The organism is Ruegeria sp. HKCCSP346 (assembly GCF_017872595.1).
GTDB lineage: Bacteria > Pseudomonadota > Alphaproteobacteria > Rhodobacterales > Rhodobacteraceae > Ruegeria.
Genome location: NZ_JAEDOT010000002.1, coordinates 345,631 through 401,433 on the forward strand (window position 1 = coordinate 345,631; position 55,803 = coordinate 401,433).

The 55,803-nt window shown below is 54.6% G+C and carries 60 protein-coding genes and 6 pseudogenes (2 of these 66 cut by a window edge); 21 read left to right on the forward strand and 45 right to left on the reverse strand.

Annotated features, from left to right (window positions below):
* From I9185_RS10155 to I9185_RS10175, 5 genes are all read left to right on the forward strand, one after another.
* On the forward strand, positions 1-1,128 hold the 3' portion of the coding sequence (locus I9185_RS10155) for a GMC family oxidoreductase N-terminal domain-containing protein (protein WP_210092976.1). Its footprint begins 540 nt before the window's first position; the window shows 1,128 of its 1,668 coding nt (coding positions 541-1,668); its start codon lies off the left edge, out of view; its stop codon occupies positions 1,126-1,128.
* A 350-nt stretch (positions 1,129-1,478) separates the two neighbouring features.
* Entirely contained in the window at positions 1,479-1,868 is a 390-nt protein-coding gene (locus tag I9185_RS10160) for a hypothetical protein (protein ID WP_210092977.1), read from the forward strand.
* 47 nt (positions 1,869-1,915) lie between these two features.
* Entirely contained in the window at positions 1,916-2,080 is a 165-nt protein-coding gene (locus I9185_RS10165) for a sigma factor (protein ID WP_210092978.1), read from the forward strand.
* Positions 2,081-2,089: 9 nt separating this feature from the next.
* A complete protein-coding gene (locus I9185_RS10170; RefSeq protein ID WP_210092979.1) occupies positions 2,090-2,425 on the forward strand; it encodes an RNA polymerase sigma factor in 336 nt (111 codons plus the stop codon).
* Positions 2,422-3,174, forward strand: a complete 753-nt coding sequence (locus tag I9185_RS10175) for an anti-sigma factor (RefSeq protein WP_171723845.1) — start codon at positions 2,422-2,424, stop codon at positions 3,172-3,174. Before I9185_RS10170 ends, I9185_RS10175 begins: the two co-directional genes overlap by 4 nt.
* A 5-nt stretch (positions 3,175-3,179) precedes the next feature.
* Here I9185_RS10175 and sulP read toward each other — a convergent pair whose 3' ends face one another.
* The 6 genes from sulP to I9185_RS10205 all read right to left on the reverse strand — a co-directional run bounded on the left by sulP (position 3,180) and on the right by I9185_RS10205 (position 9,364).
* Positions 3,180-4,913 (reverse strand): sulfate permease, encoded by a 1,734-nt coding sequence (sulP, locus tag I9185_RS10180; RefSeq protein WP_210092980.1) that lies wholly within the window; start codon positions 4,911-4,913, stop codon positions 3,180-3,182.
* Positions 4,914-5,027: 114 nt separating this feature from the next.
* Entirely contained in the window at positions 5,028-6,710 is a 1,683-nt protein-coding gene (locus I9185_RS10185) for a bifunctional protein tyrosine phosphatase family protein/NAD(P)/FAD-dependent oxidoreductase (RefSeq protein ID WP_210092981.1), read from the reverse strand.
* 14 nt (positions 6,711-6,724) lie between these two features.
* Positions 6,725-7,633 carry an MBL fold metallo-hydrolase gene (locus tag I9185_RS10190; RefSeq protein ID WP_210093090.1) on the reverse strand — a complete coding sequence of 303 codons (909 nt, stop codon included), beginning with the start codon at positions 7,631-7,633 and terminating at the stop codon, positions 6,725-6,727.
* Between the two features lie 75 nt (positions 7,634-7,708).
* Positions 7,709-8,080: a hypothetical protein gene (locus I9185_RS10195; RefSeq protein ID WP_210092982.1), complete on the reverse strand. Its 372-nt coding sequence runs from the start codon at positions 8,078-8,080 to the stop codon at positions 7,709-7,711.
* A 151-nt stretch (positions 8,081-8,231) separates the two neighbouring features.
* Entirely contained in the window at positions 8,232-8,897 is a 666-nt protein-coding gene (locus tag I9185_RS10200) for a Crp/Fnr family transcriptional regulator (RefSeq protein ID WP_210092983.1), read from the reverse strand.
* Positions 8,894-9,364: an Rrf2 family transcriptional regulator gene (locus I9185_RS10205; RefSeq protein WP_171638354.1), complete on the reverse strand. Its 471-nt coding sequence runs from the start codon at positions 9,362-9,364 to the stop codon at positions 8,894-8,896. Before I9185_RS10205 ends, I9185_RS10200 begins: the two co-directional genes overlap by 4 nt.
* A 133-nt stretch (positions 9,365-9,497) precedes the next feature.
* Between I9185_RS10205 and I9185_RS10210 the strand changes: the two are divergent.
* Positions 9,498-10,129: pseudogene (locus I9185_RS10210) on the forward strand (peroxiredoxin).
* 90 nt (positions 10,130-10,219) lie between these two features.
* Here I9185_RS10210 and I9185_RS10215 read toward each other — a convergent pair.
* Positions 10,220-10,537: pseudogene (locus tag I9185_RS10215) on the reverse strand (DDE-type integrase/transposase/recombinase); the annotation flags it as partial.
* 12 nt (positions 10,538-10,549) lie between these two features.
* Between I9185_RS10215 and I9185_RS10220 the strand changes: the two are divergent.
* Positions 10,550-10,910, forward strand: a pseudogene (locus I9185_RS10220) (transposase); the annotation flags it as partial.
* 67 nt (positions 10,911-10,977) lie between these two features.
* Here I9185_RS10220 and I9185_RS10225 read toward each other — a convergent pair.
* A pseudogene (locus tag I9185_RS10225) lies at positions 10,978-11,310 on the reverse strand (transposase); the annotation flags it as partial.
* 265 nt (positions 11,311-11,575) lie between these two features.
* On the opposite strand from I9185_RS10225, the gene I9185_RS10230 reads away from it, so the two are divergent.
* A protein-coding gene (locus tag I9185_RS10230) for an IS5 family transposase (protein WP_210092984.1) occupies positions 11,576-12,333 on the forward strand; the annotation gives its coding sequence in 2 pieces (ribosomal slippage) (positions 11,576-11,912 and positions 11,912-12,333; 759 coding nt in all).
* Between the two features lie 9 nt (positions 12,334-12,342).
* Here I9185_RS10230 and I9185_RS10235 read toward each other — a convergent pair.
* From I9185_RS10235 to I9185_RS10280, 10 genes and pseudogenes are all read right to left on the reverse strand, one after another.
* Positions 12,343-12,849, reverse strand: a complete 507-nt coding sequence (locus I9185_RS10235; protein WP_210092985.1) for a DUF2141 domain-containing protein — start codon at positions 12,847-12,849, stop codon at positions 12,343-12,345.
* 15 nt (positions 12,850-12,864) lie between these two features.
* Positions 12,865-13,764, reverse strand: a complete 900-nt coding sequence (locus tag I9185_RS10240) for a sterol desaturase family protein (protein ID WP_171638351.1) — start codon at positions 13,762-13,764, stop codon at positions 12,865-12,867.
* 439 nt (positions 13,765-14,203) lie between these two features.
* Entirely contained in the window at positions 14,204-14,575 is a 372-nt protein-coding gene (locus tag I9185_RS10245) for a DUF1501 domain-containing protein (protein WP_280922540.1), read from the reverse strand.
* Between the two features lie 621 nt (positions 14,576-15,196).
* Positions 15,197-15,787 carry a TetR/AcrR family transcriptional regulator gene (locus tag I9185_RS10250; RefSeq protein ID WP_210092987.1) on the reverse strand — a complete coding sequence of 197 codons (591 nt, stop codon included), beginning with the start codon at positions 15,785-15,787 and terminating at the stop codon, positions 15,197-15,199.
* Positions 15,788-15,791: 4 nt separating this feature from the next.
* The gene (locus I9185_RS10255; RefSeq protein ID WP_210092988.1) at positions 15,792-16,181 is read right to left on the reverse strand and encodes a DUF2141 domain-containing protein; all 390 of its coding nucleotides are present in this window, start codon (positions 16,179-16,181) and stop codon (positions 15,792-15,794) included.
* Positions 16,182-16,370: 189 nt separating this feature from the next.
* Positions 16,371-16,487, reverse strand: a pseudogene (locus I9185_RS10260) (IS5/IS1182 family transposase); the annotation flags it as partial.
* Positions 16,488-17,600: 1,113 nt separating this feature from the next.
* On the reverse strand, positions 17,601-18,398 hold the full coding sequence (locus I9185_RS20430) for a transporter (protein WP_171723853.1): 798 nt from the start codon (positions 18,396-18,398) through the stop codon (positions 17,601-17,603).
* A gap of 165 nt (positions 18,399-18,563) precedes the next feature.
* Entirely contained in the window at positions 18,564-19,544 is a 981-nt protein-coding gene (locus tag I9185_RS10270; RefSeq protein WP_171723854.1) for a GTP-binding protein, read from the reverse strand.
* Between the two features lie 14 nt (positions 19,545-19,558).
* Positions 19,559-21,025: a guanitoxin biosynthesis MBL fold metallo-hydrolase GntH gene (gene gntH, locus I9185_RS10275; protein ID WP_210092989.1), complete on the reverse strand. Its 1,467-nt coding sequence runs from the start codon at positions 21,023-21,025 to the stop codon at positions 19,559-19,561.
* A gap of 25 nt (positions 21,026-21,050) precedes the next feature.
* A complete protein-coding gene (locus I9185_RS10280; protein WP_171638341.1) occupies positions 21,051-21,269 on the reverse strand; it encodes a hypothetical protein in 219 nt (72 codons plus the stop codon).
* Positions 21,270-21,368: 99 nt separating this feature from the next.
* Between I9185_RS10280 and I9185_RS10285 the strand changes: the two genes are divergently transcribed.
* A complete protein-coding gene (locus tag I9185_RS10285; protein ID WP_210092990.1) occupies positions 21,369-22,703 on the forward strand; it encodes a hypothetical protein in 1,335 nt (444 codons plus the stop codon).
* A 765-nt stretch (positions 22,704-23,468) separates the two neighbouring features.
* Here the strand turns inward: I9185_RS10285 and I9185_RS10290 are convergent.
* The 5 genes from I9185_RS10290 to I9185_RS10310 all read right to left on the reverse strand — a co-directional run bounded on the left by I9185_RS10290 (position 23,469) and on the right by I9185_RS10310 (position 27,575).
* On the reverse strand, positions 23,469-24,575 hold the full coding sequence (locus I9185_RS10290; protein WP_210092991.1) for an alkene reductase: 1,107 nt from the start codon (positions 24,573-24,575) through the stop codon (positions 23,469-23,471).
* 122 nt (positions 24,576-24,697) lie between these two features.
* The gene (locus I9185_RS10295; RefSeq protein WP_348539733.1) at positions 24,698-25,432 is read right to left on the reverse strand and encodes a TetR/AcrR family transcriptional regulator; all 735 of its coding nucleotides are present in this window, start codon (positions 25,430-25,432) and stop codon (positions 24,698-24,700) included.
* A 264-nt stretch (positions 25,433-25,696) separates the two neighbouring features.
* Entirely contained in the window at positions 25,697-26,233 is a 537-nt protein-coding gene (locus tag I9185_RS10300) for a hypothetical protein (RefSeq protein WP_209834438.1), read from the reverse strand.
* Entirely contained in the window at positions 26,217-26,987 is a 771-nt protein-coding gene (locus tag I9185_RS10305; RefSeq protein WP_210092992.1) for a hypothetical protein, read from the reverse strand. Before I9185_RS10305 ends, I9185_RS10300 begins: the two co-directional genes overlap by 17 nt.
* Positions 26,988-27,059: 72 nt before the next feature.
* A complete protein-coding gene (locus I9185_RS10310; RefSeq protein ID WP_171638331.1) occupies positions 27,060-27,575 on the reverse strand; it encodes a DUF805 domain-containing protein in 516 nt (171 codons plus the stop codon).
* 568 nt (positions 27,576-28,143) lie between these two features.
* On the opposite strand from I9185_RS10310, the gene I9185_RS10315 reads away from it, so the two are divergent.
* The 8 genes from I9185_RS10315 (at position 28,144) to I9185_RS10350 (ending at position 33,501) form a co-directional block, all read left to right on the forward strand.
* Positions 28,144-28,443, forward strand: a complete 300-nt coding sequence (locus I9185_RS10315; RefSeq protein WP_171638330.1) for a hypothetical protein — start codon at positions 28,144-28,146, stop codon at positions 28,441-28,443.
* 22 nt (positions 28,444-28,465) lie between these two features.
* On the forward strand, positions 28,466-28,771 hold the full coding sequence (locus I9185_RS10320) for a hypothetical protein (RefSeq protein WP_210092993.1): 306 nt from the start codon (positions 28,466-28,468) through the stop codon (positions 28,769-28,771).
* The gene (locus tag I9185_RS10325) at positions 28,744-29,106 is read left to right on the forward strand and encodes a hypothetical protein (protein WP_171638327.1); all 363 of its coding nucleotides are present in this window, start codon (positions 28,744-28,746) and stop codon (positions 29,104-29,106) included. The genes I9185_RS10320 and I9185_RS10325 overlap by 28 nt, the downstream gene beginning before the upstream one ends.
* 55 nt (positions 29,107-29,161) lie before the next feature.
* On the forward strand, positions 29,162-29,776 hold the full coding sequence (locus I9185_RS10330; protein ID WP_171723858.1) for a hypothetical protein: 615 nt from the start codon (positions 29,162-29,164) through the stop codon (positions 29,774-29,776).
* A gap of 348 nt (positions 29,777-30,124) precedes the next feature.
* Complete coding sequence (locus tag I9185_RS10335; protein ID WP_210092994.1) at positions 30,125-30,352, forward strand: hypothetical protein; 228 nt, start codon at positions 30,125-30,127, stop codon at positions 30,350-30,352.
* A 120-nt stretch (positions 30,353-30,472) separates the two neighbouring features.
* Positions 30,473-31,117: a hypothetical protein gene (locus I9185_RS10340; protein WP_210092995.1), complete on the forward strand. Its 645-nt coding sequence runs from the start codon at positions 30,473-30,475 to the stop codon at positions 31,115-31,117.
* A 19-nt stretch (positions 31,118-31,136) separates the two neighbouring features.
* Positions 31,137-32,570, forward strand: coding sequence for a hypothetical protein (locus I9185_RS10345; protein WP_210092996.1), 1,434 nt, complete (start codon positions 31,137-31,139; stop codon positions 32,568-32,570).
* Positions 32,560-33,501: a metallophosphoesterase gene (locus tag I9185_RS10350; RefSeq protein WP_210092997.1), complete on the forward strand. Its 942-nt coding sequence runs from the start codon at positions 32,560-32,562 to the stop codon at positions 33,499-33,501. Before I9185_RS10345 ends, I9185_RS10350 begins: the two co-directional genes overlap by 11 nt.
* Here the strand turns inward: I9185_RS10350 and I9185_RS10355 are convergent, their stop codons facing one another.
* The gene (locus I9185_RS10355) at positions 33,502-34,260 is read right to left on the reverse strand and encodes a hypothetical protein (RefSeq protein ID WP_170428316.1); all 759 of its coding nucleotides are present in this window, start codon (positions 34,258-34,260) and stop codon (positions 33,502-33,504) included. It abuts the gene before it with no gap.
* 182 nt (positions 34,261-34,442) lie between these two features.
* Between I9185_RS10355 and I9185_RS10360 the strand changes: the two genes are divergently transcribed.
* Positions 34,443-35,372 carry an SdiA-regulated domain-containing protein gene (locus tag I9185_RS10360; protein ID WP_210092998.1) on the forward strand — a complete coding sequence of 310 codons (930 nt, stop codon included), beginning with the start codon at positions 34,443-34,445 and terminating at the stop codon, positions 35,370-35,372.
* An 88-nt stretch (positions 35,373-35,460) separates the two neighbouring features.
* Here I9185_RS10360 and I9185_RS10365 read toward each other — a convergent pair whose 3' ends face one another.
* The gene (locus tag I9185_RS10365; RefSeq protein WP_348539734.1) at positions 35,461-37,833 is read right to left on the reverse strand and encodes an autotransporter domain-containing protein; all 2,373 of its coding nucleotides are present in this window, start codon (positions 37,831-37,833) and stop codon (positions 35,461-35,463) included.
* 374 nt (positions 37,834-38,207) lie between these two features.
* On the opposite strand from I9185_RS10365, the pseudogene I9185_RS10370 reads away from it, so the two are divergent.
* Positions 38,208-38,318 (forward strand): annotated as a pseudogene (locus I9185_RS10370) (IS5/IS1182 family transposase); the annotation flags it as partial.
* An 838-nt stretch (positions 38,319-39,156) separates the two neighbouring features.
* Here the strand turns inward: I9185_RS10370 and I9185_RS10375 are convergent.
* The 3 genes from I9185_RS10375 to I9185_RS10385 are packed head-to-tail and all read right to left on the reverse strand — an operon-like array spanning position 39,157 to position 41,119.
* Positions 39,157-39,459 (reverse strand): hypothetical protein, encoded by a 303-nt coding sequence (locus tag I9185_RS10375; RefSeq protein WP_209835555.1) that lies wholly within the window; start codon positions 39,457-39,459, stop codon positions 39,157-39,159.
* 60 nt (positions 39,460-39,519) lie between these two features.
* A complete protein-coding gene (locus tag I9185_RS10380) occupies positions 39,520-40,290 on the reverse strand; it encodes a nuclear transport factor 2 family protein (RefSeq protein ID WP_209835556.1) in 771 nt (256 codons plus the stop codon).
* Positions 40,291-40,324: 34 nt separating this feature from the next.
* On the reverse strand, positions 40,325-41,119 hold the full coding sequence (locus I9185_RS10385; RefSeq protein WP_171636996.1) for a VOC family protein: 795 nt from the start codon (positions 41,117-41,119) through the stop codon (positions 40,325-40,327).
* A 104-nt stretch (positions 41,120-41,223) separates the two neighbouring features.
* On the opposite strand from I9185_RS10385, the gene I9185_RS10390 reads away from it, so the two are divergent.
* Positions 41,224-42,105 (forward strand): LysR family transcriptional regulator, encoded by an 882-nt coding sequence (locus I9185_RS10390; RefSeq protein WP_171636998.1) that lies wholly within the window; start codon positions 41,224-41,226, stop codon positions 42,103-42,105.
* Between the two features lie 63 nt (positions 42,106-42,168).
* On the opposite strand, the gene I9185_RS10395 is transcribed toward I9185_RS10390, so the two are convergent.
* The 6 genes from I9185_RS10395 to I9185_RS10420 are packed head-to-tail and all read right to left on the reverse strand — an operon-like array spanning position 42,169 to position 45,666.
* On the reverse strand, positions 42,169-42,702 hold the full coding sequence (locus I9185_RS10395; RefSeq protein WP_210092999.1) for a peroxiredoxin-like family protein: 534 nt from the start codon (positions 42,700-42,702) through the stop codon (positions 42,169-42,171).
* Positions 42,699-43,574: a radical SAM protein gene (locus I9185_RS10400; protein WP_209835558.1), complete on the reverse strand. Its 876-nt coding sequence runs from the start codon at positions 43,572-43,574 to the stop codon at positions 42,699-42,701. Before I9185_RS10400 ends, I9185_RS10395 begins: the two co-directional genes overlap by 4 nt.
* 56 nt (positions 43,575-43,630) lie before the next feature.
* Positions 43,631-44,419: a nuclear transport factor 2 family protein gene (locus I9185_RS10405; protein WP_171637003.1), complete on the reverse strand. Its 789-nt coding sequence runs from the start codon at positions 44,417-44,419 to the stop codon at positions 43,631-43,633.
* Between the two features lie 21 nt (positions 44,420-44,440).
* Entirely contained in the window at positions 44,441-44,818 is a 378-nt protein-coding gene (locus I9185_RS10410; RefSeq protein ID WP_171637005.1) for a DoxX family protein, read from the reverse strand.
* A gap of 53 nt (positions 44,819-44,871) precedes the next feature.
* The gene (locus I9185_RS10415; RefSeq protein WP_209835559.1) at positions 44,872-45,363 is read right to left on the reverse strand and encodes a hypothetical protein; all 492 of its coding nucleotides are present in this window, start codon (positions 45,361-45,363) and stop codon (positions 44,872-44,874) included.
* 3 nt (positions 45,364-45,366) lie between these two features.
* Positions 45,367-45,666 (reverse strand): DUF2218 domain-containing protein, encoded by a 300-nt coding sequence (locus I9185_RS10420; RefSeq protein ID WP_171637009.1) that lies wholly within the window; start codon positions 45,664-45,666, stop codon positions 45,367-45,369.
* A gap of 90 nt (positions 45,667-45,756) precedes the next feature.
* Here I9185_RS10420 and I9185_RS10425 point away from each other — a divergent pair, with 90 nt between their 5' ends.
* Positions 45,757-46,635, forward strand: a complete 879-nt coding sequence (locus I9185_RS10425; RefSeq protein WP_171637011.1) for a LysR family transcriptional regulator — start codon at positions 45,757-45,759, stop codon at positions 46,633-46,635.
* A gap of 652 nt (positions 46,636-47,287) precedes the next feature.
* On the opposite strand, the gene I9185_RS10430 is transcribed toward I9185_RS10425, so the two are convergent.
* The 11 genes from I9185_RS10430 to I9185_RS10480 form a co-directional block, all read right to left on the reverse strand.
* The gene (locus I9185_RS10430) at positions 47,288-47,806 is read right to left on the reverse strand and encodes a YbhB/YbcL family Raf kinase inhibitor-like protein (RefSeq protein WP_210093000.1); all 519 of its coding nucleotides are present in this window, start codon (positions 47,804-47,806) and stop codon (positions 47,288-47,290) included.
* Positions 47,807-47,909: 103 nt separating this feature from the next.
* Positions 47,910-48,458 (reverse strand): kinase inhibitor, encoded by a 549-nt coding sequence (locus I9185_RS10435; RefSeq protein WP_171637015.1) that lies wholly within the window; start codon positions 48,456-48,458, stop codon positions 47,910-47,912.
* An 83-nt stretch (positions 48,459-48,541) separates the two neighbouring features.
* On the reverse strand, positions 48,542-49,372 hold the full coding sequence (locus I9185_RS10440; RefSeq protein ID WP_210093001.1) for an AraC family transcriptional regulator: 831 nt from the start codon (positions 49,370-49,372) through the stop codon (positions 48,542-48,544).
* 31 nt (positions 49,373-49,403) lie between these two features.
* Positions 49,404-49,784 (reverse strand): VOC family protein, encoded by a 381-nt coding sequence (locus tag I9185_RS10445; RefSeq protein WP_209835562.1) that lies wholly within the window; start codon positions 49,782-49,784, stop codon positions 49,404-49,406.
* Between the two features lie 100 nt (positions 49,785-49,884).
* Positions 49,885-50,790 (reverse strand): LysR family transcriptional regulator, encoded by a 906-nt coding sequence (locus I9185_RS10450; protein ID WP_210093002.1) that lies wholly within the window; start codon positions 50,788-50,790, stop codon positions 49,885-49,887.
* Entirely contained in the window at positions 50,774-51,190 is a 417-nt protein-coding gene (locus I9185_RS10455; protein WP_210093003.1) for a VOC family protein, read from the reverse strand. The genes I9185_RS10450 and I9185_RS10455 overlap by 17 nt, the downstream gene beginning before the upstream one ends.
* Entirely contained in the window at positions 51,190-52,476 is a 1,287-nt protein-coding gene (locus I9185_RS10460) for a TRAP transporter large permease (protein ID WP_210093004.1), read from the reverse strand. The genes I9185_RS10455 and I9185_RS10460 overlap by 1 nt, the downstream gene beginning before the upstream one ends.
* 5 nt (positions 52,477-52,481) lie before the next feature.
* Positions 52,482-53,012: a TRAP transporter small permease subunit gene (locus I9185_RS10465; protein ID WP_210093005.1), complete on the reverse strand. Its 531-nt coding sequence runs from the start codon at positions 53,010-53,012 to the stop codon at positions 52,482-52,484.
* 64 nt (positions 53,013-53,076) lie between these two features.
* Positions 53,077-54,078 carry a TRAP transporter substrate-binding protein gene (locus I9185_RS10470; protein ID WP_210093006.1) on the reverse strand — a complete coding sequence of 334 codons (1,002 nt, stop codon included), beginning with the start codon at positions 54,076-54,078 and terminating at the stop codon, positions 53,077-53,079.
* Between the two features lie 207 nt (positions 54,079-54,285).
* The gene (locus tag I9185_RS10475; protein WP_210093007.1) at positions 54,286-55,113 is read right to left on the reverse strand and encodes a CoA ester lyase; all 828 of its coding nucleotides are present in this window, start codon (positions 55,111-55,113) and stop codon (positions 54,286-54,288) included.
* Positions 55,113-55,803, reverse strand: the 3' portion of a protein-coding gene (locus I9185_RS10480; RefSeq protein WP_210093008.1) for a CaiB/BaiF CoA-transferase family protein. 485 nt of this gene lie beyond the right edge of the window; only the last 691 of its 1,176 coding nucleotides appear in the window; the start codon falls outside the window, past its right edge — the gene reads right to left on this strand; it ends in the stop codon at positions 55,113-55,115. The genes I9185_RS10475 and I9185_RS10480 overlap by 1 nt, the downstream gene beginning before the upstream one ends.

The following is a 55,803-nucleotide window of genomic DNA, read 5'->3' on the forward strand; positions in this document are numbered from 1 at the left end:
GTCGAATACGGCATCCCCAAGACCGATGATTTCAACACCGGCGACAATGCCGGGGTTGGCTATTTCGACGTCAACCAGCGTTCTGGCTGGCGTTGGAATACCTCCAAGGCATTTCTGCGTCCTGCCAAGTCGCGCCCGAACCTGACGATCTGGACCGAGGCGCAGGTTGAGAAACTGACTTTCGAAACAGGCGAGACCGGTCGGTTACATTGTTCCGGGGCAGTTGTCTGCCACAAAGGACAGCCCGTTGCGGTCGAGGTCTCAAAGGAGGTGGTTTTGTCTGCGGGCGCCGTGAACTCGCCGCAAATCCTGCAACTGTCGGGGATCGGCCCGGCGGCGCTTCTGAAAAAGCACGGAATTGATGTCGTTATGGATGCGCCCTGTGTGGGCGAGAACCTACAGGATCACCTGCAAATTCGCGCGGTCTACAAGGTCAAGGGCACCAAGACGCTGAACACCCTGGCCAATTCGCTGATAGGCAAGGCCAAGATCGGACTGGAATATGTGCTGAAGCGCTCTGGCCCGATGAGCATGTCGCCCAGCCAGTTGGGGGCTTTCACCCGGTCTGATCCGGCAAGACCACACGCCAACCTCGAATACCACGTCCAGCCGCTGAGCCTTGAGGCGTTTGGCGAAGACCTGCATGATTTCCCCGCCATCACCGTCAGCGTCTGCAATCTGAATCCGACCAGCCGCGGGCATGTCCGCATCGCGTCTTCGGATTTCCGTCAGCCGCCCCAGATTACCCCCAATTATCTCGACACAGACGAAGATCGCAGGGTTGCCGCTCAAAGCTTGCGGCAGGTACGCGAAATCATGTCTCAGCCCGCGATGGAAGCTTACGAGCCGGAAGAGTTCAAGCCGGGCATTCAGTATCAAACCGACGAGGAACTGGCCCGTTTGGCAGGCGACATCGCCAGCACGATCTTTCACCCGGTTGGTACGATCAAGATGGGCCGAGAGGATGATGAAACCGCCGTTCTCGATTCGCATTTGCGCATGAAGGGGGTGATTGGGCTGCGCGTCGTTGATGCCTCGATCATGCCAGAGATCACCAGTGGAAACACCAATTCGCCCACGATCATGATTGCAGAAAAGGCCGCAGGCTGGATGCTGGCCGGTCAATAAATCCTGTAGGCATCCGGGTGCAACAACTTCACGGAGGAACCACGCGCAAGCCGTTCTCCGATCTTCCGGTGACCGGCGTGAGAGTCGCCAACTTTGGCCGGTATATCACCGGTCCTGCTGTCGCAATGTTGCTGGGCGATCCGGGCGCGGCATCAACGATGTTCCGATCGCTCCGCAGCGACGCGACATCCACTTCCCGATGTCTTTGTCCAATCAACCGGCATTTGGCGCGGCACGCATGACCCTGCCGGGCGCGAATAAAATTCAAGCCCGGGGGAATAAACCCGATCGCCTGCGTGTAAGTGTCATGTCTGCGATGATGCAGACGCCCGACACGGAGGAACACCCGAATGACCCGCACTTCTTTTGCGCTGACCGCATCCACCCTGATGGCATGCGCCCTTGCAACCGCCGCCGCAGCTGGCGACGCCCCGGTCCTGACCGGGAAACTGTGCGATCAGACTATTTTGATGGATGCCAACAAGATGACTCTTTATACGTTCGACAAAGACGAAACGGGCAAGTCCTACTGCTATGATCAATGCGCAGTGAACTGGCCGCCGCTGACCGCAGCCGCGGGAACCGAACTGCCCAAGAACTATTCGTTGATCCAGCGCGACGATGGAACAATGCAGGTCGCCTACAAGGGCCAACCGCTGTATCTGTGGATCAAGGACAAGCAACCCGGAGAAATGACCGGCGACGGCGTTAAGGGCGTGTGGCATACCGCGCGGCCCTGATTGCGGCGCCAGGGGGCGGTCCGACCGGGCCGCCTTTGGCTTAGACGATGACACGGACATTCGACCAGCAACTCGAAGACGCCTTGCCCGATCTGTGGCGATTTGCGTTTTCACTGACCCGGAATCGCGACCTGGCCGACGATCTGGTGCAGGATGCGGTCTTGCGCGCGATCCGAAAAAAGGGGCTCAGATGGCCGGGCCACCCGGTTTAGCCCTGGGCGATGAAAATCCTGCTTAATTGTTTTCGCAATGACCGGCGGCGCGCTGCGAATCGTCCCGAAACCGATCCTCGGGCGTTGGATCAACTGGTCTCGCCCGGGGCGACCGCCGAAGAGCGATTGGAACTGCGCTGGCTGTGGCGTCGGATCGACGCCTTGCCGGAGGATCAGAAACTTGTTCTGCTGGCGGTCACCATCGCGGGGTTGACCTATGCCGAGACCGCCCGATTGCTGGGCGTCCCGCAGGGCACCGTCATGTCTCGGTTGTCCCGGGCCCGGACACGGCTGCAAGCCCCGGAAGAACAGGCGGGCAAATCACGATTGCGGAGCATGACATGACGACCGAACCGAACATGGACACTCTGATTCAGGCCGCAGTCGACGGCCAGTTGACGCCATCTCAGCAGGACCGTCTGGACCGGCACCTTGCCGCACATCCCGCCGACCGTGCGCGGCTGGCGGCAATGATCCGGCAGGCGGGAATAATGCGCATCTCGGTGCCGCAGCCCGATCCCGCGCAACTGGACCGGCTGATGCACAGGGCGCGCGAGGGCACCAGTCACGGTGTATTAGGGCGGCTGGCCGCAGCGGTGGCGATCTTTGCCTTGGGTCTGGGCAGTGGTCTGCTCCTGTCGCGGGATTCTGTCAAGCCCGAGAAATTGATGGCGCAGGCACCAATTCAGGCGGCAGCGGCACACGCCCTTTATTCACCCGAGGTTCTGCACCCGGTCGAGGTGTTCGCCGATGAGCGCGAGCATCTGCAAACCTGGCTCAGCAACCGGCTGGGCGCGCCGGTGATCGCGCCGGAACTGGGAGAGACCGGCTACCGGCTGATCGGAGGTCGGCTGCTGCCACTGGGCCAAGGCCCGGCGGCCTTCTTCCTGTACGAAAACGAATCCGGCGACCGCCTCAGCCTGTTTGCCAATCTGACCACGGACCCAGCTCGAACCTCGTTTCAATACCGGCGCGACGGGGATTTGGGCATCGTGTTCTGGCAGGATGGGCGGTGGGAATATTCCATGGTGGGCCGCTCCGGTCGCCAGGTCATCGAAACCATCGCGCGCAAGGCCCATGAAGAACTGATCTGACAGGGTTATTCCGCCGCGCGCACCGGTTCGCGGTCGGTCAGGGATTTCCACGCGTCATACTGTGACAGAAAGACCTTGCCGTTCAGGTCGTCGAGGAAGTGGGACTGTTTCAGCCTGTCCATGACCGGGCCTTTGACCTCGCTCAGATGCAGACCGACGCCCATGTCGCGCAGGCGGTCATTGATCGCCTCGAGGCTTTCCAGCGCCGAAAAGTCGACCTCGTTCACCGCCGAGAACATCAGAACCACGTTGCAGATCTCGCAGCCTTCGGTCACGCGCGACTGGATCAGATCCTCGAGGAAGCGGGCGTTCACAAAGTACAGGCTTTCATCCACCCTCAGCGTGACCAGCGTGGGGTCGGTCTCGACCTTGTGGCGCAGGATGTTGCGGAAGTGCTGGGTGCCCGGCACCAGCCCCAGCTCGGCCACATGCGGGCGCGAGGTCTTGTACAGATGCAGCAGGATCGAGATCGCCACACCGCTGGCCACGCCGGTCTCGACCCCGGCCAGCAGGGTCAGCAGGATGGTGGCGGCCACGGCGGCAAAATCGGCCCGCGAATAGCCCCAGGTCTTTTTCAGGATCGAGAAATCCACCAGGCTGAGCACCGCCACGATGATCGTAGCGGCCAGCGTTGCCTTGGGCAGGAAGTAGACCAGCGGGGTCAGGAACAGCGCGGCTATCGCCAACCCGATGGCGGTGAAGGCACCGGCCGCAGGGGTTTCGGCGCCCGCATCGAAATTGACCACCGATCGTGCGAATCCCCCCGTAACGGGGTATCCCCCGGAGAACGCGGCGCCCAGATTGGCCGCCCCAAGGCCGATCAGTTCCTGATCCGGGTCAATACGCTGGCGTTTCTTGGCGGCCAGCGTCTGCGCAACCGAAATACTTTCGACGAAGCCGATGATCGAGATCAGTATGGCGGGCACAAGCAGCGCGCCGATCAGGTCCGAAGACAGTCCCGGCAGGGTCAGCGGCGGCAGGCTCTGAGGCACCTCGCCGACGATCTTGACACCCCGCGCGTCCAGCCCGAAGGCCCAGACCGCAACGGTGGTTGCCACAACGGCCGCCACTGGCCCGGCCTTGGTCAGCACATCCGCCAGCAGCGGTGGCACCCCGATGCGTCGCAGCGCGGGTTTGAGGTTCTTGCGCACCCAGAACAGGAAGGCCGTTGCCAGCACGCCGATCACCAGGGCGATCCCGTTGGTCTGGCCGAGATTCTCAACGATCGATCCCAGCATCTCGGGCAGAGTATGCCCATGCGCGCTGACCCCCAGGATGTGCTTGAGCTGGCTGGTGGCGATCAGGATGCCCGATGCGGTGATGAAGCCCGCAATTACCGGATGCGACAGGAAGTTGGCCAGAAAGCCCAGCCGGAACACGCCCAGCAACACCAGGAACCCGCCTGACAGAAAGGCCAGTGTCAGCGCCGCCACCGCATATCCGGCGGTGCCCTGCTCGGCCACCTGCCCCACGGCGCTTGCCGTCAGCAGCGACACCACCGCCACCGGCCCCACCGCCAGCGCCCGACTGGTTCCAAAAACCGCATAGAGGATGATCGGCACGATAGAGGCATAGATCCCCGTCTCGGGCAGCAGCCCCGCCAGCATCGCATAGGCCAGCGATTGCGGGATCAGCATGATCGTGACGATCACTGCGGCGATCAGGTCGTTCGACAGCGCCGCCCGATCATACCGGCGGCCCCAGTCGAGAATGGGAAGGTAACGATAAAGGCTCTGCATGGGGTTTCGTCCTGAAAAGGCGGCGGTCAGCACGAGATGGCTCTGACCGCCAGATCAAGGCCTGACTTGCGCGAAGACAGGACAGAACTTGCGTCGGTTTCGGGGGTGGGCGGCTTATTCAGCCGCGACTTTCAACGGTTCGGGCTTGGCCATCCATTCCTTGCCCTTCAGCATTGCCGACCAATAGACCGGTGGCAGCAGCTTTTCCTTGAGGAACCAGGCCGCGCGGCTGGGTCTGGTGCCGTCGATCAGGAATTTTGGGAAACTGGGTTTCAGAACACCGCCATACCCGAACTCGGCCAGCACGATCTTGCCGCGCTCCACCGTCAGCGGGCACGAGCCATAGCCGTCATAGGCCGCCACCGGCGAGCGCCCTTCGATATCGGCCAGGATGTTGTCGGCCAAGGTCGGCGCCTGCTTGCGCGCGGCGGCCGCGGTTTTCGCGTTTGGGGCGTTCATCACGTCGCCCAGAGACCAGATGTTGTCAAAGCTCTTGTGCCGCAGCGTCGCCTGATCGACATCGACCCAACCCGCCGCATCGGCCAGCGGCGAGACCCGGATGAAGTCCGGCGCCACCTGCGGCGGGCAGACATGCATCATGTCGAACTCGACCGTCACCTGCTCGGGCTGCTCATCGGGTTTGGCCACCGTGAACGTGGCCGTTTTCGCGGGACCGTCCACTGAAACCAGATTGTGAAAGAAATTCAGCGTGGCGTCGTATTTCCTGACGTACTCCATCAGCGCCGGGACATAGTCCTTTACCCCGAACAGCACCCCGCCCGCGTTCATGAACTGGATGTCGATATCCTTCAGAACCCCGCGCCGGACCCACGCATCGCCCGACAGATACATCGCCTTCTGCGGCGCGCCGGCACATTTGATCGGCATCGGCGGTTGGGTGAACAGCGCGCGGCCCGCCTTCAGCCCTTCGACCAACTGCCAGGTATAAGGCGCCAGGTCATAGCGATAATTCGAGGTCACCCCGTTACGGCCCAGCGTTTCCTCCAGCCCCTCAACCGCGCCCCAGTCCAGCTTGAGCCCCGGAGACACCACCAGACGGTCGTATTTGACAACCCGGCAACCATCCAGAATCACGGCGTTGTTCTGCGGCTCGAACGCGGCCACAGCGGCCTTGATCCATTTGACTCCCCTCGGGATCAGCGAACCCATCGTCTTGGCCGTCTGTTCGGGCGTGAATACGCCGCCGCCCACTAGGGTCCAACCGGGTTGATAATAATGCACGTCGGACGGGTCGATGATGGCGATCGACAAGTCGGATTTGCGCGCATGCAGGCTGGCGGCGGTGGCGATGCCCCCGGCGCCGCCGCCTACAATCACCACGTCAAAGGACGCATCCCCCGTGTCGGTCGGGGTCTTGCCGCCATTGGCGATTCGGCGGGCGACGCCGCTCATGTCGTAACCGGCGACCTTGGTGGCCGTCAGAATCTCGGAGACGGGCCGCTTGTGCGCTGCCTCGTGCAGCGACCACAACGTGGCCGAGCGCGTGCCCGTCCGGCAATAGGCCAGAACCGGGCCCGGCAACTCGGTCAGGGTACGGCCAAATGCCTGCGAGTCATCATCCTTGACCATCCCGCTCTGTACCGGGACATAGCGCGCCTCAAGGCCATGTTTCCGGGCCGCAGCCTCGATCTCGTCAAAGCTGGGCTGATCGGCACCTTCGCCATCGGGCCGGTTGCAGATGATCGCCCGAAACCCCGCCGCCTTGACGGTTGCCATGTCGTCCGGCGTGATCTGCGGCGAGACCGACAGTGCGTCTGATATTTTCCTGATATCCATGGTGCCTCCGCAGATCAGAGTTTGTTGACGGGAACTTTGAGCATCTGATTCCCATCCTGATCGGTCGGGACGTCGCCCGCGCGGATGTTGACCTGGATCGACGGGATGATCAGTGTCGGCATGGCCAGCGTCGCGTCACGCTCGGTGCGCATCTTGATGAACTCGTCCCGACTCTTGCCGCCGCCCACATGGATGTTGTGCGCCTTCTCCTCGGCCACGGTGGTTTCCCAGCGGATGTCCCGCCCGTTGGGGCCATAGTCGTGACACATGAACAGGCGCGTCTCGTCCGGCAGGCTCAGCACCTTCTGGATCGAGTCATACAGCGTGCCGGCATCCCCGCCCGGGAAATCGGCCCGGGCCGAGCCGCCATCGGGCATGAACAGCGTGTCACCCACAAAAGCCACATCGCCCATGACATGCACCATGCAGGCCGGCGTGTGGCCCGGCGTGTGCATGGCAAAGGCGGTCATGTTGCCGATCTTGTAGGTCATGCCATCGGTGAACAGCGCATCGAACTGGCTGCCGTCGCGCTGGAACTCGGTGCCTTCGTTGAAGATCTTGCCGAACACCTCCTGCACGATCTTGATGTTCTCGCCGATGCCGATCATGCCGCCCAGCTTCTGCTGGATGTAGGGCGCCGCCGACAAATGATCCGCATGCGCATGCGTTTCGATGATCCATTCCAGCTTCAGACCCTGCTTTTCGATCTCGACGATCAGCAGGTCGGCATGGTCGAACGTGATCCTGCCGGCCGCATAGTCGATGTCCATCACGCTGTCGATGATCGCGCAGGCGTTCGACGTCGGGTCCTTGACGATATAGCTGATCGTCGCCGTCGCCTCGTCATAGAACCCCTGAACCTCGGGTTTGACGCTTTGGTCAACAGGATAGGCGCCAATCGGCGTCGCGATCGCGTCTGTCATCCTTTGGTTGTGCGTGTCAATAAACTTCTGATCGTTCATATTCGTGCCTCCTCTTGGGCGCGAGTCGAGCCTTTGTCAGCCGCGCTTCAACATCATTTCGTGAACGGCCGCCATGACCCGGGTATCCGGTGACCGGGTGACGGTACGGATGCCGTCCGGCAGGTTTTCGACATTTCCCGTGATGGTATCGAAGTTGCGGAACATCGCTGCCAGTTTGGCTATTTCCTCGGGCGTCGCATTTCGGCCGCGCAATCCCGGCGTGTTCACGTCGTCATGGCCTTGCCCTTCCGCTGTGTGGCGATGCCGCATCGGGCTGCCGGCCCTTCCAGCCTTGCGGCCGGGTGCATCGTGCCGCAGAAAACAGGTGCCGAGCGCACCGACCGCCGCAGCGGCAAGCGCCGCAAGGGCAATGCCGCCGAGCTTCGGGATGTTTTTGCGGTCATCCATTTCCGTCTCCTGGGTTTTGGTCCGCCGGCAACCGAAATTCTGTTCAGGGCCTCGATACCTTGGGCGCGAATCTAAAGTTGAAATGCAAATATAACTTTCAAAGCACCAGTTCAGTGACAAAGTCACGAAACCCGCAACCCTTTGGCAATTTTCAGACGCCCTGAGCCTGTCTTTCCAATGCAGGCTTGTCGGTCAAAGTGATCCGTCCGCGCGATTGGCTGATCATCTCGCGCTTTTGGAAATCCTGCAAAATCCGCGTGATGACTTCGCGCGCAGTGCCCAGCTCGCTGGCAAGCTGTTGATGGGTGGCCCGGATTTCATCGCCCCCCTCGGCCAAGACAAGAAGACGCTCGGCCAAGCGCACGTCCAGATGCCCGAAGGCCACATCATCCACCACCCGCAACAGATCGATCAATCGGCGCGAATAGGCCTCGAAGACAAACTGGCGAAAGGCATCCTCTTCCGAGGCCAGACGATCAAACGAGAGTTTCGGCAGAACCACGGCAACGACATCGGTCTCGGCAATACCTTCTGCATTATAAGCTTCTTCGGCCAACATGCAGGCTGTGGTCAGTACACAGCTTTCACCGGCCTCGACTCGATACAACACAATCTCGCGCCCGGAATCCGACCTTTGAGAGACCCGGACCCGGCCGTGATACAGAAAGAGCAGGCTGTCGGGCACATTGTCGGGCCCGAATACCTGGGCACCCTTCGGGAAACTCAGGATTCGGGCGGCTGTCCGCAACCTTTCCCGTACCGGTTTGGGAAGGCGGCTGGTGCCGTGGAAACGCTCGGTCCAGTCGGTGTTCGTCATCTTGCCTTGCGCATGGGTGCCACGATGCCCTCCTCGATCGGCGCGATGCGGTTTAGCAACTCACCCCGGTTTGCGGCGATGTCGGCGAGGGTCAGATCATCGAGCACCGCCATGAACGCCCGGGTCGCTTTTTGAATCGCCTGTGACAGCTTGCATATTCCGATCAGCGGACAGGTATTTTTTTCAGGATTGAAACATTCGACCACGTCCAGTGGCCCTTCGGTCAGGCGAATGACATCGCCGATGACGATGTCCTCGGCCGGTTTGGCCAGCCGGAACCCACCACCCCGACCCCGCGTGGTTTCCAGATAACCGGCGCGGCCCAATTCGTGCACGATCTTCACAATATGCGGTCGGGCCAGCCCGTGCACGCGCACGACATCGTCTACGCGGATGCGGTTCGGCGCCTTAAGCGCCGCCAACTGCAACGAACGCAGAGCGAAATTGGAATAGGATGTGAGTTTCATGTACCTCTCTTTTCGAAACCTCTATTCTAGATATAACTTATTAGCAAGCTCGGCGATCTTGTCACTGACCGGGATGCGGCACGGAACTACCTGAACCGATGAAACAAAGCCCAAAAGACCGAAAGGAAGACCAATGACCTTGCTTCTTGGGGACGTTGTTCGCGATTTCCAGGCCGGCACCACGACCGGCCCGTTTTCCTTCCAACACTGGATCGGCGACGACTGGGCGTTTTTTTCAGCCATCCCGCCGACTTTACTCCGGTCTGCACCACTGAAATGGGCCGCACTGCGCAGCTGGCCGACGAATTTTCCGAGCGTGGCGTGAAACCCATCGGTCTGCGCACCGACACCGTCGCCGAACACCTGCGCTGGATCGAAGTCGTCAACGACACCCAGCATACGAACCTGACCTTTCTCATCGTGGCCGACCCTGATCTGAAGATCGCCAAACTGTATCAGATGATCCACCCGGCGCAGTCCGAAACCGCCGCGGTACGGTCGGTGTTCATCATCGACCCCGACGAGGTGCTACGCCTGACCATGACCTATCCCATCAACGTTGGGCGCTACTTCGAAGAAGTCCTGCGTGTGATCTATGCGCTGCAAACCAGCGACGCGAAATGCGTGGCCCTGCCCGCCGATTGGGTGCCTGGTGGTGCGGCGATCATTCCATCATCAATTCCGAATGAAAACGCCAGGGAACTGTTCCCGCAAGGTTGGGAAGAGATCCGGCCTTATTTGCGGAAGGTGAAACTGGCCGGCTGAAAGGTCGCCGGACTTGCGCGGGTTCTGTCGCAAATTTCTTTGAGAGTTGTATAGACGAAACTTGAGAGGCGAATACCCCACCAGCTGGATAAATTTCTGAAACGGACGAAGCCCGGGCGCAAATTGACCTTTGCGGATCATGTTTGCCAATTCTATGCCTGCCAGGACAGATGCGGCTGAAACGAGTGATTTGAACCCCAGCATGAGTCTGATCCTTCGTTTGATGAAGCGGTGATCTTGTTCAATGATGTTGTTGAGGTATTTCAGCCTGACCGTCTCAATCAGGATCGGGCAACCAAAGCTTTTGAGCATCTTGTTGATCGCCTTGATGCCAACTGTATTGGCACCACTTTTGTCGATGACGATCTTGCGCGGCAAACCGTTAACCTCACGTGCGCGGGCGAAGAACGAGCGGTGAACATGTCTGATCTGTTTTGGCTGACCGACGCCCAGGTAGCGGGTGTTGAGCGGAATAGTCTTCATTAATCGCAATGGTTTGCGCTGGCGCGATGCGCCGAAGGAAGACGGCCCGCACAGTTGAAGGAGACCGTGGCCCCAGTGGGGCCGCGTAAGCCCGGGAAACGCTCTACAACCACTGGAAACGGTGGAGCGGCAAGGGCATCTTCGCCCGGATGATGGCCGGGTTGGCCGCTAAGCATGGCGAAGATAAGGCCGTGATGATCTCCTCTCATCGAAACTGCGTTTCGACTGCCGGGCAGTGGACGCGACCTACCTGAAGGCGCACCGCACAACGACCAGTTTGGGCGTCAAAAAGGGGGGCGTGGACGCCTGATTCACTGCCCAGCAAGCGCATCCAAAAGATGCTGCCGAGAGGGCGCGATCATGCTTTTTTTGAGCAGGCGCAGTTCCAAGTCCTGTTCTGCCACAACTTCTTTCAGATCGCGGACCTCACAGCGCAGGCCTTTGACCTCGGTCGATGTCGCAGCACGTGCCGTGTCGCCTGCCAGACGTTTCTTGCCGGCTTCCAGGAACTCCTTGGACCAACTGTAATAGAGGCTCTGCGCTATGCCCTCGCGGCGACACAGCTCTGCAATGCTGTCCTCGCCCTTCAGGCCGTCCAGTGCGACCTTGATCTTCTCTTCCGCTGAATACTGCTTGCGGGTGGCGCGGAGGATGTCTTTGACGACCTTCTCGCCGTGGCTCTTACACGTTCCGGTCATGCGCTACATTTGATCCACTGGATCAAATGCTAAACGCTTTGACCTATATCATCTCCGCTCCTTGGTGGTTACGATGTGCCAGAAACCCTCTCTTATCAAATCGACCTAAACTGTCCCATTGGCGCTGACGTCCGACATTTTCGAAAGAAGCGCAGATGCTCCGGCCTTCAACTAATTGACGGTACCAGCTGTCCAGAACCTAGGGTCAGGACCCGTTGATTTTCAGCGAGCGGCATGATTCACGGCTGACAACCGAGCGGTGAACATGTCTGATCTTTTCTGGTTGACCGACGCGCAGATGGCGCGTCTTGAGCCCTTCTTTCCCAAGTCTCACGGTAAGCCGCGTGTCGATGACCGGCGTGTGTTGAGCGGGATAATCTTTATCAACCGCAATGGTTTGCGATGGCGCGATGCTCCCGCTGTCTATGGTCCTCACAAGACGCTCTACAATCGCTGGAAGCGATGGAGCGACAAGGGCGTTTTTGCCCGGATGATGGCTGGTCTCGCCGCCGAGCACGGCGAGAAGAAGACCGTAATGATCGACGCGACTTATCTCAAAGCCCACCGGACAGCGACCAGCATGGGCGTCAAAAAGGGGGGTGTGCACGCCTGATTGGTCGGACGAAAGGCGGCATGAATACCAAGCTGCACGCTATTTGCGATAGCCAGGGCCGGCCGCTCAACCTGTTCGTCACCGCCGGTCAGGTCAGCGACTACATCGGCGCACGGGCATTGCTGAGCAGTCTGCCGAATGTCGACTGGCTGCTCGGAGACCGTGGCTACGACGCCGACTGGTTCAGAGAAGCCTTTAAAGACAAAGGGATACGCGCCTGCATCCCTGGCAGGAAACAGCGGAAGAAGCCGGTGAAGTACGACAAGCGCCGCTACAAACGCCGCAACCGCATCGAGATCATGTTCGGCAGGCTCAAGGATTGGAGGCGTGTGGCTACCAGATACGACAGATGCCCGAAGGTCTTCCTCTCCGCCATCGCCCTCGCCGCAACCGTCATTTATTGGTTATGAGTCCTGACCCTAGGATTGCGCTGGCCAATAGAAGAAAACCAAATCCACCGGCATGCCCGGGCTGATCAGTGAATATTCAAACACAAGATCATCATAGAGGTCATTCATCCCCGAAACAGCATAACCTTCCGTTGGCATCCAGTTTTCGTCAAAACCCATCTCATAGTCGCCATTTTCGTCATGGTAGGCCACAACGCTATAGTAATCGGCATTCAGATCAGGGAAGTCCACGCGTTGCGGTTCCATGCTGGCCGGAAGCGCGATATAGCCAGCGGCTGCGTTGTAATCCAGTATGTCGAAGGCGGCAGCGTTATCAAAGGCCATGACAACAAGTTGACCTTTGTCACTGCGTGCGCCGCGCAGGTTGATCACCAGCCCATAGTCGGAAGGCGTTCCTGTCGAAGAGGCCGAGGTCACGGCGATGTCGGTGCGAAAACCTGAGGCGACCCAGGCTCCGCCAACAAACAGGGCGGCTGTGGCCAGAGCCCCGAAGATGCGTTTTGAGTTGGACGGCATGGCTTGATCCTCGCCTTAAGAGTGGTTCGAAGTTTTGGCGTCTTGTTTCTTGGGCTGCCAGCCGGGCGGACGGAACAGAACCCCCAGCTTGTTCCGGAAACCCGGCATACGCCACGCATCGCGAAAGACACGGGTAAAGCCGTGAAAAAACGCCACAAACGGATTCACCGAATTGATGGGCGTAACCAGACCATAGGTGACTTCCTCGTTCTCCTCTTCGAATGTGCCAAACATACGGTCCCAGATGATGAAGATCCCGCCATAATTCTTGTCCAGGTACTTGCGGTTTGACCCATGGTGCACACGGTGATGCGACGGCGTGTTCATGATGTACTCAATGGGCTTCCAAAGCTTGCGAACCACCTCGGTGTGCAGCGCCGTCTGGTAGAGCTGCACCAGAAGTTCCGCAATCAAAACAACGAAGGGATTGAAGCCGAGAAGAACCAACGGCAGGTGGAAGAAGACGGGCCAGAAGCCATCCAGCGGACCATGCCTGTAAGCCACCGAGATGTTGAAGAAAGGTGAACTGTGATGCACCGAATGGGTGGCCCACAGAATATTGATCCGGTGCAGGATTCGGTGTTCCCAGTAATAGGCAAGGTCCGCAAGAACCAGCACAATCAGGAACGACGCCCATGTCGTGGGAATGTCGAACACAGCATATTGCGACGCCCAGACATACGCTCCGACATAAAAGCCGGCCATCAGCACAAAGGTAATCGCAATGAAAAAGCCAAGAGTGATGAAGTTGGTGACCGTGTCCCCAACCATCTCGAAGCTAAGCTTTTTCCCTATGGCGTAGCGTACAAGCTCAAAGATCAGGAAACCTATTGCAAAGACGAAAAACCACTCGTCGATCATTGTCTCCCAATAGTTGAGCTGAAAGTCGCTAATGTACGTGTTGAGGAGTTCCATTCTCATCGCCTCCTAATAAGTTGTCTTTTGTGACAAGTAATGGATTTCAGACCCATGTCAAGTAGACCGCTCGACAAATGAAGCTCTGGTTTAAAAACGCATTCACCGCAGGAAAACGCTGCTTAATAAAGAAAAGGGTTTGGCCGCTCTCGAGCTCAGATCTTCTTCCCGAGCACAGCATCGTCGTTTCGCAATATATAATACAGCCCGGGCCGGAAACTTCGGACGGGGGTTCACCAGAACGAACCATCCCCGGTCGGATGGCAATCTCGATGACGAATGGCATCTGGACGAAGTTGTTGTCTCGATCGTGGGAGCCGACGCCTTCAGAACCAATAGCGAGCAAGCATTCAAGTGTTTACACTTGGCCGCCTGCGGTCAAACGAATGCCACGATCATTGCGGGGCATTTCATGCGATCACCGCTTGAAAGTATGGTGTTACCCAATCAACCCAAGTCGTTCGCCCGGAGCCGCAAAACGCCGTAGATTGGGGAGTATCTCAGTTAGGGCCGCATCCTGAACACCAAACCAACGAGAAAGGTCTGCACAGAGCTGATCGGTAGAAGTCGTTGGGATCAGCACGCCGTCACTCACATCCAGCGGGTTGTCATCGCCCAACCCCAGGACAGGGTAGTCACCGAAAATTCGGCCACCGACAATGGGATCCCCCATCACCAAGGTATTGCCGCCCCAACCGTGGTCCGATCCGTTGCCATTCGATGTGAGCGTGCGGCCAAAATCGGAACCGGTAAAGGTGACAACCCTGTCCGCCAGCCCCATGTCTTCGAGCGCGGACTGGAAGGCGCCCAGAGCTTAGGACAACACGGCAAGCATGCTGGCATGGGTTTCAAGCAACTCATCATGATGGTCCCAGCCGATGTAGCGCACAAAAAAAGTCTGCTGCTCCAGCCCGAGACGATCAGAGGCGGCGATGGTGCGGCCACCATCTTGAGTTGCTGTGCGAGGTCAGTTTCAGGGAACCTGCCCGGGGCCTCAATGCCCTTGGTGGCGGCAGCGAAAGTCTCGTGCTGGGCCTGGGCGTTTCGCGTCAGGCGCAGGTAGGTTTCCCTGAAGGGATCTCCGGACTGATCGGCTGACATCATACGATTGAAACTGTCATTCAGCAGATCATTGAGTGGGGTAAAGCATGTTTGCCATTGGGTGCATTCCTCTTCTGGAAAAGTTAAGCCACCGATGGAAAGAAGTCGCCCGGCAGCATGAAAAAACCCAGCACAACCCTGGCGATCTGGATACACCAGAACAGGACCGGCTCAGTTGCCATGCAGACATCGGTCAACAAGAAAGCTTGTCCAGACGATATGCCAAGGACGCTCCAATATAGAAACAACAGACCCCAAAGAAATTGATAGCCCAGGAGAATCGAGGTCATCAGCAGGGCGAACACAATGTAGTTTGCGGAATGGCTGCGTTTTATGCGGGGTCTGCCAGATTTTCACATAGCGAAATTGCCATCGCCTTCGACTGGTTCACCCAATCTGCCGGCATCTCCAAGGCAGCAAGCGATGCCGTATTGAAGTAAAGCGCCACTATGCCATGCGCTGCGCGCTGGGTGTTGACCTCTGAAGCCCCGGGATAGTTCCGCTGCAAAACCTCAGTAACCTGCGCTTCAAATCCAAGGATCGAAGCCCGGCAGTTTATTCTGAGTTCACCATCCTCTTTGGCCCGAGCCGTAAGAGCCGCAAATGCCAGAACCAGATCGGGTGACGAATCTGACTGATCGGAGAATAGGTAGTTCACCAAGGCATGTGCGGGCTCTGAGTCCGGCAATGCGGCAACCAATTCGTTCGCAGCACTGTTGAACTGGTCCAACACGTAATCCTGCAAGGCCACGATCATCTCATCCCGGTTGCCAAGGTGGTGACGGATCAGTGGGCGGGTCAACCCCGCCTCTTTTGCAATCGCACTCAAGGTGGCACTATCCAGGCCCATCCGTGCGACACAGCGCACAAACGCCTCCATGACCTGACCATAGCGCTCATCGCGATTTGAAGGGCGTCCCATTGTTCTAATCCCAATATTTCAGCCGCAATGACGACTGAGCGGTTCCACCGGCTAAGACAGAAACATCCTTGAATTCTGGAGGCAGGCCCTCGGTCGGGACCTGGACCTTCATGTCCAGGTCACCATCCATGTCCTCATCGTAAAGAGCGGCAAAAGCGTAGTCTCCCAGGGGTAAATAATGAAACGTGAAGGCGGTCTTTGAGCCGGACGCCGGTATCTGTGCCATCGCTGCCGCATTGGTTACGTCCATTGCCTCAAATGCGTCAGCTTTATTGAAGCCGGCTACGATGATTACTCCATTTCCGTTTCGAAGGCCTTCAACAGTAGTCAGAAATGGTGCGTTATTGGAGGGTTGAGCAAAAGAGCTGTTTGCAATGGCCAAAAAGGCTGTCATCGCCGTGTATCTCAAAAATCGCATCAGATCACCGAAAGCTGCCAAGTGTAAGCGAACATAGGTGAAGCACGATTAATTCTCAAATGCGACAGCAAACTGCAATCCCAAACCCCTGAACGTTCAAATCGGTCATAAGAACGTTGGTTTCCACACTCTCCCACACACGAACTAGGCTCCAGACTCATTGAATTACAGCCAGAACAGCACGGTAGCTGCTAGAGCGATGGCCAAAAGGAATACCTTTGGGCATCTGTCATATCGGGTTGCCACACGCCGCCAATCCTTCAGGCGTCCGAACATGATCTCGTATCACTGCCCGGCAGTGCATTGCACAGCAATGTCACGAGAGGGGCGGTTGCGTCGTTTGTAGCGGCGCTTGTGGCGACCGCTAAATTTCTTTTCATCATCTACAACCGGCTCCAGAATCCCTGCTTTCAACTATTGCTGCGCCTGCGCCCTCTTGCACTCGATGTAATCCGGAATTTTAGCTACAGGCACAGCTCGGACCAATTTTTTTTTTAATTTCTCAGCTTGCTAGACGCGAGCGGTTTGACGCATTGAAAAGTGGTCGTTTGGGCCGCGAAGCAGTCCGGACTTTGTCAAAGCACTCCTAACCGTTTTCGGATGCAGAGCATACTTTCTGGCAAGCGACGCTACTGAGTGAACCCTCGCTTGATCTACCACTGAGCCAAATAGCAACGTACCTAGCTCTACTCGGACGTTGTCCAAAATGAACTCCCGAAAAACCTCTTTGAAAGGTCCGATGTGCTTAACACCGCATTCGGCCTGGACCCAGTGAAAAAGCCCTCCGAATGTTCCCTGCGGCCCGGACTGCGATTGGTTCTTTTCAGAGCTATTCAATAGGTATCTCAGGCCGTTTCGAATTCCCTTCTCGCCCCTCGATGTGAACTCGTAACCTACCTTAGCGGCGTGATCCCAGTTGTCTTCGTTTAGCTTCGAAAACGCGGTATGAGCCCCAAACTCAACGCATGCCCGAAGCATCTCGGTAGAACGGTTCGCCAGATCAATCGGCTGGCTATCCATCCAGCTCGATACCATATGACCTTCCAACCGTTTCTCCACATAACTTTGAAGTTCAGAAGGTCTTCGAGTTTTTGAGTGCGCCAAGATGTCCTCAAGATCCCCAATGTTAGGTTTCAAGTACGAAGTGTCGATCTTCGCACCATTGCTTGTTGCCTTGCGCGCTCGAACCAAAGGCACGCTATGATATCGACAGGTTCGAACCGGGTTAAATGTCCAATTGATGCTTGCTGCGCCAATTCCCAATCCGTCTCGGTTGGTCTCAATGTCCGAAAGTAAGCAAGCCGGGCAGAAAGTTTGCCTGTTTCTTAAGAGAAATTCCTGAAAGAAGTTCTCGCTGCGATAACCGTAAGCGGTATTCTCTCAGGAAGGGCTCAACTATTTGGGAAATAGCAAGGTAGCTACAAGTCTTACGCCCCAACCGTCAGGTCCACTATCTGGGCCGTCGGCCCAGTAGCGTACTCCCCCGCCTACGCTGATAAGTTGATCCCCGAATTGGGTAACTTTGGTGACAACACCGTTGATTGGCACAGACCATTGATCGGTTTCCCAGTTGTAGGTGGACTCAGTGTTTAATGTGAACGTCCATGCGTTCGAATTTGTGTAGGAAATAAATGGCTGTAAGAACGTCTGGTTGATGTCGGTATCACCATCAATGTCCCAGATGTGATTTGTCAGGCCACCATATGTCCACTGACCCTGCTGTTTGAGTGCCACGCCGGTAACTCCAGCACCCCACTCTCCGAGACCTAAGCTGTTATCTGTCGACGTTGGCAGCAGAAAAACGGGGCCAGCCCCCCAGATCCAACCGCCCGCACTTGGTTTTTTGGGCGAAAGGAATAAGCTTTGAACAGTATCTCCTAGCCCAGTCTCGGATCCAGAACCCGGCAGGCCACCATCTATGGACGCAATTGGAAGAATTGTTCGGGATATGAGGTTCCAATCATCCGAAAGATCAAAGGGAACAACCGGTTGTACGTTTAATATCCAATGCGAACCATTTCTGTCGGCACCCAAATTCTGATCATAGTTCAGCTGGAATGGTACACTAATGAGAGCGGCCACGGGGTTAGCAAGTTGCTTTGCTAGTTCTTCTTCCTGGGACTCTGCCCACGCAGTACCAGAAAGGGCACCAATCCCGGCAAGTATGGAGCAGCGTAGCAACCTGAGGTTCATAGGCGGTCTCCTCTTAGCTGGCCGTTTTCTCATGGGTGGCTTGCACTTGAGATCGCCAGGTTGGCAATGACGTCAATGGCCCACTCACAGTCCGCCGCCGCCGAACTGGATGAAATTATCCAGCACGGTTGACTTATAGCCAAAATACTTGATCGAACATGGCTTTCAGACTGTCTCCATAAGCGTATCCGACAGCACATCCTCGGAGAGGGCCCCCGGTGCGCCTATCGCGACAAGCCTTGTTTCGGGTTTGCGGTCACCCCATGTTCCATCCCGTGCGATGTCCATACGTTTTCCAACGACCTGAACAAGAATGCGATGATCCGGATCCTCCTCACTGAAGACAAAACCCTTGAGACGATAGACATCACCGGGAAGCTTCCGAATAGCGCTGCGGAGAGAGGATAGGCTTATGGGGTGTTCAGCTTTCATCATAGTTGTTGAAAAGCTGTCTGAATGATCAGCGTGGCGGCAACCGCAGTCGGGGCCATGTTCATGATGATCGGGTATTTCTGTTTGTAGCTGTTCGGCGGCAAAGCGACCGACTGAAAGAAGTATATCCAGTGGGACGTCCGCATTGACAGCTTCGACCAAACGATAGCGACGGAAGCGAGACCCGAGCCAATCGTGCACCCTTTGAACAGCGGCCCTGTCGACAAGATCGACTTTGTTCAAAATAACCATATCTGAGAACGCGATTTGACGGAGCTTCAGTTCCATTTGTTCCGGCGCAGCAAAAAGCTGTTCCGCATCAACCAGACACATAAGGCTGTCCAAGCGGATCATGTCCCGAAACTTCTGATCGGTAAATGTCATCGCAATTGATGACGGATCCGACACTCCGCTTGCTTCAAGGACGATGTATTCCGGTTTCTCGGGCCGGGCGAGAACGGCTTCCACCGTTTCGATCAGGTCATCTCGGATCGAGCAGCAAACGCAGCCATTCGCGAGGCTCATGACGTCATCTTCGAGGCCGACCACCAAGTCTGCATCGACGTTTATGGATCCAAAGTCATTTACAAGAACCGCAACCCGCAACCCGTGATTGCCGGTCAGGATGCGGTTCAAAAGTGTTGTCTTACCGGCTCCGAGAAAGCCGGTAAGGATCGTTACGGGGATTGCAGAAGTCGAACCGAATTCAATCATGATTGGATCTCCTCTCAGTCTTCTTCGCGCGAGCCGATTACATCCGAGACTTTGATGGTAAAGTTCTGCGGCCAGTCTCCGCCGGGCGCTCGGAAAACGTCAGTTGGGTAGTATTCGCGTGGATCGATCTCCATATCTCGATACTTCTGATCTTGCTGATCCGCTCGGGTAAGCCTTGGGTTCGGCAAAGTAACTTCCTCTGGAAGCTCGATGCGCCCGGCCTCTGCTGCCGCAGCCAGTTCGCGGAATGGCGGAACTGTGCCAGATTTTCCGGGCAATGCGGCTTTCCGATACCAGATCGCATCCTTAGTAACGTTAACAACGGCAACATCGAGACCCCATTGGAAAAGGCCGTCGTAATGGGCGCGAATACCTGCCAGCATTTCAGCGTCGATGTCTTCGTCTTGCGTATAGTGCGTCACCATCCCCAAACGCGGCTTTGTGTCAGCAAAGAGCTTACCCACAGCATAGTGGGAGGTATGATGCGTATCGATTGTGTAATTAAACAATTCCTGTGGGATACCGTATTTGTAAGTCATCAACTGACCAATATCCTGTCCCGACATTTCGGTTACAAAGACATCAACGCCTTCGCCGTATTTCCGTGAAAGCTCATCCGGGCGTCCATCGCCGGTCCATACAAAGCTCAGACCGTTCCAATCGAGCCGATAACCAACTGCGCCGTCCTTGGCATGACTGCGCGGCCAGGACCGAACAGTCACACCGTCTTGGTCATAAACGATGCCACCTTCTTGGCGGAAATCGAACTCGTTGACCTCGATCTCATAGCCGTCCCCAATCGGGAACACATCAAAGGCCTCCAGATGCCATTTGAGCATCTGTTGCATGCCTTTGACCATTCCAGCTGTGCCAAGTTCGGGTGTCCGACCAGAGGGACCATGGATGCGCAATGGTGTATACCCTCCAGACCAAGCCCGGAACGGATAGATATAAGGAATGTCGGCGTAGTGATCGACATGCAAATGAGAGATGAAGATATCGTTGATCAACTGCCCAGGCACTTGCATCGCAATGATGTTGCGGACACAACCGGACCCAAAGTCGAAGAAGAACCGTTTTCCATTCCCCAACTCCACCATGATACAAGTTCCCGCCTGATCTTCGCGCGGCGGATATGGTGTTGAGCCGCAGAATGAGATGCGCATCTCATCTGGCCCCAACTCCTCACTAAGCGGAAAATAGTTCGCATTTGAACCAGTCATGTACTTCGTAGGACGGAAGTACTCTGGCAAAGAGATGCCGCCTGCGGGTCGACCACCATATGGGTTCTTGAGTGTTTCTCCCAGTGGACCGCCTCCTTCGTGGGCCTCGGCACTTCCTGCCGCAAACCCAGCTGCCCCTGTCGCAGCCGCTCCAGTTGCCAAGCCCTTAAGAACACTCCGCCGCGACGGGTCTTCAATTTGATCTGATGCCCGAACCTGTTTGTCGTCCTGGTCTTTTCTATTGTCTTCCTTGGTCATGGATTGGTCCTCAGTTGGAAGTATCTCAAAGGTTGCGCTTCAACATCCGGCGAAGCTCGTTGATGAGTTCAGATTTGATGTGGGCCCATTCGGCGCGCTCTAAGGCCGAGATCGATGCGTCTTTCGAAAACGCAGATGCTTTCTTCAGGTCTTCGATGACCTCGCCGAGTAGCGCATCCGTTCCGATACGCCCCGACAGCACATCAGAAAGTTCTGGAATTTCTTCAATCAGGTCGACCGTCACTGGAAAAGTCCCGACACCCACTATCTATTCTCAAATCAAGATGAGTGCGGTTGACCGCAAAGGCCAAGTGAGTCACCGTGAGTTGGGGGTGAGTTGACATTGAACAAATCCAACGATTTAACAATAAATCAACATGTTGGGCAGCCTTCTCCGGAACTCATTCGGGAAGCTCTGAGCCGAATCGTATCAAGCGACGGGTTTCAAGCTTCACCACGACTCACGCAATTTCTCACTTATATAGTCGAGGAATCTCTATCTGGTCGAAGCAATCAGATTAGAGGCAAAGCTATCGCTGTTGAGGTCTATGGGCGGCGCATAGATGGTACTGGCGGTCAAAACCTGGTTCGCGTTGAGGCAAGGCGGCTGCGTCGTCTTTTGCATCAGTTCTACGAAGATCACTGGGACGGCAATGGAGTTCGCATTTTTGTTGACCCCGGCGGATACAAGCCGCGGTTTTCATTCGAACCTACAATCGAAGACCGCACATCAAGTGAGCTGAAGAGCGACAATCCAGTTGGCCGTTGGCGTTCGCGGCAACTGCTGCATGCAGGACTGGGTGTTCTTGCATTGGTCGCTGTGCTTGGCATCTGGATGAGCCAGGATAGCAGGGAGGTTGTGCCAACAACTCGATCCATCGAACAAGCAGAACGTGTGGCGCTTGGTGAACAATCATTGACACGACTCCAGGCGGTCAACCTTGCGGAACAAGCCCGCGGCATGTTTTTCCCCGTTTTTGATGTCAAGCGTCAGCAAATAGCGCTGGGAATGTTCCAGTACGCTAGGGAACTCGACCCGGGTCTGTCCGACGGCTATGCCGGATCAGCGCAGGTCTTGGCGATCCTGGCGGTGTTGTCGCCGGATGAAGCACAAAGGGATGATCTCTTCAATCAAGCCTCGGAAATGTCTGGAAAAGCGCTTGAATTGTCCCCCTCTGATGCGTGGGCAAACGGCGCAAATGGTTGGGTGCTGGCTGTCAAAAACCAGCCAAACGAGGCATTGAAATACGCTAGAATGTCCGTCGAACTGGCGCCGAAGGATGGCCATATTCTCGACGTTGCAGGTATGACCGCCATCTTGGCTAACGCCCCGGAACTTGCTGCCGAGGTTAGCAACCCAGAGAGACCCAAATCAGGATCTGGTAGGTTTGGTGCGAGAAACATCTGGGGCGTTTCACAACTAATGCTCGGGAACTACGAAAGTGTTGTTGAAGCCTTTCAGGGAGCGCCAGCTGCCGGAGCGCCAGTCAGTGCGCCTTCGCTCTTATTCCAAGCCGTTGCGTATGATCAGTTGGGAAATTCAGAAGAAGCACGACGGCTCGTCACTGAAATGCGCAGGACATGGCCTGAGTTTCCGTCCGAGTTTCTCGCCGGCAGGATTTTCCACAACGACGTCAATACGCGGAACATAATACTGGAGACGCTGAGTAGATACTGACGAAACGTATCGCGCCATTTGCCTAGAAACGAGCGTCAAAATCTATTCATATAATTCCGCTTTGAAATCACACGGCGTTGATAAAATCGGTGATAGAGCCAGACCACGCCGTCTGTCGATTGAGGATGGGCTTTGCAGATTTGCAAAGCCCGCATTCTGCGCGTCGCAGACGTTCGCGAGAATCCAAGCAAAAAGGCCGCATGGAACCCAAGGTTCCTTAGGAAGGCCCTTTGCGTGATCGAGCAACGCAAAGGACCATAACCGCAACGACTAAGCCAAAAAATGATTGAATTCATCGTTAAGGCAGACAATCGTGCCGCGCAATACTATGGGCAAACTACGCAAACTTATGGGGTGCGCGAAGTGTTATTCGCAAACCTACACATGATGTAGGTGTTCTCATAACGATGCATTAATATCGTTGATTTCATTCAGGAAATTCGGCTGTGTTCGCCCATAATTTTGCGCGGCATTTGCGCATAAGTTTGCACGATTTGCCCATAAGTTTGCACGATTCAAGAAACGCGCTAAATTGAAAGTAGTCACCGCACATCTTCTTCAACTAAAACCGGGCGCCTTTCAATCAAGAGTGCATTCTGATTGGAAATATTCAACTCTGATCATAGGGAAGCAGTTAATTCGCAGGCTAGTGATAGATCCTCGCTTCAAGAATGGGCATTTCCGTAACTGCTAGGTGAGCGCGTTCAAACCGACGCGCTCACTTTGCTTGGTTTTGTTTGTCACTACGGAGTTAAGAGCGATGTATCACTCTGCGGCAACCGCTTCCTCTTCCAGTGCCGGGTAATCGGTGTACCCTTTTTCAGTGCCGCCGTAGAGAGTGGTTGGATCGAGCTCATTCAGCGCGGCGTCTTTCTCCAGCCGGTTGACAAGATCCGGGTTGGAAATAAACGGCCGACCAAAGGCCACCAGATCGACGGCTCCGGTTTCAACCGCTTCAACCGCCATTTCGCGGTCATAAGCGTTGTTGCCGATTTTCGCACCGTCAAACAATTCATAGAGCGCCTTCAGATCGCCACCTTCCGGAATATCGCGCGGGCCGCCGGTCTGTCCTTCCACGAGATGGAGATAGGCCAGCCCATAGCCATTCAGCAATTTGACCGCATGGGTGAATGTCGCCTGTGGGTCGCTGTCGGAGATGTTGTTGGCGTCCGAGAATGGGCTGAGGCGGACACCAACGCGGTTGGCGCCCCAGACATCGACAACCACGTCCATGACCTCTTTCAGGAACCGCGCTCTATTCTCGACAGGACCGCCGTATTCGTCTTCACGCTTGTTGGATTCGTCCCGCAGGAATTGATCGATAAGGTATCCGTTGGCTGCGTGGACCTCGACACCGTCGAAACCGGCCTCTTTGGCGTTTTCCGCAGCCCTCCGGTAGTCCGCAACGATGCCAGCAATTTCTTCGATGGCCAGAGCCCGCGGTTCAGATGTTTCAACAAACTGCTCACCATCAAACGTCTTGGCCTTGGCTCCAATTGCGGATGGTGCCACAGGGGCGCCACCATCCTGCTGCAAGCTGTAATGCGAAATCCGGCCCACATGCCAAAGCTGGATTACAATCTTCCCGTCCTTGGCATGGACGGCCTCAGTCACTTTTTTCCAGCCGTCGATCTGCGCTTCGGAATAAATGCCGGGCGTCCAGGCATAGCCCTTGCCTTGGGGCGAGATTTGCGAAGCCTCCGTTACGATCAGACCTGCACCCGCCCGCTGGGCGTAGTACTTGGCCTGCAATTCATGGACACTGTCATCCTCGGCTCTTGCCCGGTTGCGGGTCAATGGCGCCATGACAATGCGGTTTTTCAGCTCGATTGCACCAGCTTTGATGCCGGAGAACAGTTTTTCATCAGCCATTGCTGCTTCCTTCTTTTGTAAACTTCGTTCAGATATTATTGGACCGATTAGTCCAATATTAGGATCACCGTCTCTTGTTTGAGTTTGTGTTAGGTTTCATTTCCTTATGGTGGCGGGGGGCCTTATGGCGAAATCACCAACCGGGCTTGTTTCAGGGTTTGCGATATCTGCTCATCGGGAACGCCCGCCTTGCGCAAGGCTAGCGTGCCAATTGCAAGGGAGGCATAGGCGCGCGCCTTGTCGAGAGCCACACCCGGATCTGAAGGCTCAAGCGCTCTCGCAATAATCTCGTCAATACTCTCCAAATGCTGTCGCCCGAGAGCCGCCACTTCATCATCATGAGGAGCAAGCTCCGTAAGGCAATTGATCAGCATGCAGCCGTCACGACCACCTTGTGGGTTCGCCAAAGCTTCCATTATCGCACCAACGGGGTCATTTCCGCTCGCATCTGCAACGTCACGCAGATTTTTCAAACCACGCCTTGAATAGTGCCTGAGAGCTTTGTGAAATAAAGTCTGCTTGTTGACGAACGTTCCATAGAAGCTGGACCGGCTCAAACCCATGGCCTTGGTCAAATCGTCCACGGACGCGGTCTCGTAGCCCTTGTGCCAAAATACGCACAAGGCTTTTTCCAAAGCCTCAGCTTCGTCAAAGGCACGAGGTCTGCCTGGACCTGCGGATGATTTGATGTCGCCATTGGGTAGAGTTTTTTTGCTCATGCGCATGATTTGGAATGATTGATCCAGAAAATCAAGGTGGCGGTAGGAAATTTTTGGAATGGTCAGTCCGTATTGTGACCAGAGAAAGGAATTTAGGTCGGTAGAAATACAGAACCTTCCCATCCCGCTTGGTGTCACGCTAATCTTGGGATCAGGACTGTTTGTCTTTTTGCGGGAGTGTCAGACGAAGAGGATCGTGATCGTCGAAAAGAGAGCCCACGCTCGGTACTAGTTTCCAACACTGGACAGAGTGACTGGTGGCTTTGTCCAATGCGTTGATGTTGATCACTCACAAACCAGAGATTGGTTCGGTAGATCCATGGCCAATGACCTCATTGCGTGCCACAGAGAACTCATCGAATAAACAGGCCGTCAGGCTTATCTGCGGTGCCCAAATGCAGCTTACTCCCAATCGCCAGCAGATGAGCGCCAAGTGTCGGCTTCGCCATCCCAAACACTAGCGCTGACGCATGGCGTTGGGTTTATTCCGTCGCAATTGGATCCATGAATATCCGCTACGACAACGCGTCGACGCCCAAAATCAACGACCGTCCAGCCTTGGTTGAGCAAGGAGTGCACCTCTTCGCTAACCCAAAAGTGCGACATGCATCCGCCAGTTCCGCAGTAAAGAGATGCGGCGCTCGAACACGCAAAACCAGACTCATTCAAAACCCAGTCGCGTTGTAGATCTCCGTTGAGATCGACCCTTTCGACCGCGCCCCAATCTAAGCCAAACTGACCGTTGTTGAACTCCGCGCAGGCTCGTGCCGCCAGATCAACCTTTGCTCGCAAACCGGTTGGAAGTTGCGAAACGTCAGCCGCGACAACTGGTGAGGTCCAAACCAGGCCCGAACCAAGCAGGATCGCAGATACCAAACGTTTCAAGTAGTTTGCCAATTGGGAAGCCGGTTGGAAGGTGGCTTCAGTTGCATTGATCATACCTGTAGTCCCCGTATTCCAGCCAGTTTGACGAGCCTTCGCTAAAAATCAGAAACTCGGACATGTCTTCCCCAAGCAGGGCGACGACAAATCCGGCCGGCGGCTCATAGTTTCCGAAGTAACTATAGGCCGTCATGGCTCTGATCGACGCGCCGTTGACCGTTACTCGCGCGTCCCATTCTCCGTCCGGGTTGTCCAAAATTACCGGTTCGATGACACGCTCTACCGCTCCGCCACCACAATAGACGATGCCTTCTGGGGGTTCGTAGGAGGCCCGTTGGCTAGCTCCTGAATCGCAGGCGGAACGAAGGGACCGAATTGCCGCGCTGGAACCTTTCAAGTCAAAGATTCCGTAGCTGACATCTTGATCAATCATGGACAGGTTAACGGATGCATTGGCCGCGAGCTGGTCCAGTACAAAACCATAATCCTGCTGACTATTGAAACTGACCTCGACAGGATAATTGTCGACGATCTGCAAAGCCGCGTTTTCTGCGCCAACCTGAAATGCCCCAACTTCGGTGGTGCCATTCTTTAAAAACCGAATGGAAAGCCCTTGCTTCTGTACAATGTCCTGGCTGTCCTCATATCCAGCCGGAGCAAAGCGGATACGGTCACACTGAAGCTCCAGCGTCATGTTTCCGGTCTGAATAAATGCATTGGGATTAGGCCCGGAGTTGAACGACCACTCCGCTGATGCTGTGGTCGCCATAGCCATCAGTAGCATTCCAATGGAAATCGTTTTGAACCTCATTTTCTCTCTCCAGGGGTGTGGTTCGTACTGTCATTCAGCCAAAGTTTCCGGTCCGTTACCCGGGCAACAAGGTTAGGAAACAGGTGCGCCGTATTCGTTTGCGCCTTCTTGGGAAGGTCGCGTCAGCCACCAGATCATCAGGATGGACAGAATGAATTGAAGAATTGAGACAACAACAATACCGGTCACGCCCAGGACTGCCGCGGGTCCTCGTAATGCATCGGGGTTTTCCGTCCCTTGCTCCAATACCGAGAAGAACGCCACGCCGCCCAGCATAACAAAAAGCGTTGTAATGCTGAGCGCCATCGGCAGCAGCAAATACCAGCCAGGTCGTCCTGTATCATGCAGCCTCCGCCAACCGGCGGCCAGCATGGGTATGAGAACAGCCAGTTGGAAAACAGAGGACAGAACCCGAGATCCCTGCCCTGTTTCGGGGTTGGTCCCGAATATGATCGTATCCAGCACAGCTAAAGCAGCGCTCGCGAGAACCACGAACAAGAAGAACCACCAGTATTCTGAGCGTAAAGCCCGACCGGAGAACTGAAAGTATTTCGAGAAACACGTTTTAACGGCTTCGCTAAATCCCATATTTCACTCCATTCTTAACTTCTGTGCGGCCTTAAACGCTGCGCCGCTTAGGAGAGCGAACTCGCCCCTACGGATGCTCCCTCTTACCTTTGTTTGAAAGCAGAAGCCTATCGCACGAGAGCGTAATGAATTTTACGCGCGGAAAAAATATTGATTTTTTAGAAAATAGATTCAAACATGCGAATTCGACACAGCTTTCATTTTACCTCCGTTGTTGTCGCTGTCGCCCGAATTGTCGGGCCCTTCCGACTGCTGGTGTGAGTGCTGGCGGTCGGAAGGCATTTTACACGGATCAGTCGTTGGGAGGGCGCGATGCTTAGACTTAACGTACTCGCCCTCTTTCCAGAGTTTGCTCTAGCATTTGCTAGTGACGTCATTCGGCCATCCCACGTTGTTGGAGGTCTTGGCAGTCAACGTAATAGTGATCTGCCCGCCAAGCCCCCCCGCAGCAAGTTTTGGAAAAGGTCGTCACAGGATCGAGGTATGTTCTGTCGGCTGCCCAAACGCGAGATCCTCAAACAAGCGTATCCAACTTCGTTAATTTCAACAGACTCAGAGGGAGAAGAAAATGACCAACAAGATAGTGATGATTGCGGGCGCAACTTGTTTCACACTGCTTGCGGCCTGTGAGGACACGGGTACATCCAGTGCGCCCGCCGAACTCACACCCGCTCAGCAGGCGTGTTTGCGAGATGTGGCCAAAACAACGAACAATTCGCAAGTCGTGGTGCTCTCATCCGCATTCAGCGAAGCTGGAACACAGGTCACCGTCGGCGTTGGAGAGGATCGGGCTCCGTGGAATTGTATTGCCTACAGTGATGGCGCGACGGCTGGTATCGAGTTCCTGGGCGACGAAGGCGCATTGTGAGCAGTCTGATGCGTGGCCAATAATGGCTGCGCAGCACTGGCTTGATCTGCTGAGGCTCGACTTGGTTTGTAGAACCACCATCATCGTATTCTCGACCCTGTACCTGTTGGCGTTGATTGCATTCTTGACCGGCACATTTGGCTGGTTGGGACAGGAACGAGATCCCTTGTCCGGGGTGTTCCTTTTGCCGTTGGGATTGCCTTGGATAATTCTAGTGGATTTGGTCTCAGAGTCAGCCAAACCGTGGTTTGCGGCGATTGTACCGGTGCTCAACCTGTTAGCGCTGGTCTTGATTTGCAGATGGGTACGCAGTTTGCGCCAGAAGTGAAGGCGGAGCTCTGTCTCACCCAAAAGGAGGAAAACATGGGAAAAGTAATCTTGGGAATTGTGATCGGGCTCGTCCTCGGCGTGGTTGGAGCGATGACCTTGGGTGGCGGGGCCGCAATGGGGGTCGGCGTTGCGACAGGCTTGTCCGCCGGTGTTTGCACCACATTGAAAGGAGCACAAGCCGAGAACCTGATCACCGCCGAGCAAGCGGATCAAATCCTCAATCGCGTAAATTCCGAGATGGCATCTCTGCAAGGAATTGAAACGACAGATGAGATCGTCGGCAGCGCACAGGCATGCGATGAATTTCTGTCAAAGTTACGAGAAGCAAAGTGAGGTTCCGCTTTGTACGGAACAAAACTTCAAGGACAAGCCAACAGGGAACCATCTGATGAAACTCGTTTTACTCAAACTCCTCACACCCATGTTCGCAATCGCGAGCACAGCTGCTTTTGCAATGTCAGAAGCCGACGACGCGTGTATCGACCATTTGCGGCTGGTTGGTGGACCAGACGGTCAATCCGGAACGATTGAAAGCTCTCAGTTCTCGGAAGCTGGTACGCTCGTTATGCTGCGTGATGCAGGTGGAACACTTTGGCGCTGCATCGCTTACAAGGATGGAAGCATCGGCGAGATGTCGGTTGTCGAAGCGATGGATGATGGCGGTGGAGCAATGGCAGGCGCCGCCGGTTCTACCGGTAGCCAACGTGTCAAATTCGATGCTGATTCCACCGGCGCCGAACTAGTTGGTGAACTCGCGCCCGGAGCGTCGCAGCAATATGTTCTCGGTGCAAAGAACGAACAGTTTCTTTACGTCCGAGTTGCGCCGCGAAATGGCTCCTTGGACTATGTTATTCGTAACCCTGATGGATCTGAATTGTTAGGATTGATGTCGGCGGACAAAGAGTATCGAGGACAGCTTTGGCAATCCGGTGATCATGTTGTGGAGGTTATCAATCGCAGCAACTCTTCTGTCGACTACAACGTCATTTTCGGAATTGAATAGGTGGTCAATCAGAAACCCTGGAGCGCAAGTCCAAACAAGCGAGGGAAAAACAGATGAAACCCAAGGTCCTATTGGTGATCGGCACGGCGTGTATTACTGCGCTTGCAGCATGCGACGACAGTGTTGGATCAGTGGATGCAAGTGCACCAACTGTGGGCAGCTCTAGCGATCTTTCGTCATTTGAAGGGGCAAGAGCGGGCCAAGCTGAAATGGGCATCCAAAGTCTCGGATTTGAACTCATCCGCAGCGAAGGGCTGACCTCGTACTGGTTTAACAGAGATACTGGTGCATGTGCTCGGATCACGACATCTGAGGGAAGGTACTCAGATGTAACTATGCTGCCATCAGGTGACTGCTGACACATATTTCATCAATCAAACATCTGCAAAAGGGAGCTTCAGTTTGCATTTCGACTTGGCACATGCGGCGGTTACCATCGTCGCTCTAATTGTAACAAACCTGGCCTTGAAATTGGCCGGCGTGATAAACGAAGAAAACAAAGACCAATTGAACTGGAAAGTATTTCTGGCCTACTTCGTGGTCGTCTTTATCATCAATCTGGTGTGGCCAATCTAAAGCTTCAGTTCGGAAAGTCTATCGCGCACTTGATACGGCTGCTGAGAATGAGCCGCTCCAATAGATTTCCAAGTGGGAAGAGTTTGAGCATATAGCGCTTAAGAATAGAAAGGAACTGGCATGCGGTTTTTGACGTCCCTCATATTCATCGGTGTTCTGGCAACTGCGGCGAATTCTGACGTCACCAGTCGGAACGGTGGCCCAAGCAACAGCCAGATGCTCTCAAAGGGCAGCGACGGAGGCGTCGATGGCGTCGCTTTCTTTCGCCCAGTCCTAAGCGGAGTTTTGTATCGCTCTGGCTTCAAGGGCGGCGACAAGGGTCGAACGGGCTTGAGCAACGCTCAGCGCGAAACACTGTGCGATGAAGGGTTTTCGGCCGGGTTTTATGCGGACTTCGGCAAGAACACCGAATACGGCCGCACCAGTTGCGGAAACGGATCCTTTGACTATCAGAACGCCAGATCGTCCCGACCCGGCAATGTCATGGCCGCCATACACGAGGTGATTGAGGACCCTGGAAAGGGTCCTGTCCTGGTGCACTGCATGTGGGGCGTTCATTCCTCTGGTGCATTGTCGGCAATGGCGCTTGTTCAGTTTTGCGGATGGACGGAAGAAAGGGCCAAGGAATATTGGAATGATGCCCGAAACGGGGCCCCATGTTCAGGCGGGTGTGACCAGTGGATTGACTCGAAGTTCTCTAACTTCAGTGTCGACCCCAGTTTGAAGATCTCCGGCGAACAACAGGCCGCGATTTGCCCCAAATGACATCGGGAGGACTATCCAAATGAGGTTCAATCTTCTGGGGTCACTGGCTTTCATTGCGCCCACTGCCTTGTGGGCGAGCGACGATGTTCGCGGAGAAGCCACGACATTTGATAGTCCCAATGGTGTTACGGAACACTGCATTCGGATCGAAAAAGTCCCAACGGGCGAGTACAAGAACAGCGATCTTGAGGAAGAAACTGCCTATTGCGAAATCGATTTCTATGCGCCCGAAATCGCCATTTGCCCAAAAACCTGGAGCACCAGCCCAGGAATGGCCGTCTACGATATTTCGGAAGGACCCTACACGGGGAACCGTTCTGAATTCGAGAGAAACGCTTGCAAAGAGGGAAAGGCGGCGAAAGATCTGGCCAAGGACAGGGTCGCTAAATTCAAGTCCACCATGAACCAAAAGGGCACCAGTGGAACGTTTTCCACTTCGTCGCTGCTTTACTATCATTTCTCCAGATATTTCGACGCGACTGTCAAAGTTCCAGTCGCCGTTTGGCGTAGCATGGACGCCCAGGCGCATTTCTCCGAGGTTGCAGAGCCTGGCCTTGCGATTTCTGGCGGCTCTCGCGGCGGGCGCATGAACCATGAAGGCTGGCGGGTCTTTGCAGCTGCGGACGCCGACCCGAACTCATACCAACCGACCGATGATCTGTTCACCGCAGACCGAACGCAAATATACGGTGTCCTGCTTGATAGCCCTGGGCATCGATACGGTTCGGAAATCAACGGCACGCGCAAATCTGGATGGGGAAAAGGTCAAAACCGCGATTTTCAGGAAACGCCTGCTTTTTTGGCTTTGCGGTCTTCAAAACCAATCTCAGAGGCCATTGCAGAGGGCGTTAGTGAAGGCCGAAAAGACAGGATGATCAACAAGGATCTCGGCCCCGATGTCAGCGACCAACAGATGGCATTTTGGATGCAAGAACTTACCGAGATTGTTCTACTCGACTTCATCTTCAGCCAGCAGGACCGTGTAGGAAACATAGACTTCACACCCTATTGGTATTGGGTCGAAGACGGAAAGTTGAAGCATAAGAAAGCCAAGCACCATCAGCCGAACGATGGAGATATTCCCGCCGAGGCATTATTGATCCGTCGCAGCAATCTAAACGACAACGATGCTGGTGGGCGTGTCGAGTATGCCAACTTCGCGCAATCTACTCAAATGCTGGAGAAAATTCGCCACTTCTCTCCAAGCACGTATCGGCGCTTGGTTGCTTTGAATAGTGATCTTCAATCTCAAGGTCTCGTCTACGGCTGGTTGTCGCGGAGCCTTGGGTTGTCAGATAGGCAGATTGCCCAAGTTGTGAAAAACACCGAGCTGGCAACGTCCATTCTCTGGGACAATTGTTCTAATGGTGATTTGATGTTCGACTTGGATCCTGTCGCATTCTTTTTGAACAATAATACCGAGGCGGAGGGCCTGGACTGCAATGATCCGTAAGCGTTCGATCACTGTCGCGGCGTTCGTTTGGACGGTCGTGCTCGCCTGCAAAGCGGCCGCTTTGGATGTGATCGTCATATCGGATCTGAACGGCAGCTATGGCTCGGTCAGATACGATGCGCGCATCGAAAAGGCGATCAAGCGGATAGTCGAGATTGATCCCGATTTGGTTATTTCGACTGGAGATATGGTTGCGGGACAGCGCATCCCCAACTTATCCGACAAACAGGTCAGGGAGATGTGGGAGGCGTTTCACGAGGCCGTATCAGACCCTTTAGAGGCTGCCGGCATTCCATTTGCGGTCACGCCAGGAAACCATGATGCCTCTGCGTACCGTGGGTTCGAGCGTGAACGAAAAATATACGCAGAGGAATGGGCGCCGAGAAAACCAGGCGTCGACTTCCTGATTTCAGATGACTACCCGTTCTTCTACGCATTCAAGATGCAAGGCATTACGTTTGCGTCTCTGGATGCAACGACCTTAGGGCCGCTATCCGGTGATCAACAGGACCGACTTGTGGAACTGGGTGCAAATGGGAATCCGGTTGTCACTTTCAGTCACCTCCCACTTTGGCCCTTCGCGATCCAGCGCGAACGCGAAATCATCGGTGACCCAACACTTGAAAAAATTTACCTAGAAAGCGGTGTCGTTCTGCATCTGTCAGGCCACCATCATGCCTTCTACCCAGGCTGGAAAGACGGTGTGGCTTATGTTTCCCAAGCTTGTTTAGGAGGTGGCCCGCGACGGCTTATTGGTGACAATGCCAAATCACCTCACAGCTTCACTCATGTTACGTTCCAACCAAACGGAGAGTTTGGGATAGCAGTATATCGAGGGCCTGATTTCGAAAGGTCAGTAAACTTCAAGTCGCTCCCGAAAGAGATCAGATCCCCGAATGCGGTGTTGAAACGCTTAGACCTTGTGAAATGATTAGAGGTTGAGTTTCAGCTCAACTTTTTCAGGGACCAGATCGTTAATCATCTCTTCGATCCGAGCTTCCGACAATCCACCCGAAGTGATGAAAAGCAACGAAACGCGAGATTTTCCGGGTACGTGGTGTTTTCGGACCAACTTCCAGCCAGCGTCTGCGGCCATGGCTTCAATGTCCCCGCTGACTTTCAATGAGTGCTCTTCGTTTGAAGCCTTGAGCGAAATTTCCACGCCCTTGTTTCGCCCACCGAGCCAAATGAAACACCAACATACAACCGCCACCAGTGTGGCCATCAAGGGTAAGCCCAGCCCTACCGCCAGCCCAAGCACGGTGACTATAATCATTTCCACCGTGTCGACCGGGTCATCCATATTTGATCGGAACCTTAACAGAGCTCCTATTCCAAAAATCACGAACCCGATCATCGATCCGTGCTGTACGACCAGAAACCCAACCGCCATGCCGACAAGCGCATAAAGGAAGAACAGTCGCGGCATGACGATATCGCTGACACTTCTACGGGCTTTACGTCTCACCGGATGATAGACAATCAAGCCAGCCAGAATGATCGTTACGATAACATCGAGAGTAAAGAAATACAGTTCCTGTTTGCCACGAAACTGCGTCCACCGGCGTTCGATAACGATTTCCGACCCCGAAGCCCCGGCCAGCATCGTCGCAGGGTCGACTTGTGACACCGCAGCACCTGGCAACAGCAGCATCAACAACACGGTCACAAATGTGAGGGTCGTATTCAACTTGTCTTCCTTCCTGCTCACGCCAAAGGCTTACGCTTCACCAAAGGCACATCGTGCCCTATTCAATTCAATCGCAACAGGCGGGATCAGGTAAAGAGATTACCGTGCATTCTTCGGACATCGCGTCCGGACTGTGATACGAACGCTGATACAAGGATATGGTCCAAGCGCGAGAAAATCCAATGTCAGAACACAAGCTGCTTCGGTCGAAACTTGGGTTTTCACGGTGCTTACCCAAGCTTGGAGAACTCGCTTCTTTTGCAAGCGCTACTGTTGCATTTCTGGCATGGATCGAGCTCGCCCACGCCGAGAGTCCCGGTTTGACTCTCATCGACTCCTTCAAGGTGGCGGATAAATCGGAAGGCTTCTCGGAGCCTTCCGGATTGTCTCTGTCCAACGCGGAAGGCTTCTTATGGTCAGTAAGCGACGCTGAACCTAAACTGCACCTACTTGGAATCGATGGGGCATTAGGAAACTCATTCAAGCTGCCTTCATTGGCGGGATCAGATCTGGAGGGCGTCGCATCACGAAAAGATGGGTCTGTTTTAGTACTTCAGGAAACTGATCGATCAATTCTAGTCGTTCACCCGACTGACCCCATTCAACTAACTACAATCCCTCTAACATCTCTCAAAGGCTACTCGGACGCCGCTGAATTGCTCGTCGGTAACCCTTTGAACAAGGGACCTGAGGGCATCGCCGTCGACCCGGAATCCGGGCGGGTCTTCATTGGCATTGAGGGACAACCAAGGTTGTTAATGGTCGTATCACCAGAGCTAGATGAAATTATTGAGATGATTCCTTTAGCCCTCGATGCAGGTTTTATCTCCGAGCGTGTAGATAATGATGAACTGGATTTGAGCGGCCTGGCATGGTCCCCGTCTTCACGTTCTCTTTGGATTCTAAGTGACAAAGGCCGTCAAATTTTTGTCTATAATCCAGAGTCCAAGTCCATAAAATCCATCAGTTTGACGTTCACAGAAGATGGCAAACAAAAGGAAGTTAAACATCCCGAAGGTATCGCTCTCGATGAGACCAAAGGGCTTCTCTACATCCTGACAGACGACGCCAAGAAATCGCGGCTTTATGTTTTTAATATCCCCAAATTTTAGCCGCTAGAGAATGACGCTCACATTGCCACGATAGCTTCCGCAAGTTGTTGCAGCTAGCTTACCACTCCTCTTCGTTGGTCCGCCCTAATCAAAACCGAACACTTAAGTTTGCACCGAGGCCATGCTCTTGGCCATTGGAGCGAACTGAATAGCCATATCCTGCCGTTAGTCTGGCCAGATCAGATATCTGATACCCTAGCCCCAGACCAAGCACGAAGCCATTTGCCCCTCGGTTTTGTCCGACTTGTGTGAAAGTGCCAAATATCGGGCTCGTTACAGTGATATCGTGCTCACTATCCTTGTTGGCAAAGAAGTCATACTCATAACGAGCAAAGGCAATTGGGGTTAGCACACCATTCTCTGTCAAGAAGTCCCGTTGGTAGTCAACTCCAATGGACGCGACCAGAGACTCTGCATCCGCTTTTTCAATTGAGTAGTTGAAGTCACCACCGCCAGTCTCTGTGCCTGAACCTTGTTGAATACGCCCGTAGTTCAATCCAAAAACCGTAGAAACCCTTGCACCGCTGTCCAGGTTAAACAACTTCCGTGCCTGGATACCGGCGTGGATTCCCTCTTGGTCCAAATCCGATTTAGCCTCGCCTCCCGTAAAGCCATCAACAGAAGGGTTGTTTCGCTTGGCGTCGGTTTCACCGAACATGTAACCGATCAGTCCGGAGAACTCCCAAGTTCCGGTTGTTGTTCGCCCATAGACGCCCACGTGATAGTTGTCGGTCGAAAAGTCTTGATCGACTTGATCGTGCTCATCCATGGAGGACGTTCCGAAACCTGCGTACACGCCGAACACACCTCTATTGGTACTTGCGACATCCGCTCCAACCAAAATGGTGCCCAGCGAATAGTCGAATGTGCCAAGGCCGTTACTTCCATCAACGTCCCCGCTCACATAGGCCGTGTCGATCCACCAGCGCCGATCAGAGCAGTCGATTGCGCCACTAGGGCTGCGGTCCGTGTCGATGCCACCTGATGCAACGGGTCTGTTTTGATTGTTGAAACCAACTGCTTGATATTTGCGGCAGTCAGCATGGCTCAGAACAGTGTTTGTTATCAGGTCTAGTTGCTCAAGCCCAATAGTCAGGTTTGAGGAATAGGGTTCTGCATGCACGCGATTAAACCCAGCCAGACCTGAATTGGTGAGCGTATTGACAGCGGCACCAATTGTTGAACCGCTACTGAGCCCCGTCCCCGGTGATGTGTTTGTGGTATTAGCAACCGCTCCAGCGAGGTTGCTGGCGTTTGGCGAACTGGTAACCGCCGGGTTCTGCGGTAAGCTTGAGACCGGTTGTGCGGTGAATGCAATGTCGACCTGACCATCTGCGGTGGGCGTATTGGCTATCGTCAGATTAGACAAAGCCGGCAGAGATCCACCTGCAACAAGTGTTGGCGAATCTCCATCAATACTCGAGGCTTGAAGGACCGTGTAATTGTTGCCGGCCGCATAGTCTTGCGCAGTCAGACCGGGACGAGCGGCTTCGACTTGGATTGTGGCGCTGTCAATCCCTGTCACCCGCCCGCTGGATGACACCAAGTCAGCTTTCTGCCCGGCAGTTGGATCGACTTCACTTAAGAGCCTTGACCCAGTTTCAAAGGCGATTCCGCCACTGTTATTAAGTGTACCAATTGAAAAGCCCGGCGAAAGCACCCCCCCGTTCTTAACTGTGAAGTTGAATGCGTTCACGGTTCCCGTGCCGGCCAACGTGCCAAAATTCTCAAAGTTTACGGTGTTTAAACTACTTGCTGCATCAAGCCGAACAGTCGTGCCTGCCGCTATCGCCAGGTCACTGGTTGAAGAAATTGAACTATTCGTCAGTGTGAAATCAGAAGCCTCAGCAACCCGAGTCTGAATATAGTAGGCCCCAAAAACTACTTCGGTCGCTCCCATAACGGTAAGGTTGTCATAGGTTAGCGGGCGGTCAGACTGGAAGTAGACTTCAGTGGGGTCGATATTCGCGCCGTTGAAGGGAGCGAACGTCATTGATCTGCCGGAACCAATCGAAGTTCCAATGAGGTTCACTCTGAGCTTTCCATTGATGTTTGTTGCCAACGCTTCCCGAGATACGAAGTCTCCGCTGCCTGCGGCGACATCAACATTCAGAAGAGTTAAAACTGAAGCATTGCTTGAAACGGTATTTTGGCCAGGAACATACAACTCAATTTCACCTGAGGACGTGATCGAGGAGTTTCCAATTGTAAGTCCTGTAATGGGTCCGTTTGGGATCGGGAGACACGTGCGTTCCGTCGTTGAGATTGTTTGATTAACGCGAATGCTTTCAGATCCAGAAGAGTACTCAATTCGAGGAGCACCTAATTCCACGCAGGCCTGTGAGCTTTGGGCTTGCACTTTGGTTGGCGACATCAAATAAGCCAAGATTAAGAATGCGATATTCGCCAGAGTGATGCGCTGAGCAATTCGACTTAGTGGGAACGGCCTATTATTTATCACCAACTTTCTCCTCTCGCGGTACAAGCGAAGCTACCTCAACTTAGGACTAGAAAAACAAAGTTTATCTTTTTGGATTTTTTGTTGTGGCATATGAGCAAGCTCACAACACGGGAAGGTCTGCGCAACGCAGACCTGCTCGTGCACTTACTGCGAGACAAGACAAGCCGGGTTTTACATTCCGACCATACCCACCTATGCGCAGAAGCAATCGCAAAAGGTCAAGCCTTGAAACGATTTTGCCGAGCTTGTTGGGCGCTGAACAGCGCCATTGAGTGTAGGCATGGATCATTGGATTTCGGAGTCGATAGCTAGGGTCAGGACCCATTGATTTTCAGCGAGCGGCATGATTCACGGCTGAAAACCGAGCGGTGAACATGTCTGATCTTTTCTGGTTGACCGACGCGCAGATGGCGCGTCTTGAGCCCTTCTTTCCCAAGTCTCACGGTAAGCCGCGTGTCGATGACCGGCGTGTGTTGAGCGGGATAACAACCCAGATCATTGACAGTGTGCAGGTAAGCACTTCTAGTGTTTATACTGGAGTGGGTGAAGTTGAAGAGTTTTAATTGTCGATGGTGTTGCGTCACCACGCTGTCGTCCAGCGCAAGAGACAACCTCGGCAAGCAAGTAGTCCCAAAACCTATCAACCCTCACAACACGCCCTGAAATTCGCTGAGGTTCCAAGTGGGTTTTCCGATTGGCTAGCGATTGTTAGCTCCGGCTACTATTGATCGCCTCTCTCGGCATCAATTCTGGTGAGATTTCTGGGTGCACTTTCAATCTCGCACCAGCAAAGAACAAGGCGCCGGTGACCTAAATTCCGGCGCCTTTTTTCCTGCAAAACCGAAGAGTTACGAATTGTGGGCGCTAATGACCTTGTGTATGGGCGCTAAAATCGTCGAAATGGGTTCGTATTGCCTTGCGGTTCATCAAATGTAGCGCTCCATTTGACATTACCTATCCACACACGAAAAACCTTTTTAGATCAACACACTCTTATCACAGAGGCACGGCATGTTGACCAAAAATTTCGTAATGATTTACTTACATTTAGTGGAGCGACCGATTGCCTCGCCGCCTCCCTTGAATTGAAAATCCTCACTCGGTTGCCCTAGGTTCTGCTAGAGACAGAACCGACAATCTGAATAGAAGCGCCCTATCAACGAACAGGCAAGCCGCCATTCGCTAAAGAGTTCCTGAAAGTCAGCAGTGCGAACCTTGCAGTCATTGGTATTCGAGACATCAAGGCCTGCTCGTTTCTGAATGAGCCGTTGAAACAGTAAAGCACCCGTGGCCACCACGGGTGCTTCATTCTCATTTGTCTTGTTATCGCGCCAGTTCGTAGCGTGTCATCGACATCGTGGATGCGTCGATCATGCTCATGAACTTTTCCGCAGCTGGTGCAGATGCGAAGCTATCCATGGATGCCTGGGCCGCTTCTGCGCTTTCCCAATTGACCACGACCGCCCATTTACCATCTGCAAAGGCAGCTTGGCGCGAAATGAAGCCGGGCTGCTTGCTGACATGCTCATCTTCGATGGCTTTGTCGATGGGGTCGAAGGCGTCTGCTGAAACACCCTCAGCCAAATTCATCGTGACGATCTCGATGACGCCGTTGTCCTGTGCCATTGCGGTTCCTCCTAAAGCTAAGAACAATGTGATCAGAAGTGCTTTCATAACGGCCACCGATCAGAACTTGCTGTTGTCATGGGCCATTTCGGACGGGATGTCCGCTATCACGTCCCAATGTTCAACGATCTTGCCGTCTTCGACACGGAACAGGTCATAGAACGCTGTTGGCTTGTCGGCAAACGTACCCTCGGACGCTGTGAAGACGAAGTCCCCCTCGGCCACCACTAAATGCACATCTGTGTAGATCATTTGGATACCTTGCTCGGCCATTCCGGCAAGTGCTGCGCCCAGACCGTCCAGACCGTCAGCAATGTTGCTGTTGTGCTGAATGTAGGTCTCGGTGGACAGGAAATCGGTGATCCGGTCGACCTCGCCATTCTTCAGAATGGTTTTGACAAAATCGGTGACCAATGCCTTGTTCTCGGCCGTCTTGTCCAGATCGGTGATTTTGGTCGGCCCATCGGTTTGCGTGTGGCCCGAGGGGTTCGGAGGCGTGACCGGTGTCAGATTGTCCCAATGCTCGGCAACCTTGCCATCTTCAACACGGAACACATCAAAGCCGACCAGAGTTTCCGCACCAAAGGCTTGGGCGTTGTTATAGGTGGTATGCAGAACAACCATGTCGCCTTCGGAAATCACGCGATGGATGTCGACCTCGATCCCGCTGTCTTTCAAGCCGGGAATGAAGCCGAGGATCGGGGCCGCACCTGTGGGGACGCCTGGGTTATGCTGAATATAATCCGGTGCAAGCAGCTGTTCAGCGGCTGTCGGATCGAAGTTGATGAAGATGGCGGAAACGGCCTCCAGTACAAGTTCTTTAGGTGTCATTGGTATACTCCTTATTTGGTTTGGCTGACGGGTTTCACGCAGCGCGGGCTTGCGCCGTGGTGATCTTGAATTCAGTGCCCCATGGATCGATCAAACGACCGGGGGACAGGCTCTCGGATGCGGCCAATAGCTCGACACTCGCAAGACCAGTTGATCCTTCTGACCGTTGGCCTGCCCCTTGGGATTGCCACGCGTTCGCGGCAAGGTGGTGGTGGTAACCTCCCGCTCCGAACCAACGGGCCGAGGGAAGCTGGAATGTTTCCACCATGCCAAGGTCTTGGGTAACGAACCGCGCGGCTTCGCGCACATCACCAACGCGCAGATGGACATGTCCGATGACCGTGTCTTGCGGCGCGCCTTGCCATGGCGTGGCTTCTTTAGTGAGAGATTTCAGATCAAGCGGGCGCGTGGTCATGTGCACGGTGTCGCCCTGCCGCTTCCATGCCTCGCGGGGCAGGTCACGATAGATTTCTATCCCGTTGCCTTCCGGGTCACTCAAATAGAGGGCCTCACTGACGCCATGGTGTGATGCACCATCAAGCTGAACACCGCGCTCTGCCGCGTAGATCAACCAAGAGCCCAGATCCTGTTTCGTCGGCAGCAAAAATGCCGTGTGAAACAGTCCTGCATCTCTTGGAAACGGCTTCGCCTTCCGGTCCTGGCGCAGTTCGATCAACGTTCCGGCATCTGAGCCCAAACGGGCGCTTTCTCCGTTGCGTTCGATCAGCTGGAGGCCAATCACCTCTTCATAAAAGGCAGCAGTCTTATCCAGATTGCGCACCGTAAGGGCGACTTGGCCAATTGAGATGGGGGCGTCTGAGGTTGCCATAATCTTGTCTCCTGCGTTTCAGCTTGAGAAGAACTTAGCGATGGCCTTTAATCCACAAAATGGCGATAAGAGAGAATATATATCGCTAATTTGGAGATAATCCCATGGACCGCATTGAAGGAATGAAGAGCTTCGTCGCCGTGGTGGAATCCGGCTCCTTTGCCGCAGCCGGGCACCGTCTGGGAATATCAAACAAGCTGGTCAGCAAACGGGTCGCTCAGCTCGAGAACCAACTTGGCATGAGCCTGTTGCATCGCACGACCCGATCAATGTCCCTGACCCACGAGGGCGAGCGGTATCTTGAAGGCGCCCGGCGCGTTTTGACCGAACTGGAGCAGTTGGAAGATGAGTTTGACCCATCGGAAGGTCTGAAGGGCATTATCCGCGTGGCCGCGCCAATTACCTATGGGGACACCGCCGTTGCGCGGGCGGCATCCAGATTTGTGGAGCAGCACCCGAACGTAACAATCGAACTGGACTTGTCTGATCATTACGTTGACCTTGCCAAAGGCGGTTTTGACGTTGCAATCAGGATCGGCGCACTCAGCGATTCCAGCCTGATCGTTCGCAAACTTGGTGAAACACATATGAAGGTGGTCGCGGCCCCTTCCTACCTCCAGAAACACGGGGCACCCTCACATCCAGTCGAGCTTTCCGATCACATCTGCATCCGTGACGCCAACAACCCCGATCCAAACCGCTGGCCGTTCCGCATCGAGGGACAAACCGTGCAAGTTCCGGTATCCGGTCCGTTCCTCGCCAACAGCCCTCCTGCTTGTCTCGTGCCAACGCGTGCGGGGCGTGGGATATTCATCTGCCCCGATGTGTTTTTAAGAGATGATCTAAAAACCGGGAAGCTCGTAGAGTTATTCTCTGATTTCCACTCTCGGACTCTGCCGATCCAAAGCGTACAGTTACCGTCGGCATTTCGAAAACCGCGCGTGAAGGCGTTTGTCGAATTTATGAAGCGGGAAATCAGAGCATAGTTGTTTGCAAGCTGTAAATCCACTTACCAGAGTTAACGGGCTTAATCAGAGCGATATTGAAATCTACTCCAACATCCCTCTGATTGGATAATTGTTATCCGGGTTCCGAATGAACTCCAACCCGCCGACAAGTGTTTCCAGATGCGGGCGCACGAACGGGCCGTTGGAGATATCAGTCACTTGCAGCGTGCCATCACCATTGATGATGAAAAGCCCGGGTTCTGCGAATGGTCGCGGGCTTTCGGCATCAGAGCGGGGTTCAGAGATATAGAGACCGAGTGACTTCATCTGTGCGATGGACAGGTCATAGCCAATTGTCAAATTGATCCCAAGCTTGGCGATATGGGGTTCTGCGCGGTCTAGGCTGTCGGCAGAAACCGCAGCGAGGTCAATGCCGATCCCATTCAGGCGCGGAACAAGCGGTTCCAGTTCCTGCAAATAACGGCTGCAATAGGGGCAGTGTTTCCCGCGATAGACGACAATCATTTGCCAATCAAATCCCTCGGATGGTTTGCCGAGCGTGAGGTCCCCTCCGCCCAAGCGGGCAATCTTGCTTACGGGAAATGGTGCGCCAGCGGCGAGTTTGAATGCGGTCATAATGTTTCCTTGAGGTCTTGGTCACTGACGTGATGAACGATTTCGTTGAAGCGAAGTTGCAGGCCATTGTTGGCCAGCGCTTCGCGGATCATGGGTTCCAGCGTGTCGCGATATTCGAAATTCTGCGATTTGGCATAGACGGCCTGTATGTCGGCGGGTTGATCCTTGAGGAATTCGCGCAAACGTGGCCGCACATAGGATGGCAAGTTCAGGTATTCGACTTTTACCTCTGTCGCGCCCGTTGCGCGGATACCTGCGAAGAGTTCGTCAATCAACTCGGGGCGTAAATACATATGCGGCAGGAATGGACCCACGAAAACATAGGATTTCACGCCCGCATCTGTCAGTTTGCGCAGTGTTTCAAGTCGTGCGTGGGTCAATGGGGCCATCGCATCCAGCTGTCTGCTCAGCTTGTCATCCGAGGTTGTAATGCTGAGGCCGACCTCTGCGTATTTGATCCGTTTCAGCGCCTCCAGGTCATCCAGAACCGTAGGCGATTTGGTCAGGATGCTGACACGCCCCTGATAGTCATGTTCCGCAAAGACCTTCAGAATACCGCGTGTCAGACGATATTTGCGTTCCACCCCTTGATAGGGATCGGTCACCGTACTGATCGCGATGCGTGGATGCGGGTCTTTCTTGAGCAGCCTGTGGATTTGCTTTTCCATCAACTCGACAGCGTTGGTTTTCACGTAAACGTAGTTGCCCCAGTTGCCGTTACTCTCGCCCACGAAACGCCCCATGAAACTGGCAAAGCAGTACATGCAGGTGAACTGGCAGCCCGTGTAAGGATTGATCACGTAATCCGCGCTCGGCACCTTGGTACTGCCGATGATGGATTTGGCCGCGGTTTCATGAATTTGAAGCGCCATGTCTCGACTCCTACTCTGGGACGACGCGCAGCCCCCTTTCCGGGGCCGCGCCTTGTTTAGAACTTGCCGGAGTTGTTCCAGGTTTCTTTCGGCCCAATCTTTTCCTGAACATCCCAGTGCTCGACGATCTTGCCGCCCTTTAAGCGGAACAGATCAAAGAATGCCCAATCATCGCCGCCTTGTTTCACATGGCTGTAGATCACCACGAAGTTGCCCTGACCCAGCAAGTGATGAACTTTAACGTATTGCGCGGCCTGACCGCTCGCCATCACCTCTTTCAGGTGTTTGCCGAAACCTTCTAATCCGTCACCGACTTCCGGATTGTGTTGGTCGTACTGCTCCGTAGAGATATAATCCGTGACCAGATCGGCACGCCCGCCCATCAAAACGTTGTCGACAAAGCCCTGCACCACCGCCTTGTTGGCGTCAGTCTGGTCGAGGTCTTCGATCTTGGTCGGGCCATCGACCATGGTGCGACCAGAAACGGTGGGCCATTTGTATTCGGCGATGACGTCCCAATGCTCGACGATCTTGCCGTCTTCATCAGTGTCAAAGATGTCGGCTGTGACCCACTGCGCTTCACCGTTACCTAAGTTCTGATAGACGTGGCAGAAGACAAAATTACCGTCTTCAATTGTGCGCAAAACCTGAATGTCGCGGATCGGATTGCGTGCTAGAAATGGCGTGAAGAACTCAATGAACCCTTCCTTCCCATCGCGCACGCCGGTGGAGTGCTGGGTGTAGCGATCGCCGGTGTATTTATCCAAAGCTTCGACCATGTTGCCGTCGCGAATACCTTCCAGATATAGGCCTTTTGCGTTCGAGACGCGGATGCTGTCTGTCATGTTCTTTCTCCAAAGATGGAATTAGATGAGCCCCAGGAACCCGAGCAATTCTGCCCGCCCTGACCAGGCGACGATGGCGGATAAGGTGCCCGTGATCATCGCGGGAACACCCTCTTTCCAAGTGTCCCAAATCAGGTGACAGCCGATCGCTCCGACAGATGTTCCTAGCAGCGCCAATGCACCCAAGGTGCCGATCCACGATCCCTGGAACCAAATGGCAATCGCGCCAAACAACTCAACCACGCCAGTCAAAGCCATGATCTGGCGGTTCAGACCATATTTGATGAACATTGCCAGCTGGGTCTCAAAGATCATCTTTTGCCAACCGAAGATCTTGATTGAACTAGCGAACAGGAAGAATGCAGATAAGAGGCCAGTAAAGATGGTGATTAGGGTCATGTGGGAGTTCCGTTTTGAGGGTGCTGGCCCCGTACTGGAGCCAGAAATTTGCATTATTGAAGGTTGATAACCACCTTGTTGCCCGGCGTGAAATCGGCGCCTTCGCCAAAGGCGACAACAAGGCGGCCAGTTGTTGTGACGGTAACGGTTGCGCCTTCAGCAATCGCTGCTGTGGAAGCGTCAGCGTCGATGCTAGCTGAGGCAGGGCCTGCACCGGTGAAGGTGTAGTAGTAGCGATCAAAGCGATCGGCTGGCATAGGGTTGTTGGCCGGCTTGGCGGTATCACTGACGGTCATGGTCAGTGTGGACATATCCTCTGCCACGTCGATCTCATAGAAATTGACGAAATTTGGGATTTCGACACCTGCGCTCACCGTCGCGGCCTGATTGGCGTAGACATCGGCGCTGAATGCGATGGTCGAAATCTCGTTCCCACCGGTCATTTGCGGGTCTTGGAAAGTGTTCGCGACGGTAAACATGGTTTCGGCAGAAGCGGCACCAGCCGTCAGGGCCACCGCGGCGGCCAGAATTGACTTATGAAACATGGGTTAGTCCTTTGTTTGATGCGCGGCGCGGTGCCACGTTAAGATTGCGTTCTCACGAAAGGCGATGCGTTCGATCCATCCACCAAAAACCTCTTCCATCCGGTCGATATGATCCGGGGAGGATTGGAGGCGCGCCGCAATACCGTCTTCGCTCGCGGTAAGATCACAGGTTCCGATTGGTAGCGTCACATGTGCCTCGCCCGATTTGGCTTGAACGGGCACTCGTTTTGAAAAATGCGTACAAAGCTGTTTGAGATACTCAGCGCCATGCTTCGTTCCGAATTGGCTGGTGGATATGATCATCAGTCGTCCTTTCGTGAGAACAAACTAGCCATTTCCACGTCTTTCAATAATATGTCTGTTAGTGAAATCATTATTCAGTCGGGATGAAAGATGATTGATGACCTGCGCGCGATGGCAATCTTCGCGACCGTTGCGGAAACTGGCAGCTTTTCAGCGGCAGGGCGGCAGTTGCGGTTGGCGACATCCGGGATCAGCCAGCATGTGACCAATCTTGAGGATCGGCTGGGCGTCACGTTGTTCTATCGGTCCACACGTTCGCTCTCGCTCACGAACGAGGGCAAACGTTTGTTAGAGCATACCCAACGGATGATGACTGCCGCAGAAGACGGGCTGAACAGTATCGTCGACATCAGCAATGAACCAGCTGGTGCGCTGATCATTACTCTACCGGCATTCATGGCGGGCAGCACCTATGAGCAGGCGATCTGGAGCTTCACTCGGCAGCATCAGGCTGTCGCAGTCACGATCAAGTACCTCGACCGCAATTTCGACCTTGTGGCTGAAGGGATAGATCTTGCCCTGCGAATGGGAGAATTGCCGGATTCGGCGCTTCGCTCTCGTCGCTTGGGCAGCTTTGGTCGAAAACTCGTTTGCGCACCATCGTATCTGAATACCCTTCCGCCCGTGGTTACGCCGGATGACCTCAAGAACGCCGACTTTGTCGCCATGGAGGGGCTGGCAGATCAAGTTGCCTTACTGAAAGACGGGGAGGAGCAAGTGCTGCACACAGGTCGAGGCCGTGTCCTAGTGGACAATTTCGCGGCATTGCGATCCGCCCTCTGCGCCGGATTGGGCATTCAACGGCTACCGGCCATTGTCGCTGACACAGACCTGAAGTCCGGCGCACTAGCCGAGATACTACCCGATTGGAAGATCCCCGATCTAGGCACCTACGGTGTCTGGCCCGACACTAGCCGTCGCAGCTCTCTCACACGACTGTTGATAGATTACATAATCGCCAAAACCTGAGCATGTGATGGATGCTATAGTAGCCTGAAATCACATTAGCCACTAATGGTACACTGCGCAGCATCTGGTAAAATGGCTCATCCGAGCCATTTGCCGCGCGGTGAACGAACGGCTGCACTTGCCAATTGGGTCAATGGCTCTGCCCCGAAAAGCAATCTATGTGGCCATAGGGATCAAAGTGCTGTCCATAGGGGTCAAACTATGTGGCCACTTACAAAAAAGGTGTGGAGTGACAGATGGTTTGACCCATGGGCAGTCGCTAACCCATTGTTTTTTCGTCACCCGAAATCAGAATGAAGCATCCGATTGACCTTTTTTGACAGTTAGACTGTCGTTGAGATGCGGAATCTACCGAAACCAGCCGGTCACGGATGGATCGCCCAGGGGTCTAGCCCTTTGCCATAGAGGCAGAACTATCGACAGCGGCGCTTGAAGCAATAGTTAACACGGGTGCGTATTTCTCAGCCCGATTAGTGACATGCGTTCGGCTTATGAATCTCAATGGCATGTTTGATTAGATTGCGCATGGGGACAATTTTGAGAAATTGCATCAAACTGTAGCTTTAGACCTGACCATCATCCGCCAATGCTTCCTTTTTCTAGTTTGTCTCCAGCAGCCAATCACATACGACTGCTGGAACATAACGCTGCTTTATCGAGTATAAACCGCAGTCAGCTTCGCTGTCGCAATCGTATGAACGTGCGTCATAAACCCAACCAAAGCCGGAGTGGCGCCTTCATCAAGGTCAAGCGCTTCGATATTCAATGCGTGTACACGAAATTCGTAACGGTGAACCACGCCTGGCGGCGGACATGCTCCACCAAAGTTCTTTTCACCGAAGTCGTTGCGCGCCTGAATAGTTCCTGCTGGCATACCGGTCACTGTGCCAACGCCAGTGTCCAAAGAAGACACGTCATCAGGAATGTTGAACGCAACCCAGTGCCACCAGCCGGAACCTGTCGGTGCATCGGGATCGAAGCAGGTGAGAACAAAGCTCTTTGTGCCCTCCGGCGCCCCCGCCCAAGTCAACTGAGGTGAAAGGTTGTCGCCATTGCCACCAAAGACGTTCAGCTCGTGCTTTTTGCCAAGGCTCTCACCTTCGGCGATGTCGGTGCTGGTCAGCACGAAGGATGCGGTATTGTCGGGGATATCTTGTTCTGGTTCGGCCATGGAATTGATCCTGTTATTAATCCATCCGCTATCAGCAACGTGAAGCGGAGATGGGAAATGAGCCAGCCGCTCGGAGATCCGGGCGACTGGTGCCGTGAGTGGGTTAGCGTGTGTAGACAGCTGTGATATCTGCAGAACCCAAAGAGTTCGCGCCGGTCATGAAACCCACCAGAGCAGCGCTGGCATTCTCGTCGAGGCCAAGGTTTTCAACGCCCAGAGCGTGAACGGTGAACTCATAGCGGTGTACTTCGCCCGGAGGAGGACATGCGCCGCCAAAGCCGGTGGCTCCAAAGTCAGTACGGCTCTGGACTGCGCCGTCAGGCATGTTGCCACCTTCAGAACCTGCGCCCTGCGCCAACGAGTTCACATCCGCAGGGATGTCAAAGGCAACCCAATGCCACCAGCCGGAGCCAGTCGGCGCGTCTGGGTCGTATGCAGTGACGACAAAGCTCTTGGTGCCTTCGGGAGCGTTGCTCCATTCTAGTGCGGGCGAGATGCTGTCGCCTTCACAGCCAAAGGCGTTCAAGACGAATGTGTTGTCGAGCTGTTGCCCTTCGGCGATGTCAGGGCTGGACAGGGTGAAAGCTTCGTCTGCAAAAGCCGGGGTAACGAGGGAAGCAACCAGTGCAACAGTTGTGATCAGGTGTTTCATTTTCGATCTCCATCAGAAGTATTTCGGATGATCGTTATGTGCCACTCTGGCCGCGCCTTTTATCTCCGGAATCGATCAAGCTTTTACGCTATTCGCTCAAGTTGAGCCTCAGATGCCCTTAGTTTTCCCGGCGTGATATCGAATCGTGCTTTGAACGCTTCGCTGAGGCGCGATTGAGAACTGAACCCGCATTCAAAAGCGATCTCCGCCAATGGATGTTGCGTCGTCTGTATGCGCATCAATGCAAACGACAGGCGCACATCACGCAGCATTTCGGTGAAACCGGTGCCTTCTTTGCTGAGCGTCCGCCGCAATGTAGCTTCGCTCATACCAAGCTCTCGGGCTGCTTGCGGTGCTTTCCAACTGCGCTCCAGATCACCCTCGAAGAGCATCCGCAATCGATCCTTCAGTCCTTCACAACAGTGAATACGGTGCGCGGCACCCTGAAGCTGTAGCCACATGAGCAATTCCTGCGTTCGATAGGATAAGATGCCATCACAGAGTTCGGGATCATCCAGGCTTGCGACAACGCGCGAGAAAGCGTCGTTGAAGCCGTTCGGCATGATCCCTTTTCTGACTTCGCGCGCAGTGCTTGGGTTTGGATGCCGTTGCAGGAAATCAGAGATAACACTGTCGTCAATCACCAAGCCTTCCGAGAAGTAGAGGCCAGTATCACCGATGATATTCCCGATCGTCAGATTTTCACCACGGCGCAGATAGACAAACTCGCCTTGCTCAACCGTTGTCTCAGCACCCGCAAAGGTCCGCACCGTTTTACGCCCGGAGCGGATACGTAGAATGCAGGTTTTGGAGATGTGGAGTTGATGAAAATCGGCGCTGCAGCGTTGGCGGAATTCGACATATCCCACAAGCCGGTTCATCGTATGTGTCTCGGGCAGATGTGAACCGTCCATTCGGCTATCTCCTTGCAGCGCACTCTGCCTTTTATTCGTACACTGATATTTCGACCAGGTTTTGATCTGGATCTCGCAGATACACGGATTTGATGGGTCCGGTTGCGCCTGTGCGCGGAACGATACCTTCTTCAATCTCGACGCCACAATTTTCGAGATGCGCAACAACTTCAGCGATCGGGACAGCCGAGATCAGGCAAAAATCGCCACTACCCGGTGTCGGTGTCAGGGATTTGGGCTCAAATTCGTTGCCATGTTGGTGAAGGTTGATCTTCTGCGCCCCAAACGAAAGCGCCTTACGTCCTCCCGCAAATTCCGTCACCTCCATTCCCAGAACCTTTGAATAGAAGTCACAGGTCGCATCGATCGAGGCGACTGTTAGGACGAAATGATCCACGCGATCAATTTGCATTGCTTGGTCTCCTTACTTTTGCAGACAAAATAGGTGTTTGCCCTCGACCAAAACCATTGATTAATGACGACAGACCCCATCTCGATCCCAGATGCCGGGACTAAGAGGCCTCGGGGAACTCACTGGTCAGGTGGACCATCAGCGATTTGATAGGCCGCGACAGTGCTTCAGCATCCCGCACAGCCACCTTCAACGTGCGTTCAGCCCAGCTATCCGCCACAGGAGCCATTCGCAGGTTAGAGGCTGTCAGGTACGGCTCGACAGCTCCAAGCGGCAATATCGCGATGCCTAGACCCGCTTCGACCATGCGCCGCACACCATCAAAGCTGAGGACTTCAACCCGTGTTCTCAGCTCCAACTCTTGCTCTGCGGCGCGCTTCTCGATGAAGGCCTGCAGAGAGCTGCCCTTCTGAAGGCCGACAAGATCATGTGTTGAGAATTCGTTGAACGAAACTGGCCCGTCGGTCCCTAGGGAATGGCCCTTCGGTGTCAGGACAACAAGTGTGTCTCTGCGATAGGTGAACACGTCGAGATCCGGGTTTGGGATCATGCCGGAGAAAATGCCGACATCTGCAATACCATCGCGGACGGCTGTTACGATTTCATCTGACGTTTGCTCGGTGAGATCGATCCGCATGTCGGGATGATCCGCGACAAACAACGCCAGATCCTCCGGCAAAAACTGTGTAATCGCAGACGTATTGGCCGCGATCCGCACAGTTCCACGCAAGCCTTGCGCAAAGTCGCTCATATGATCGTCGATACGATCTAACAGACGCTGCAGGTCTTTGGCATGGCGAAACATTTCTTCGCCGGCAGGCGTGAGGGCAACGCCTTTTTGCTGTCTGTAAAAAAGAGCAGTACCAACCTGGGCTTCAAAATCAGATATCCGCTTGCTGATGGCGGACGCGGCGATGTTCTCAGTTGCAGCGGCCTGCGCGATGCTCTTCGACGTAGCCACAGCCAGGAAGAGTTCGAGGGTAACGAGGTCAAATCTTTTCCGCATGGCTCAGGTACTCACTTATCTCAATGAGATTGCCGTCCGGATCGTACAAATACAGCGAAAGGATTGCGCCTTGAGCGCCGACGCGCTCCACGGGTCCTTCTTCTATGCGGAGACCTATCTCTTTAAGGTGGGATTCTACATGAGAAAGGCCATGCTCGACCAGCAAACAAATATTTGCAGACCAAGACCTTCCAGCATTTTTGGGCGGCCCATAGTGCCGATTGTTGGGCTGAAGATTGAGCTTGCAGCGCCCGAACGTCGCTTCGACACGGCCATCATCCAACCGGTTGATCGCCATGCAAAGCCCGCCGCCATAAAAGGCGACGGACTTCTCGATGTCGGCACAAGTGAGCACTGCGTGATCCAGTGCTGCCCACGCGATGCGGTGTGGCTTCCCCATTAGAACAGCCTTGGCAGGATCAAGACGATCTGTGGGAAGAACAGCACCAGCAGGATGGTTGCAAGGATCGGGATCAGGAACGGCAGGACCGATAGCACGACCTTTTCAAACCGCATTCCCGTGATCGGAACAAGAATATAGAGGACCGTCCCAAATGGCGGCGTTATCACCCCAACCGATAGTGTGATCACCATAAACACGCCAAAGAACAGCGGGTCCACTCCTGATGCGGCGACGGCCGGAACCAGAATAGGCGTCAGGATCAACACACTCTCGATCACAGACATGAAGCAGCCGACCAAGACGAAGAACACCATCAGGATCAGCAGAAGGATCGTCGTGTGCAGATCCATAGCGACCAGACCGGCAGCCAAAGCTTGCGGCACCTGCAGGCGCACCAGCAGCCAACCATAGAACCCTGAGATCGCGATAATCAGCAGAATGACGGCACTGAACTCCATGCTTTGCACAAAGACCTGGAACAGCTCTTTGAGCTTTACATCGCGGTAGACAAACACGCCGAGAGCGATCGCGTAGGCACAGGCTACGGCACCCGCTTCGGTGGGTGAAAAAATGCCACTCCATATGCCCCCTACGATGATCAACGGCGTCAGCATCGGAAGCACGGCTCGGTGGCCGGTTTCAAACACCTCTCGCGCTGTTGGCAGCGGGCGCGTCGGCATGTCGATTTTGTACGACATGATGAACGTCGTCGCCATCAACAACATTGCCATCAGTACACCAGGTACAAAGCCAGCAAGAAACAGATCCCCGACGCTCACATCTGCCTGCCAGCCATAGACAAGCATGGCAACGCTTGGCGGAATGATCGGCCCAATCACGCTGGATGCCGCTGTGATGCCGGTGCTGTATTTCAGGTCATATCCCTTTTCCCGCATGGCCCGGATTTCCAACGCGCCAAGGCCGGCCGCGTCGGCGGAAGCTGTGCCAGACATGCCCGCGAAAATCATTGAAGCCACCACGTTCACGTGCCCCAGCCCCCCACGGACAAACCCGACCATGACATTGGCAAAGTCAAAAATCCGTGTCGTGGCGCTGCCTCGGTTGAGCAGGTTTGCCGCGAGGATGAAGAGCGGGATTGCCAACAGTGGGAAACTGTTGAGCGTCTGCGTAATCTTCAGAGACATCAGCTCCACCGGTAAGCCACCGGACGCGGATGTCATCGCCAAGGCGAGAAGACAGGTTGCCCCAAGTGCAACAAAGACCGGCAGACCCAACGCCATGAAAAAGATCAGGCCACCAACAAATGGTAAGAAGATTTCCATGATCTCTACCCTTCCTGTTTTGGCTTGTCGAAAAAAACACCGACAAGACGGAGAAGGGATGCAAAGACCATGCCTGCGAAGGCGAGCAGCAGTCCCCCATAGTAAATCGAAAAACTCATTGAGAGAGCCGTTGTGCGGTTGTTGACGCTCCGCTGCATCATCTCGGCAGCTCCCCATGCAGCAAGCACGAGGAATACAATCGACAGGATTTGCAGAAAGAGCGCATACCGTGAATGCCAGACACCTTTTATGGCCATAGGCACCAGCTCAACGGCAATGTGGGCCCCGCGAGACCACGCGCCGATCGAGGCGAAGGCAACGGCGTAGATCGTGATCAGCGTAGCGATTTCTTCGAGCCACGGAACGGGAAAGCGAATGACATCTCGCGACAGGATCGACAGGACCAGCAATCCAACAAGCCCCATCAGCATGATGCCCGAGAACAGATCTGTGATCTGTACCAACGTCTTTTCGACGCGGCCCACGTTGCGTGTCGGCATCGCCGCAGCGTCCGTATTTTCATGTTCAAGCTGCATGTGGTTTCCCCCTGCGCTTTCAGAAAACGCCCGCCATAAAGACGGGCGTCTAGTTTCAGGGAGGTTACGAATTTGCTGCGATCGCGCTTTGCACGTCTTCGATCACACCGTCAGCCAGCGATGACATTGCATTGTCGATAGCGGGCTGTGCCTTGGCTTTGAATGCAGCCACGTCAGGCTCAACCACGGTCATGCCTTTTTTCTTGAGCTCTTCGAGATAGAACACATCCTTCTGTGCTTCGACAGCAGTGCCTTCAGTACGCGCAATCTCGACGGCCGCACGGACGACGGCCTGGTCTTCATCGGATAGGCCCGAGAACCAGGAGTTCGATGCCACCCAATGCCATGGGAAGTGCACGTGGCTGGTCATGATGAGATGCGATTGCACCTCATAGAGCTTGCGCGAGAACGGCGAGACGAGAGAGTTTTCATGGCCATCGACCTGACCGGTCTGCATTGCAAGGTAGATCTCCGTAGCGGGCACAACGACAGTTTGCGCGCCCAGACCGCTCCATACATCGACCCAGACAGGAATGCTCGGCAGACGCAGCCGGAACCCGTCGAGGTCTTCTGGTGTCGTAATGGCCTTGTTCGAGGTCATATGGCGCGGTGCACGCATCTGAGCGCCCATCTCTACGATACCGCCCTGATCCATGCCGCGCTGCTGTAGAGCCTTGCCAGAGTCACTGGCCATGAAGGCTTCGACAGCCGCGCCGCTCGGGAACAGGAACGGGATCGAGATCGGATCGTAGTCAGGTGCGTACTGAGCGCGCCAGTTACCACCTGTCAGAGAGATCTGGGTCTCACCGATATTCAGCAGTTCCAGGACAGCATTTTCACCGCCCAGCTGACCACTCAGGAATGGAACAACCTCAAACCGGCCCGGAGCCAATTCCTCGAGCGCAGCCTTGAAGCGCATAATACCGGCTTCTTCCGAGCCGCCCGGTTTCATGGTCGTATTGACCTGTATTGTGATTTTGTTTTGAGCAAGAGCGGGTGTTGCCAGTGCGGCCGTTGCCGTTGCTGCTGCAAGAGTTTTGATCGCAGTGCGTCGCGTGAAATTCATGGTTTCCTCCCGAGAATTCTATGGTCCCAGAAGGATCAGCCGAAACCTGTTAACTGCCCAGAATTGGTTCGATAACGGAGCCATCGCGTTTCGCGATGAACATGAGCTTTGTTTCATCCTTTTGCTATGGAGGCTTTTTGGGGTCTTTCGCTTCTGGATTGGTTAAGCACACCTAGAACCACTAGAACCGGCGACTGACGAAGCTCTTCAAGAGCTTTGTGCTTGCTGCGTTTCGAGAATTTGTTGCGCACGGGCAAGCACCGGTTTGTCAACCATCTGGCCACGAAACTGGAAGCTGCTTTTTTCAGTTTTAGAGGCTTGGAGAACGGCATTTGCCCATTCGAAGTCACTGGAACTCGGGGAAAATGCAGTATGAACAATTTTTGTTTGGCGCGGATGAATACACATCATACCACCCATTCCAGACGCTCTCGCATGCTCTGCTACACGTTGAAGCCCGATTTCGTCGTTCAAATCCGTGAAAACACCATCGACCGGCGGAGGAAGGTTGCCCAGCCGAGAGTTTGACACAAGCATGAACCGGGCTGTGTCGAGTGTGGATTGGCTGGCAGCATGGGATAGATCCACCCCCAGATCTAGGGACAAATCAATTGTACCAAGCAGAAGACGCCCAAGGTTTTGTAAAGCCACGATCTCCTGCAGGTCGACGAGGCCATGCACGGTTTCAATGAGTGGCCAGACAGGCGTTCCTGACCTTCGTGTCAATTCCGAACAGCTCTTTGCTTCAGCTTTGGGAAGTATGATGCCTGCCAAGTTTTTGTGACTTGCCAGTGCAAGATCTTCATCGTGGAACTCGCTGTCAGTGCCATTGATCCGGATCAGTATGTCCTGGCTGACAGCCTTGTCCAGAAAGCTTCGCGCATGATAGCGTGCTTTCACTTTGGTCTCGGGTGACACCGCATCCTCAAGGTCAATGATGATGGCATGGGCACCTGAGGCTGCCGCTTTGGTGAAACGCTCTGGCCGGTCCCCGGGAACGAAGAGAAAGCTGCGGGCTGACTTTAGTTTAGGCATCAGATCACCCTTTCTTTTTGCAACTTTGAGATTTCGCTGCCTGAGCAGCCAAACTCTGCAAGGAGATCAGCGGAATGTTCACCTAGCGCAGGTACGGCATCCATACGGGGCTCTGATCCAATTCCACCTGGGGGAAGCAGCGCAGGAATTGACCCTTTTGGTGTTTGCACCTCGCGCCAACGATTGCGGGCTTCAAATTGCACATGATGCCAGACGTCGGACATGTCATTCATGTTCGCATTGGCGATACCGGCCCGGTCCAACCGCTCGATCACCGTTTCGGTTGTCAAACCATCGAAACTGGTTGTGATGATCTGGGTAAGTGCGATCTTGTTCTCGGCGCGCAGACTGTTCGATGAAAATCGCGAGTCTGCTGCAAGCCCTGGTGCCTCAAGCACCAGTTCACAGAAGGCTTTCCATTCGCGTTCATTTTGAAGGCCCAGAATGACCGTGCGCCCGTCCCCGACAGAAAAGGGGCCATAAGGGAAAATAGTGGCATGGCTGGCACCGGCACGCGCAGGAGGTTCAGCCCCCTCATAGGCGTAGTAGAGCGGGTAACTCATCCATTCTGTCATCGCATCCAGCATCGACAGATCAATCTCGCAGCCCTTGCTGGTTTTTTCACGTTGCATGAGCGCTGTCAGGATGTTCGTATAAGCGTACATTCCGGCCGCAATATCCGCGATTGAG

Excerpts from the sequence above, each read along its gene's own strand:
- I9185_RS10325 (WP_171638327.1), top strand. The coding sequence starts at position 28,744 with ATGGGTACGCAGTTTGCGCCAGAAGTGAAGGCGGAGCTCTGTCTCACC.
- I9185_RS10435 (WP_171637015.1), bottom strand. The coding sequence starts at position 48,458 with ATGAAACACCTGATCACAACTGTTGCACTGGTTGCTTCCCTCGTTACC.
- I9185_RS10420 (WP_171637009.1), bottom strand. The coding sequence starts at position 45,666 with ATGATCATATCCACCAGCCAATTCGGAACGAAGCATGGCGCTGAGTAT.
- I9185_RS10170 (WP_210092979.1), top strand. The coding sequence starts at position 2,090 with ATGAAAATCCTGCTTAATTGTTTTCGCAATGACCGGCGGCGCGCTGCG.
- I9185_RS10415 (WP_209835559.1), bottom strand. The coding sequence starts at position 45,363 with ATGTTTCATAAGTCAATTCTGGCCGCCGCGGTGGCCCTGACGGCTGGT.
- I9185_RS10270 (WP_171723854.1), bottom strand. The coding sequence starts at position 19,544 with ATGATTGAATTCGGTTCGACTTCTGCAATCCCCGTAACGATCCTTACC.
- I9185_RS10395 (WP_210092999.1), bottom strand. The coding sequence starts at position 42,702 with ATGACCGCATTCAAACTCGCCGCTGGCGCACCATTTCCCGTAAGCAAG.
- I9185_RS10160 (WP_210092977.1), top strand. The coding sequence starts at position 1,479 with ATGACCCGCACTTCTTTTGCGCTGACCGCATCCACCCTGATGGCATGC.
- I9185_RS10455 (WP_210093003.1), bottom strand. The coding sequence starts at position 51,190 with ATGGGGAAGCCACACCGCATCGCGTGGGCAGCACTGGATCACGCAGTG.
- I9185_RS10450 (WP_210093002.1), bottom strand. The coding sequence starts at position 50,790 with ATGCGGAAAAGATTTGACCTCGTTACCCTCGAACTCTTCCTGGCTGTG.
- I9185_RS20430 (WP_171723853.1), bottom strand. The coding sequence starts at position 18,398 with ATGAACCTCAGGTTGCTACGCTGCTCCATACTTGCCGGGATTGGTGCC.
- I9185_RS10340 (WP_210092995.1), top strand. The coding sequence starts at position 30,473 with ATGCGGTTTTTGACGTCCCTCATATTCATCGGTGTTCTGGCAACTGCG.
- I9185_RS10195 (WP_210092982.1), bottom strand. The coding sequence starts at position 8,080 with ATGGATGACCGCAAAAACATCCCGAAGCTCGGCGGCATTGCCCTTGCG.
- I9185_RS10190 (WP_210093090.1), bottom strand. The coding sequence starts at position 7,633 with ATGACAGACGCGATCGCGACGCCGATTGGCGCCTATCCTGTTGACCAA.
- I9185_RS10305 (WP_210092992.1), bottom strand. The coding sequence starts at position 26,987 with ATGAGGTTCAAAACGATTTCCATTGGAATGCTACTGATGGCTATGGCG.
- I9185_RS10380 (WP_209835556.1), bottom strand. The coding sequence starts at position 40,290 with ATGACACCTAAAGAACTTGTACTGGAGGCCGTTTCCGCCATCTTCATC.
- sulP (WP_210092980.1), bottom strand. The coding sequence starts at position 4,913 with ATGCAGAGCCTTTATCGTTACCTTCCCATTCTCGACTGGGGCCGCCGG.
- I9185_RS10205 (WP_171638354.1), bottom strand. The coding sequence starts at position 9,364 with ATGAAACTCACATCCTATTCCAATTTCGCTCTGCGTTCGTTGCAGTTG.
- I9185_RS10165 (WP_210092978.1), top strand. The coding sequence starts at position 1,916 with ATGACACGGACATTCGACCAGCAACTCGAAGACGCCTTGCCCGATCTG.
- I9185_RS10185 (WP_210092981.1), bottom strand. The coding sequence starts at position 6,710 with ATGGATATCAGGAAAATATCAGACGCACTGTCGGTCTCGCCGCAGATC.
- I9185_RS10385 (WP_171636996.1), bottom strand. The coding sequence starts at position 41,119 with ATGGCAACCTCAGACGCCCCCATCTCAATTGGCCAAGTCGCCCTTACG.
- I9185_RS10310 (WP_171638331.1), bottom strand. The coding sequence starts at position 27,575 with ATGGGATTTAGCGAAGCCGTTAAAACGTGTTTCTCGAAATACTTTCAG.
- gntH (WP_210092989.1), bottom strand. The coding sequence starts at position 21,025 with ATGACCAAGGAAGACAATAGAAAAGACCAGGACGACAAACAGGTTCGG.
- I9185_RS10235 (WP_210092985.1), bottom strand. The coding sequence starts at position 12,849 with ATGCCGTCCAACTCAAAACGCATCTTCGGGGCTCTGGCCACAGCCGCC.
- I9185_RS10470 (WP_210093006.1), bottom strand. The coding sequence starts at position 54,078 with ATGAATTTCACGCGACGCACTGCGATCAAAACTCTTGCAGCAGCAACG.
- I9185_RS10400 (WP_209835558.1), bottom strand. The coding sequence starts at position 43,574 with ATGGCGCTTCAAATTCATGAAACCGCGGCCAAATCCATCATCGGCAGT.
- I9185_RS10175 (WP_171723845.1), top strand. The coding sequence starts at position 2,422 with ATGACGACCGAACCGAACATGGACACTCTGATTCAGGCCGCAGTCGAC.
- I9185_RS10255 (WP_210092988.1), bottom strand. The coding sequence starts at position 16,181 with ATGACAGCCTTTTTGGCCATTGCAAACAGCTCTTTTGCTCAACCCTCC.
- I9185_RS10460 (WP_210093004.1), bottom strand. The coding sequence starts at position 52,476 with ATGGAAATCTTCTTACCATTTGTTGGTGGCCTGATCTTTTTCATGGCG.
- I9185_RS10440 (WP_210093001.1), bottom strand. The coding sequence starts at position 49,372 with ATGGACGGTTCACATCTGCCCGAGACACATACGATGAACCGGCTTGTG.
- I9185_RS10250 (WP_210092987.1), bottom strand. The coding sequence starts at position 15,787 with ATGGGACGCCCTTCAAATCGCGATGAGCGCTATGGTCAGGTCATGGAG.
- I9185_RS10425 (WP_171637011.1), top strand. The coding sequence starts at position 45,757 with ATGATTGATGACCTGCGCGCGATGGCAATCTTCGCGACCGTTGCGGAA.
- I9185_RS10315 (WP_171638330.1), top strand. The coding sequence starts at position 28,144 with ATGACCAACAAGATAGTGATGATTGCGGGCGCAACTTGTTTCACACTG.
- I9185_RS10390 (WP_171636998.1), top strand. The coding sequence starts at position 41,224 with ATGGACCGCATTGAAGGAATGAAGAGCTTCGTCGCCGTGGTGGAATCC.
- I9185_RS10240 (WP_171638351.1), bottom strand. The coding sequence starts at position 13,764 with ATGGAACTCCTCAACACGTACATTAGCGACTTTCAGCTCAACTATTGG.
- I9185_RS10330 (WP_171723858.1), top strand. The coding sequence starts at position 29,162 with ATGAAACTCGTTTTACTCAAACTCCTCACACCCATGTTCGCAATCGCG.
- I9185_RS10360 (WP_210092998.1), top strand. The coding sequence starts at position 34,443 with ATGTCAGAACACAAGCTGCTTCGGTCGAAACTTGGGTTTTCACGGTGC.
- I9185_RS10350 (WP_210092997.1), top strand. The coding sequence starts at position 32,560 with ATGATCCGTAAGCGTTCGATCACTGTCGCGGCGTTCGTTTGGACGGTC.
- I9185_RS10320 (WP_210092993.1), top strand. The coding sequence starts at position 28,466 with ATGGCTGCGCAGCACTGGCTTGATCTGCTGAGGCTCGACTTGGTTTGT.
- I9185_RS10445 (WP_209835562.1), bottom strand. The coding sequence starts at position 49,784 with ATGCAAATTGATCGCGTGGATCATTTCGTCCTAACAGTCGCCTCGATC.
- I9185_RS10300 (WP_209834438.1), bottom strand. The coding sequence starts at position 26,233 with ATGATCAATGCAACTGAAGCCACCTTCCAACCGGCTTCCCAATTGGCA.
- I9185_RS10475 (WP_210093007.1), bottom strand. The coding sequence starts at position 55,113 with ATGCCTAAACTAAAGTCAGCCCGCAGCTTTCTCTTCGTTCCCGGGGAC.
- I9185_RS10375 (WP_209835555.1), bottom strand. The coding sequence starts at position 39,459 with ATGGCACAGGACAACGGCGTCATCGAGATCGTCACGATGAATTTGGCT.
- I9185_RS10410 (WP_171637005.1), bottom strand. The coding sequence starts at position 44,818 with ATGACCCTAATCACCATCTTTACTGGCCTCTTATCTGCATTCTTCCTG.
- I9185_RS10290 (WP_210092991.1), bottom strand. The coding sequence starts at position 24,575 with ATGGCTGATGAAAAACTGTTCTCCGGCATCAAAGCTGGTGCAATCGAG.
- I9185_RS10430 (WP_210093000.1), bottom strand. The coding sequence starts at position 47,806 with ATGGCCGAACCAGAACAAGATATCCCCGACAATACCGCATCCTTCGTG.
- I9185_RS10200 (WP_210092983.1), bottom strand. The coding sequence starts at position 8,897 with ATGACGAACACCGACTGGACCGAGCGTTTCCACGGCACCAGCCGCCTT.
- I9185_RS10345 (WP_210092996.1), top strand. The coding sequence starts at position 31,137 with ATGAGGTTCAATCTTCTGGGGTCACTGGCTTTCATTGCGCCCACTGCC.
- I9185_RS10465 (WP_210093005.1), bottom strand. The coding sequence starts at position 53,012 with ATGCAGCTTGAACATGAAAATACGGACGCTGCGGCGATGCCGACACGC.
- I9185_RS10405 (WP_171637003.1), bottom strand. The coding sequence starts at position 44,419 with ATGACAGACAGCATCCGCGTCTCGAACGCAAAAGGCCTATATCTGGAA.